General features: G+C 70.0%; 53 protein-coding genes (2 of these 53 only partly in view). 35 read left to right on the top strand and 18 right to left on the bottom strand.

Annotation, left to right across the window (positions count from 1 at the left end; translation table 11 throughout):
• On the bottom strand, positions 1 to 486 hold the 5' portion of the coding sequence (locus tag ACLQ2O_RS38755) for a MerR family transcriptional regulator (RefSeq protein WP_425842467.1). The gene continues 270 nt to the left of window position 1, outside the view; 486 of the gene's 756 nt are visible here — the first part of the coding sequence; it begins with the start codon at positions 484 to 486; its stop codon lies off the left edge, out of view.
• Positions 487 to 581: 95 nt separating this feature from the next.
• Between ACLQ2O_RS38755 and ACLQ2O_RS38750 the strand changes: the two genes are divergently transcribed.
• From ACLQ2O_RS38750 to ACLQ2O_RS38725, 6 genes are all read left to right on the top strand, one after another.
• Entirely contained in the window at positions 582 to 2,399 is a 1,818-nt protein-coding gene (locus ACLQ2O_RS38750) for a hypothetical protein (RefSeq protein ID WP_425842466.1), read from the top strand.
• Positions 2,400 to 2,401: 2 nt separating this feature from the next.
• Entirely contained in the window at positions 2,402 to 3,361 is a 960-nt protein-coding gene (locus ACLQ2O_RS38745) for an alpha/beta fold hydrolase (RefSeq protein ID WP_425842465.1), read from the top strand.
• Positions 3,362 to 3,410: 49 nt separating this feature from the next.
• Positions 3,411 to 4,559, top strand: a complete 1,149-nt coding sequence (locus ACLQ2O_RS38740; RefSeq protein WP_425842464.1) for a CaiB/BaiF CoA transferase family protein — start codon at positions 3,411 to 3,413, stop codon at positions 4,557 to 4,559.
• A gap of 276 nt (positions 4,560 to 4,835) precedes the next feature.
• A complete protein-coding gene (locus ACLQ2O_RS38735) occupies positions 4,836 to 6,383 on the top strand; it encodes a sugar ABC transporter ATP-binding protein (protein WP_425842463.1) in 1,548 nt (515 codons plus the stop codon).
• Complete coding sequence (locus tag ACLQ2O_RS38730; protein ID WP_425842462.1) at positions 6,380 to 7,405, top strand: ABC transporter permease; 1,026 nt, start codon at positions 6,380 to 6,382, stop codon at positions 7,403 to 7,405. Before ACLQ2O_RS38735 ends, ACLQ2O_RS38730 begins: the two co-directional genes overlap by 4 nt.
• Before the next feature lie 16 nt (positions 7,406 to 7,421).
• Positions 7,422 to 8,429 (top strand): substrate-binding domain-containing protein, encoded by a 1,008-nt coding sequence (locus ACLQ2O_RS38725; RefSeq protein ID WP_425842461.1) that lies wholly within the window; start codon positions 7,422 to 7,424, stop codon positions 8,427 to 8,429.
• Between the two features lie 105 nt (positions 8,430 to 8,534).
• On the opposite strand, the gene ACLQ2O_RS38720 is transcribed toward ACLQ2O_RS38725, so the two are convergent.
• The gene (locus tag ACLQ2O_RS38720; RefSeq protein ID WP_425842460.1) at positions 8,535 to 9,530 is read right to left on the bottom strand and encodes a LacI family DNA-binding transcriptional regulator; all 996 of its coding nucleotides are present in this window, start codon (positions 9,528 to 9,530) and stop codon (positions 8,535 to 8,537) included.
• Positions 9,531 to 9,648: 118 nt separating this feature from the next.
• Between ACLQ2O_RS38720 and ACLQ2O_RS38715 the strand changes: the two genes are divergently transcribed.
• From ACLQ2O_RS38715 to ACLQ2O_RS38705, 3 genes are all read left to right on the top strand, one after another.
• Positions 9,649 to 11,085 (top strand): NAD-dependent malic enzyme, encoded by a 1,437-nt coding sequence (locus tag ACLQ2O_RS38715; protein WP_425842459.1) that lies wholly within the window; start codon positions 9,649 to 9,651, stop codon positions 11,083 to 11,085.
• A gap of 67 nt (positions 11,086 to 11,152) precedes the next feature.
• Positions 11,153 to 11,512: a VanZ family protein gene (locus tag ACLQ2O_RS38710; RefSeq protein ID WP_425842458.1), complete on the top strand. Its 360-nt coding sequence runs from the start codon at positions 11,153 to 11,155 to the stop codon at positions 11,510 to 11,512.
• 7 nt (positions 11,513 to 11,519) lie between these two features.
• Entirely contained in the window at positions 11,520 to 12,077 is a 558-nt protein-coding gene (locus ACLQ2O_RS38705; protein WP_425842457.1) for a YqgE/AlgH family protein, read from the top strand.
• Between the two features lie 4 nt (positions 12,078 to 12,081).
• Here the strand turns inward: ACLQ2O_RS38705 and ACLQ2O_RS38700 are convergent, their stop codons facing one another.
• On the bottom strand, positions 12,082 to 12,348 hold the full coding sequence (locus ACLQ2O_RS38700) for a DUF3039 domain-containing protein (protein WP_425842456.1): 267 nt from the start codon (positions 12,346 to 12,348) through the stop codon (positions 12,082 to 12,084).
• 130 nt (positions 12,349 to 12,478) lie between these two features.
• Between ACLQ2O_RS38700 and ACLQ2O_RS38695 the strand changes: the two genes are divergently transcribed.
• Entirely contained in the window at positions 12,479 to 13,051 is a 573-nt protein-coding gene (locus ACLQ2O_RS38695) for a Uma2 family endonuclease (protein WP_425842455.1), read from the top strand.
• 51 nt (positions 13,052 to 13,102) lie between these two features.
• Positions 13,103 to 14,905 carry a DEAD/DEAH box helicase gene (locus ACLQ2O_RS38690; RefSeq protein WP_425842454.1) on the top strand — a complete coding sequence of 601 codons (1,803 nt, stop codon included), beginning with the start codon at positions 13,103 to 13,105 and terminating at the stop codon, positions 14,903 to 14,905.
• 19 nt (positions 14,906 to 14,924) lie between these two features.
• Here ACLQ2O_RS38690 and ACLQ2O_RS38685 read toward each other — a convergent pair whose 3' ends face one another.
• Together ACLQ2O_RS38685 and ACLQ2O_RS38680 are read right to left on the bottom strand one after the other, a co-directional pair.
• On the bottom strand, positions 14,925 to 15,701 hold the full coding sequence (locus ACLQ2O_RS38685) for a glycoside hydrolase family 16 protein (RefSeq protein WP_425842453.1): 777 nt from the start codon (positions 15,699 to 15,701) through the stop codon (positions 14,925 to 14,927).
• Between the two features lie 61 nt (positions 15,702 to 15,762).
• Entirely contained in the window at positions 15,763 to 16,605 is an 843-nt protein-coding gene (locus ACLQ2O_RS38680; protein WP_425842452.1) for a helix-turn-helix transcriptional regulator, read from the bottom strand.
• Between the two features lie 286 nt (positions 16,606 to 16,891).
• On the opposite strand from ACLQ2O_RS38680, the gene ACLQ2O_RS38675 reads away from it, so the two are divergent.
• The gene (locus tag ACLQ2O_RS38675; protein ID WP_425842451.1) at positions 16,892 to 17,620 is read left to right on the top strand and encodes an SDR family NAD(P)-dependent oxidoreductase; all 729 of its coding nucleotides are present in this window, start codon (positions 16,892 to 16,894) and stop codon (positions 17,618 to 17,620) included.
• A 1-nt stretch (position 17,621) separates the two neighbouring features.
• Here the strand turns inward: ACLQ2O_RS38675 and ACLQ2O_RS38670 are convergent, their stop codons facing one another.
• Positions 17,622 to 17,810 carry a hypothetical protein gene (locus ACLQ2O_RS38670; protein ID WP_425842450.1) on the bottom strand — a complete coding sequence of 63 codons (189 nt, stop codon included), beginning with the start codon at positions 17,808 to 17,810 and terminating at the stop codon, positions 17,622 to 17,624.
• Between the two features lie 90 nt (positions 17,811 to 17,900).
• Between ACLQ2O_RS38670 and ACLQ2O_RS38665 the strand changes: the two genes are divergently transcribed.
• Positions 17,901 to 19,136: an MFS transporter gene (locus tag ACLQ2O_RS38665; protein ID WP_425842449.1), complete on the top strand. Its 1,236-nt coding sequence runs from the start codon at positions 17,901 to 17,903 to the stop codon at positions 19,134 to 19,136.
• Positions 19,137 to 19,155: 19 nt separating this feature from the next.
• Here ACLQ2O_RS38665 and ACLQ2O_RS38660 read toward each other — a convergent pair whose 3' ends face one another.
• Positions 19,156 to 19,905, bottom strand: a complete 750-nt coding sequence (locus ACLQ2O_RS38660; protein WP_425842448.1) for a hypothetical protein — start codon at positions 19,903 to 19,905, stop codon at positions 19,156 to 19,158.
• Positions 19,906 to 19,961: 56 nt separating this feature from the next.
• Here ACLQ2O_RS38660 and ACLQ2O_RS38655 point away from each other — a divergent pair, with 56 nt between their 5' ends.
• Entirely contained in the window at positions 19,962 to 20,606 is a 645-nt protein-coding gene (locus ACLQ2O_RS38655) for an IclR family transcriptional regulator (protein WP_425842447.1), read from the top strand.
• Here the strand turns inward: ACLQ2O_RS38655 and ACLQ2O_RS38650 are convergent.
• The gene (locus tag ACLQ2O_RS38650; protein WP_425842446.1) at positions 20,603 to 21,076 is read right to left on the bottom strand and encodes an Lrp/AsnC family transcriptional regulator; all 474 of its coding nucleotides are present in this window, start codon (positions 21,074 to 21,076) and stop codon (positions 20,603 to 20,605) included. The genes ACLQ2O_RS38655 and ACLQ2O_RS38650 overlap by 4 nt on opposite strands.
• Positions 21,077 to 21,232: 156 nt before the next feature.
• Here ACLQ2O_RS38650 and hppD point away from each other — a divergent pair, with 156 nt between their 5' ends.
• From hppD to ACLQ2O_RS38615, 7 genes are all read left to right on the top strand, one after another.
• Positions 21,233 to 22,435 carry a 4-hydroxyphenylpyruvate dioxygenase gene (gene hppD, locus ACLQ2O_RS38645; protein ID WP_425842445.1) on the top strand — a complete coding sequence of 401 codons (1,203 nt, stop codon included), beginning with the start codon at positions 21,233 to 21,235 and terminating at the stop codon, positions 22,433 to 22,435.
• Positions 22,436 to 22,579: 144 nt separating this feature from the next.
• The gene (locus tag ACLQ2O_RS38640; protein WP_425842444.1) at positions 22,580 to 23,050 is read left to right on the top strand and encodes a hypothetical protein; all 471 of its coding nucleotides are present in this window, start codon (positions 22,580 to 22,582) and stop codon (positions 23,048 to 23,050) included.
• Positions 23,051 to 23,111: 61 nt separating this feature from the next.
• Entirely contained in the window at positions 23,112 to 24,488 is a 1,377-nt protein-coding gene (locus ACLQ2O_RS38635) for an FAD-binding oxidoreductase (RefSeq protein ID WP_425842443.1), read from the top strand.
• 168 nt (positions 24,489 to 24,656) lie between these two features.
• A complete protein-coding gene (locus ACLQ2O_RS38630; RefSeq protein WP_425842442.1) occupies positions 24,657 to 25,271 on the top strand; it encodes a hypothetical protein in 615 nt (204 codons plus the stop codon).
• Positions 25,272 to 25,277: 6 nt separating this feature from the next.
• Complete coding sequence (cseB, locus tag ACLQ2O_RS38625; RefSeq protein ID WP_425842441.1) at positions 25,278 to 25,976, top strand: two-component system response regulator CseB; 699 nt, start codon at positions 25,278 to 25,280, stop codon at positions 25,974 to 25,976.
• 37 nt (positions 25,977 to 26,013) lie between these two features.
• Entirely contained in the window at positions 26,014 to 27,282 is a 1,269-nt protein-coding gene (locus ACLQ2O_RS38620) for an ATP-binding protein (RefSeq protein WP_425842440.1), read from the top strand.
• An 83-nt stretch (positions 27,283 to 27,365) separates the two neighbouring features.
• The gene (locus tag ACLQ2O_RS38615) at positions 27,366 to 27,791 is read left to right on the top strand and encodes a hypothetical protein (RefSeq protein ID WP_425842439.1); all 426 of its coding nucleotides are present in this window, start codon (positions 27,366 to 27,368) and stop codon (positions 27,789 to 27,791) included.
• Positions 27,792 to 27,858: 67 nt separating this feature from the next.
• Here ACLQ2O_RS38615 and ACLQ2O_RS38610 read toward each other — a convergent pair whose 3' ends face one another.
• Positions 27,859 to 31,644, bottom strand: coding sequence for an endo-alpha-N-acetylgalactosaminidase family protein (locus tag ACLQ2O_RS38610; protein WP_425842438.1), 3,786 nt, complete (start codon positions 31,642 to 31,644; stop codon positions 27,859 to 27,861).
• Positions 31,645 to 31,863: 219 nt separating this feature from the next.
• Here ACLQ2O_RS38610 and ACLQ2O_RS38605 point away from each other — a divergent pair, with 219 nt between their 5' ends.
• From ACLQ2O_RS38605 to ACLQ2O_RS38595, 3 genes are read left to right on the top strand one after another with little or no spacing between them, the layout of a single operon-like run.
• On the top strand, positions 31,864 to 32,040 hold the full coding sequence (locus ACLQ2O_RS38605) for a hypothetical protein (RefSeq protein ID WP_425842437.1): 177 nt from the start codon (positions 31,864 to 31,866) through the stop codon (positions 32,038 to 32,040).
• Positions 32,041 to 32,050: 10 nt separating this feature from the next.
• On the top strand, positions 32,051 to 35,089 hold the full coding sequence (locus tag ACLQ2O_RS38600; protein ID WP_425842491.1) for a lantibiotic dehydratase: 3,039 nt from the start codon (positions 32,051 to 32,053) through the stop codon (positions 35,087 to 35,089).
• Complete coding sequence (locus tag ACLQ2O_RS38595) at positions 35,086 to 36,384, top strand: lanthionine synthetase C family protein (protein ID WP_425842436.1); 1,299 nt, start codon at positions 35,086 to 35,088, stop codon at positions 36,382 to 36,384. Before ACLQ2O_RS38600 ends, ACLQ2O_RS38595 begins: the two co-directional genes overlap by 4 nt.
• Here the strand turns inward: ACLQ2O_RS38595 and fahA are convergent.
• Positions 36,377 to 37,582, bottom strand: a complete 1,206-nt coding sequence (fahA, locus tag ACLQ2O_RS38590) for a fumarylacetoacetase (protein WP_425842435.1) — start codon at positions 37,580 to 37,582, stop codon at positions 36,377 to 36,379. The genes ACLQ2O_RS38595 and fahA overlap by 8 nt on opposite strands.
• Positions 37,583 to 37,596: 14 nt before the next feature.
• Positions 37,597 to 38,445, bottom strand: coding sequence for a hypothetical protein (locus ACLQ2O_RS38585; RefSeq protein WP_425842434.1), 849 nt, complete (start codon positions 38,443 to 38,445; stop codon positions 37,597 to 37,599).
• A gap of 74 nt (positions 38,446 to 38,519) precedes the next feature.
• Between ACLQ2O_RS38585 and ACLQ2O_RS38580 the strand changes: the two genes are divergently transcribed.
• Entirely contained in the window at positions 38,520 to 39,710 is a 1,191-nt protein-coding gene (locus tag ACLQ2O_RS38580) for a homogentisate 1,2-dioxygenase (RefSeq protein ID WP_425842490.1), read from the top strand.
• 53 nt (positions 39,711 to 39,763) lie between these two features.
• On the opposite strand, the gene ACLQ2O_RS38575 is transcribed toward ACLQ2O_RS38580, so the two are convergent.
• The gene (locus ACLQ2O_RS38575; protein WP_425842433.1) at positions 39,764 to 40,252 is read right to left on the bottom strand and encodes an SRPBCC family protein; all 489 of its coding nucleotides are present in this window, start codon (positions 40,250 to 40,252) and stop codon (positions 39,764 to 39,766) included.
• A gap of 152 nt (positions 40,253 to 40,404) precedes the next feature.
• Here ACLQ2O_RS38575 and ACLQ2O_RS38570 point away from each other — a divergent pair, with 152 nt between their 5' ends.
• The 3 genes from ACLQ2O_RS38570 (at position 40,405) to ACLQ2O_RS38560 (ending at position 43,562) form a co-directional block, all read left to right on the top strand.
• Positions 40,405 to 41,226 (top strand): SCO6745 family protein, encoded by an 822-nt coding sequence (locus tag ACLQ2O_RS38570; RefSeq protein ID WP_425842432.1) that lies wholly within the window; start codon positions 40,405 to 40,407, stop codon positions 41,224 to 41,226.
• 66 nt (positions 41,227 to 41,292) lie between these two features.
• Positions 41,293 to 42,750 carry an amidase gene (locus ACLQ2O_RS38565; protein ID WP_425842431.1) on the top strand — a complete coding sequence of 486 codons (1,458 nt, stop codon included), beginning with the start codon at positions 41,293 to 41,295 and terminating at the stop codon, positions 42,748 to 42,750.
• Positions 42,751 to 42,800: 50 nt separating this feature from the next.
• Positions 42,801 to 43,562, top strand: a complete 762-nt coding sequence (locus ACLQ2O_RS38560; RefSeq protein ID WP_425842430.1) for a class I SAM-dependent methyltransferase — start codon at positions 42,801 to 42,803, stop codon at positions 43,560 to 43,562.
• 6 nt (positions 43,563 to 43,568) lie between these two features.
• Here ACLQ2O_RS38560 and ACLQ2O_RS38555 read toward each other — a convergent pair whose 3' ends face one another.
• The gene (locus ACLQ2O_RS38555; RefSeq protein ID WP_425842429.1) at positions 43,569 to 44,402 is read right to left on the bottom strand and encodes a phosphotransferase family protein; all 834 of its coding nucleotides are present in this window, start codon (positions 44,400 to 44,402) and stop codon (positions 43,569 to 43,571) included.
• A complete protein-coding gene (locus ACLQ2O_RS38550) occupies positions 44,330 to 45,742 on the bottom strand; it encodes an alpha/beta hydrolase (RefSeq protein WP_425842428.1) in 1,413 nt (470 codons plus the stop codon). The genes ACLQ2O_RS38555 and ACLQ2O_RS38550 overlap by 73 nt, the downstream gene beginning before the upstream one ends.
• A gap of 114 nt (positions 45,743 to 45,856) precedes the next feature.
• Here ACLQ2O_RS38550 and ACLQ2O_RS38545 point away from each other — a divergent pair, with 114 nt between their 5' ends.
• Both ACLQ2O_RS38545 and ACLQ2O_RS38540 read left to right on the top strand, forming a co-directional pair.
• The gene (locus tag ACLQ2O_RS38545) at positions 45,857 to 47,011 is read left to right on the top strand and encodes a sensor histidine kinase (protein WP_425842427.1); all 1,155 of its coding nucleotides are present in this window, start codon (positions 45,857 to 45,859) and stop codon (positions 47,009 to 47,011) included.
• Positions 47,008 to 47,625 carry a response regulator transcription factor gene (locus ACLQ2O_RS38540; RefSeq protein ID WP_425842426.1) on the top strand — a complete coding sequence of 206 codons (618 nt, stop codon included), beginning with the start codon at positions 47,008 to 47,010 and terminating at the stop codon, positions 47,623 to 47,625. Before ACLQ2O_RS38545 ends, ACLQ2O_RS38540 begins: the two co-directional genes overlap by 4 nt.
• Positions 47,626 to 47,658: 33 nt before the next feature.
• On the opposite strand, the gene ACLQ2O_RS38535 is transcribed toward ACLQ2O_RS38540, so the two are convergent.
• Entirely contained in the window at positions 47,659 to 48,606 is a 948-nt protein-coding gene (locus tag ACLQ2O_RS38535; protein WP_425842425.1) for a phosphotransferase, read from the bottom strand.
• A 97-nt stretch (positions 48,607 to 48,703) separates the two neighbouring features.
• Between ACLQ2O_RS38535 and ACLQ2O_RS38530 the strand changes: the two genes are divergently transcribed.
• On the top strand, positions 48,704 to 49,330 hold the full coding sequence (locus tag ACLQ2O_RS38530; RefSeq protein ID WP_425842424.1) for a hypothetical protein: 627 nt from the start codon (positions 48,704 to 48,706) through the stop codon (positions 49,328 to 49,330).
• On the opposite strand, the gene ACLQ2O_RS38525 is transcribed toward ACLQ2O_RS38530, so the two are convergent.
• Complete coding sequence (locus tag ACLQ2O_RS38525) at positions 49,331 to 50,113, bottom strand: polysaccharide deacetylase family protein (protein ID WP_425842423.1); 783 nt, start codon at positions 50,111 to 50,113, stop codon at positions 49,331 to 49,333. It abuts the gene before it with no gap.
• A gap of 103 nt (positions 50,114 to 50,216) precedes the next feature.
• Between ACLQ2O_RS38525 and ACLQ2O_RS38520 the strand changes: the two genes are divergently transcribed.
• A complete protein-coding gene (locus tag ACLQ2O_RS38520; protein ID WP_425842422.1) occupies positions 50,217 to 52,079 on the top strand; it encodes a bifunctional metallophosphatase/5'-nucleotidase in 1,863 nt (620 codons plus the stop codon).
• A gap of 6 nt (positions 52,080 to 52,085) precedes the next feature.
• Here ACLQ2O_RS38520 and ACLQ2O_RS38515 read toward each other — a convergent pair whose 3' ends face one another.
• On the bottom strand, positions 52,086 to 53,030 hold the full coding sequence (locus ACLQ2O_RS38515) for a quinone oxidoreductase family protein (RefSeq protein ID WP_425842421.1): 945 nt from the start codon (positions 53,028 to 53,030) through the stop codon (positions 52,086 to 52,088).
• On the opposite strand from ACLQ2O_RS38515, the gene ACLQ2O_RS38510 reads away from it, so the two are divergent.
• Positions 52,975 to 53,517 (top strand): hypothetical protein, encoded by a 543-nt coding sequence (locus ACLQ2O_RS38510; RefSeq protein ID WP_425842420.1) that lies wholly within the window; start codon positions 52,975 to 52,977, stop codon positions 53,515 to 53,517. The genes ACLQ2O_RS38515 and ACLQ2O_RS38510 overlap by 56 nt on opposite strands.
• Here the strand turns inward: ACLQ2O_RS38510 and ACLQ2O_RS38505 are convergent.
• Positions 53,493 to 54,995: a M1 family metallopeptidase gene (locus tag ACLQ2O_RS38505; protein WP_425842419.1), complete on the bottom strand. Its 1,503-nt coding sequence runs from the start codon at positions 54,993 to 54,995 to the stop codon at positions 53,493 to 53,495. The genes ACLQ2O_RS38510 and ACLQ2O_RS38505 overlap by 25 nt on opposite strands.
• Before the next feature lie 124 nt (positions 54,996 to 55,119).
• Between ACLQ2O_RS38505 and ACLQ2O_RS38500 the strand changes: the two genes are divergently transcribed.
• On the top strand, positions 55,120 to 55,812 hold the full coding sequence (locus ACLQ2O_RS38500; RefSeq protein WP_425842418.1) for a FadR/GntR family transcriptional regulator: 693 nt from the start codon (positions 55,120 to 55,122) through the stop codon (positions 55,810 to 55,812).
• Positions 55,809 to 55,927, top strand: the 5' end (the start) of a protein-coding gene (locus ACLQ2O_RS38495; protein ID WP_425842417.1) for a creatininase family protein. Its footprint extends 631 nt past the window's final position; only the first 119 of its 750 coding nucleotides appear in the window; its start codon is at positions 55,809 to 55,811; the stop codon falls past the right edge of the window. The genes ACLQ2O_RS38500 and ACLQ2O_RS38495 overlap by 4 nt, the downstream gene beginning before the upstream one ends.

The following is a 55,927-nucleotide window of genomic DNA, read 5'->3' as shown; positions in this document are numbered from 1 at the left end:
GATCGCGTCCAGCGGGACACCGAGCTTGATCACCTCGAGGCCGGTCCGGAGCAGGTCGGGGTTCGGGATGCGGAGGCGGTCGTCCTCGACGCGCTCGGCGATGCCCAGCGCGATCAGCTTGTCGATCGTCGCGGCGTCGTGCGGGATGCCGGCCCGCTCGGCGAGCTGGTGCTCGGTGATCACCTCGGGCTCGGCGGGAGTCCACGGGCTGACGAGCGTCTCGAAGACGCCGAGCGCGAGCGCGCCGTCGGGCAGTTCGCTCATCATCCGCTCGACGGCGGCCAGCGTGTAGCCCTTGTCGAGCAGCTCGCGGACCAGGGTGAGCCGCGCCACGTGGTCGGCGTCGTAGTACCCGGTCCGGCCGACCAGCCGGGGTGGCGGAATCAGCCCGCGCCCGGCGTACGCGCGCACGTTCCGGACGGTCATGCCCACCTTCGCGGCGAGCTGGTCGACCGTGTACTCCTCGGGTGCCTGCTGTCCCTCCACCCTTGACAGTCTTCCAGACTCGACGTTACATATCTTATGTAACATTCACTGTGGCGCATGCCGAACGTCCCTTCGAGTGCCCAGGAGCGCCAACGATGACCGTCCCCCTGGCAGCGTCGACCGGAACCGCGAGCTTCGACCAGATCGCGATCGTCACCGGCCTGGTCGGCTTGATGTACGTCGCACTCGCCGTGCTGCTGTGGCGGGAACGCACCGGGCACGCCACGCTGGTAGGGCGCCTCGCGGACACCATCGGGAGACTGGACGGAGTCCCCCGATGGGCCGCGCTCACGCCGTACCTGCACGCCGTCTCGCTGCTGTCCTGCGCGTTCGGCGTCTGGTGGGACATCGCGGTGCACATCGACAAGGGCCGCGACACCGGCCCGTTCGGGACGCCGGCGCACTACCCGATCTTCTTCGGCATCCTCGGCGTGATCGTGTCCGGCGTGCTGCCGATCGCGCTCGCCCGCAAGCCGTTGCCGGCCCGGACGATCAAGCTGACCGCGGGCTGGCGGATCCCGTGCAGCGCGGCGCTGGTCACCGTGTGCGGCACCTTCGCGCTGGTCGGCTTCCCGCTCGACGACGTCTGGCACCGGCTGTTCGGTGAGGACGTCACGCTCTGGGGGCCGACGCACCTGCTGATGATCGGCGGGGTCGTGCTGTCGATCTTCGCGCGGCTGCTGGCCTCGGCCGAGGTGGAACAACTTGTCGGCGGCAACCTTCGGCGCCGGTTCCAGGACATCGTTGCCGTCGGCGCCTTGCTGATCGCGTGGGACCTGTTCAGCACCGAGTTCAACTACGGCGTCCCGCAGTTCCCGCTGGTGCTGCAGCCGATCCTGATCGTCTTCGGATCGACACTCGCGTTCACGCTGCTGCGGTCCCGGATGGGACGGTTCAGCACGTTCGGTGCGCTGGCGACGTACCTGATCCTTCGCGGCGGGATCGCCTGGGCGGTCGACCAGCCGCTCGGGGAGATCCTCGGGCACTTCCCGTTGCTGGTCGTCGAAGCGGCGCTGGTCGAGCTGACGGCGTTTGCTCTGGGCAACCAGAACCGCTTCCGGCTGGGCGCGGTCGCGGGCGCGTTGATCGGTACGGTCGGGCTGCTCGCCGAGTACGGCTGGAGCCAGGTCTGGATGCCGATCCACTGGCCCGCGTCGCTGCTCCCGTCGGCGCTCGGCTTCGGTGTCGTCGCGGGGATCGGCGCCGGGCTCGTCGGCGCGTGGCTGGCGACCCGGTACGCCGAGGTCGCGGGCGAGGTGCGTGCCGTGCCATCGGTACGGCGTACGCACCAGCTCGGCGCGGTCGGGTTGGCCGCCGTACTGGGCGTCGTGTTCTTCTGCGTGCCGCGGTCGGCCGAGTCGGGGGTGTCGGCAACGATCTCGCTGGACCGGGTCGCCGAGGGTGCGGAGCCGACGGCGTACGTGACGGTGAAGGTGAACCCGGTGGACGCGGCTGAGGACGCGCGCTGGTTCGAGGCGATGGCCTGGCAGGGCGGCGGGCTGGAACTGCACTCGTTGGAGAAGGTTGCTGACGGCACGTACCGGTCGGCGGAGCCGCTGCCGATGTACGGGAAGTGGAAGTCGATGGTCCGGCTGCACCAGGGCTCGCGGGACCTGGTCGCGGCGTGGGTCTACGCGCCGGAGGACGCCGCGATCCAGAAGCCGGCCATCCAGGTGTCGGACGGGCAGACCGTGCGGTTCATCAGCGAGCAGGAGGTGCTGCGGCGCGAGGAGCGGACCGACGTACCGCGGTGGATGTGGAACGGCGGGTACGGGCTGCTCGCGGTGGTCGGGCTCCTGGAGATCCTCGGGATCGCTTGGCTGGTCGGGCGGGGTGCGCGCGGTGGGCGGATGCGGGCGGAGCACCTGAGCGGTGCCTCCGAGCGCGCGACGGATCGACTGGGGAAGATATGACCATGCAGGCAGAACGAGCTGGAGTGATCACGCCGGACGGCGTGCGGCTGCACGTGGAGACGGCGGGGTCGCCGGACGCACCGGTGACGGTGGTGCTCGCGCACGGGTGGACGTGCTCGACGCGGAGCTGGCATCACCAGTTCGCCGGGCTGCCCGGCGTACTGGGTGCTGATGGGGTCCGGGTGGTTGCGTACGACCATCGCGGGCACGGGCGGTCGGACGCGGCACCTGCCGGTACGACGCGGATCGAGCAGCTCGCCGACGACCTGGTGACGGTGCTGGACGAGGTCGCACCGTCGGGGCCGGTGGTGTACGCCGGGCACTCGATGGGCGGGATGACGCTGATGGCGCTGGCCGACCGGCGGCCGGAGCTGTTCGGGTCGCGGATCGTGGGGGCGGCGCTGGTCAGTACGTCGTCCGGGCAGATGACGTCGCGGGCGTTCGGGCTGCCGGCGCGCCTGGACGGCGCGGCCGCGGTGGTCGCGCCGCGGGCGATGAACCTGGCGGGCGCGCGGATGGAGAAGCGCGAGCTGCGGCGCAAGCCTGCCGTCGTACAGGCTGAGGAGGAGGCGGTGAGGGCTTGGCGCCAGGTCGCCGCGACCCGGCTGCGGCGGCCGGCGTTGAAGCAGCTGGTGTTCGGCCAGAAGGTCGATCCCGCGGAGGTCGACGTCCTGCTCGCCGACCTCGAGGTGCTGCCCGGCCGGTCGTTCAGCGGGTTCTTCGAGGCGATCACGCAGCACGACCTCGGCCACGCGCTCGCCGTACTGGACGACATCCCGGTCGAGGTCATGCACGGCACCCGCGACCGCCTGCTGCCCCCGCGGCACGCGAACCGCCTGGCCCACCTGATCCCGTCGTCCCGCCTGTGGATGTACCCGGGCGCCGGGCACATGCTGATGCAGGAACGTCCCCGCGACGTCACCCACCGCCTGGCGTCCCTGGCCCGGAAGGCCGTCGCCTAGAGCGATCGGCGTCACATACGTGCTGGCCCGGCCCGCCTAGGGTGGGTGGGTGCAGAACCTTCTTTCGGACGTCGTGGTCGTGGATCTGACGCGGGCGCTGGCCGGGCCGCATGCCGCGATGATGCTGGGGGATCTCGGGGCGCGGGTGATCAAGGTCGAGACACCCGCCGGTGGCGACGACAGCCGCGGGTGGGGGCCGCCGTTCGTGGGTGGCGAGTCGACGTACTTCCTGTCCGCGAACCGGAACAAGGAGTCGGTGACGGCCGACCTGAAGTCGGCCGAGGGCAAGGAGTTCCTGACCCGCCTGGTCGGCAAGGCCGACGTCCTGATCGAGAACTTCCGGCCGGGCGTGCTCGACCGGCTCGGCTTCTCGGTCGAGCGGCTGCACGAGCTCAACCCGGGCCTGGTGATCCTGTCGATCACGGGCTTCGGGCACGACGGGCCGGAGGGCGGGCGCGCCGGGTACGACCAGATCGCGCAGGGCGAGGGCGGGCTGATGAGCATCACCGGCGCGACCGAACCGGCCAAGACCGGCATGCCGATCGCCGACCTGCTGGCCGGCATGTACGGCGCGTACGGCGCCCTCGCGGCCCTGCACGAACGCGCGATCACCGGCCGTGGTCGCGTGGTCCGGACGTCGTTGCTCGCGTCGGTCGTCGGCGTGCACGCGTTCCACGGGACGAAATGGACCGTCGCCGGGCAGCTGCCCGAGCGCGTCGGCAACCACCACGCGCAGATCGCGCCGTACGGGATGTACCGGACGCGCGACGACAGCATCCAGGTCGCGGTCGGCAGCGAGGGGCAGTGGCGCACCTTCGCGCCGATCGTCGGGCTCGACCCGGACGACGTCCGCTTCGCCGCGAACCCGGACCGCGTCGCGCACCGCGACGTGCTGACCGCGGCGATCGAGAAGGCTTTTGAGGCTGATCCCGCCGATGTGTGGCTGCAGCGGCTGGCGGATGCGGGGATCCCGGCCGGCAAGGTCCGCGACTTCCAGCAGGTCTACGAGTGGGAGCAGACGCGGTCGCAGGGGTTGCTGATCGACGTCGAGCACCCGGAGCTCGGCACGATCCAACTGCCCGGCCCGCCGCTGCGGTTCGACGACAACCCGTACGCCGGCGCGCGGGAGAGCAACCTGCCGCCGCCGCGGCTGGGGGAGCACAACGACGCCGTACGGGCCTGGCTCGACGAGGACTGAGGTCCCAGCGGACGCCCACCACTGATCAACCACCCGCCGGCCGCCGTTCGCACGGCGTGTCACGGCGTGTCGCGGTAATCTCGCGCGGTTGGTGAGTGGGGCACGTCCACCTTTCGACCTGGCTCGAAGAGGTGTCGTGCGGTAGCGCCCGCTCCTAGGGTCGGAAGACGCCGTCGGGTATCGATTCCCGTCCCGGACCGAGCCAGGGGTTGACGGGCTGGCGAGCACGGGCATAGCGTCCGGGAAATCGATTACTCACCCGATCGCGGAGGTGTCATGGCCGAGTCCGCCCTGGTCCGGATGTCGGGGATCGGCAAGCGGTACGGCGGGGTGCAGGCGTGCCACGAGGTCGAGTTCAGCCTGGGCTCCGGCGAGGTGCACGCCCTGCTCGGCGAGAACGGCGCCGGCAAGTCCACGCTGATGAAGATCCTGTCCGGCGACGTCACCGACTACGACGGGCGGATCGAGATCGCGGGCGAGACGGTGAGCTTCGGCGGGCCGACCGACGCCCAGGCCGCCGGGATCGCGATGATCCACCAGGAGCTCGACCTGGTGCCGGCGCTCTCGGTCGCCGACAACATCTTTCTCGGTCGCGAGCTGCGTACGCCGTACCGGACGGTCGACCGCCGCCGGATGGACCGCGAGGCCCGCGCCCTGCTGGAGCGCAGCGGCGTGAACCTCGATCCGCGCCGCCCGGTCGGTGAGCTGCGGGTCGGCGAGCAGCAGCTCGTCACGATCGCGAAGGCGATCTCGCTCGACGCCCGCGTGCTGATCATGGACGAGCCGACCTCGGCGCTGACGACCTCCGAGGTCGAGCGGCTGTTCGCGGTGATGCGCGAGCTGCGGCGATCGGGCGTCGGGATCGTCTACATCAGCCACCGGATGGAGGAGATCGCGCAGGTCGCCGACCGCGCGACCGTGCTGCGCAACGGGCAGATCGTCACCAGCTTCGACCCGCGCGAGCTGAGCACCGCCGAGGTGGTCGAGGCGATGGTCGGCCGTCCGGTGCAGACGATGTTCAGCACGCCGGACGTCTCGACCGGCGACGAACTGTTGCGGGTCGAGGACCTGGTGCTGAAGCCCCGACGTCCGCGTCCCGGCCGCCGTGATCCCGAGGGCATCTCGCTGACCGTCCGCTCCGGCGAGATCGTCGGCCTGTGCGGCCTGCTCGGCGCCGGCCGGACCGAACTGCTCGAGACCCTGTACGGCGTGGCGCCGGGCGGGGCGCGCACCGGCCGGATCGTCCTGCAGGGCAAGGAGATCCGCCCGCGCGGTCCGCGGCACGCGCTCGCGCAGGGGATCGGGTTCGTGCCCGAGGACCGGCGGACGTCCGGGCTGGTGCTGTTCCACTCGATCCTGGCGAACACGGTGGTGTCGAGCCTTCCGTCGTACGGGCGGCTCGGCGTGATCGCGCGCCGGATGGAACGCGCCGCGTCGGTGCAGATGGCCGACCGGCTGCGGCTGAAGTTCGGCCGGTTGCAGGACGACGTCGGGACGCTGTCCGGCGGCAACCAGCAGAAGGTGGTCTTCGGCAAGATGCTGCTGACCGAGCCGAAGCTGCTGCTGCTCGACGAGCCGACCCGCGGCGTCGACATCGGGGCCAAGGCGGAGATCTATCGTCTGCTCGGTGAACTGGCCGGCCAAGGGCTCGGCGTACTGCTCGCGTCGTCGGAGCTGCCCGAGCTGATCGGCGTCTGCGACCGCGTCGTCGTCCTGAGGGACGGACGCGACGTGGCGTCGTTCAAGACATCCGACTCCGGCGAGAGCGACCTGCTCGCCGCCGCCATGGGAGAGAGCGCTGTGTTCGAAGGAGGACTTCGGTGACCGCCCTGCAGGACAAGCCCGCCATGCCGGTGGAGAAGGCGTCCGGAAGTGTCGCCGCGACGCTGTTCCGGTTCCAGAGCGTGTTCGGGCTGCTGGCGGTGTTCGTTGCCGCGATCATCTTCTCGCCCCGGCGCGACGGGGAGATCCTGTTCCTCAGCGCGGACAACCTGGCCAACGTGGTCCGCGCGGTCTCCGAGATCGGCATCATCGCGGTCGGGATGACGTTCGTGATCCTGATCGGCGGCATCGACCTGTCCGTCGGCGCGGTGCTCGGGCTGGCCGCGGTCGGCTCGGCGGTGCTGATGGTCGAGAGCGACTGGGGGTTCCTGCCGTCGATCGTGGTGGTGCTCGCGATCGGTCTGGTCTTCGGCGCGCTGCAGGGGATGGCGACCGCGATGATCGGGATCCAGTCGTTCATCGTGACCCTGGCCGGGTTGCAGATAGCGCGCGGGCTGGCGCGGATCTGGTCCGACGGGCAGGGCGTCGCGATCGCGTACGGCGACGGGCCGAACGAGGCGCCGTCGACGTTCGCCCTGTTGGGTGAACGCACCTTCGGTGGCCTGGTGCCGATCCCGGTGCTGATCTTCGCCGTGGTCGCGATCGCGGCCGTGGTGTTCCTGCGGATCAGCGCGTTCTCCCGGCACCTGTACGCCGTCGGCGGCAACGAGAAGGCCGCGCGGCTGTCCGGCGTACCGGTGATCCGGGTGAAGATCGCGGTCTTCGCGATCTGCGGCCTGCTCGCCTCGCTGGCCGGCATCGTGCACGCGGTCCAGCTCAACCAGGGCAGCCCGAACGACGGCATCGGCTACGAGCTGGACGCGATCGCCGCGGTGGTGATCGGCGGTACCAGCCTGGCCGGCGGGCGCGGCTCGGTGGCCGGGACGGTGGCCGGCGCGCTGCTGCTCGGCGTACTGAACAACATCCTTGCCCTGAACAACATCGACTCCAACATCCAGCTGCTGATCAAGGGCCTGGTGATCGTCGCGGCGGCCGCGCTGCAACGGCTCCGGCCCGCCTCGTGAGGAAGGTCCACCCCTGATGAAGATCCACAAGTTGTCCCTGGCCGTCGCGGCCGCCACCGCCCTGGTCCTCGCGGGCTGCGGCACGACCAGCGAACGCACCTCCGACGAACCCCAGGCGCAGAGCTCCAAGGAGTGCGAGGGGGCCGACGGCAAGTACGTGATCGGGATGAGCCAGGCCAACGTCGCCGAGCCGTACCGGCAGCGGATGGACGACGACATCAAGGCGGCCGCCGCGCAGGTGCCGCAGTTCGAGGTGAAGTTCGCCGACGCGGCGCAGGACAACGCCAAGCAGGTCGCCGACGTCGAGAACTACATCACCCAGCAGATCGACCTGCTGATCATCAGCCCGAACGAGGCCAAGCCGCTGACCGCGGTGGTGAAGAAGGCCTTCGACAAGGGCATCCCGGTGCTGGTCCTGGACCGCAAGGTCGAGGGTGACGCCTACACCGGCTTCATCGGCGGCGACAACGTGCAGATCGGCACCGAGGCCGGCAAGTACGTCGCCGAGAAGGTGCTGCCGAACGGCGGCTCGGTGGTCGAGCTCAAGGGCCTGACCGGCGCGACCCCGCAGGCCGAGCGGCACGACGGCTTCGCGGCCGGGATCAAGGCCAACCCGAAGATCAAGGTGATCGGCAGCGCCTCCGGCGACTGGCTGCGGGAGAAGGGCCAGGCGCAGATGGACGCGCTGCTCAAGGCCAACCCGAAGATCGACGTGGTCTACGCGCACAACGACCCGATGGCCGAGGGCGCGTACCTGGCGGCCAAGGCGGTCGGCCGGGAGAAGGAGATGAAGTTCATCGGGATCGACGCGCTGCCGATCCCGTCCGGTGGCATCAAGGCCGTCGAGCAGGGCCGGCTGACCGCGACCTTCACCTACCCGACCAACGGCAAGGAGGCGATCGCCGCGGCGAAGAAGCTCCTGGTGGACTGCGGCACCGTCGAGAAGTCGCAGGTGCTGCCGACCCGGCTGATCGACAAGGCCAACGCCGCGCAGATCTACGCCTCGGAGAACCCGAACGGCTGACGTCCGCTCGTTGCGTCCGAAGAATCGCGATGCGTCCGAAGAACCCGAGGCTATAGCGCTCGGCTCTTCGGACGCATGCGTTTTCTTCGGACGTTCGGCGGTGCATCAGCCGCGGTGGGAGCTTCCGCGTTCGATCAGGCGGGCGCCCAGGGTCGTGGTGGTCGGCGGCCGGGTGCTGTCGGTGATCCTTGCCAGCAGCAACCGGGCGGCGACGGTGCCGATCTCGTACGCCGGCTGCGCGACCACCGAGAGCGGGGGATCGACGAGCGCGGCCCAGGGCGCGTCGTCGAAGGCGACCATGCCGACGTCTCGTCCCGGCCGAACGCCTTTTTCCTGCAAGGCCTGGAGCACACCGACCGCCATCGCGGAGTTGGCCACCAGCAACGCGTCCGGCGGCTCCTCCTGGCTGAGCACGTCCTGGGCCGCCTTGTGCGCGCCGGCGGCCTTGTACTCGGTACGCCGGACGAGCTTGGTGGAGCTGCGGCGCTTGGCCGCCTTGAGCGCGTCACGGTAGCCGGCGAGCCGGTCGTCCGCCGTACGGACTCCTGACGGGCCGGTGATGCAGCCGATGCGTTGATAGCCCTGGGCTATCAGGTGCTCGGTCGCCTGCCGGGCGGCCAGACGCGTGTCCACCAGTACGACGTCGCTGTCCTGCTGCGGCAGCGGCCGGTCGACCGCGACGAACGCCGTCCCGCGCGCGGCGAGCTTGTCGACCGAGGACGTCGTACCGGTCGGCGACAGGATGACACCGGCAACCCTTTCCTGGATCGCGATGTCGATGTAGCGGCTCTCCTTGCTCGCGTCCTCGTCGGAGTTGCACAGGACGACGGAGTAGCCGACCTCGTGCGCGACGTCCTCGACGCCGCGGGCGATCGCGGTGAAGAACGGGTTCTCCACGTCGGAGATGATCAGCGCGACCACCGCGGCCTCCTGGCGGCGCAGGTTTCGCGCCGGCCCGTTGGGCTGGTAGCCGAGCTCGCCGGCGGCCTTGCGCACCCGGGCGGCCAGGTCGGGATCGACCGTCGCCTTGCCGTTCAGGGCCCGCGACACGGTCGCCGTCGAGACGCCGGCGAGCGCGGCGACGTCGCTGATCGTGGCCATCGGTCCTCCTCCCGCTGGGCACACCCTAGCCGCCGAGTAAAGGATTACCCAGTCGTTCGTCGTGGACGCAACGTACGGAACCTCCGGCCGGTGGGGCGGCCATGAGAAGATCGCGGGCGTGACTGCCTTGCCGAGCGTTTCCTACTCCATCACCGTCCGGCTCGAGGTGCCCGCGGGCGGCTCGACGGTGAGCAAACTGACGACCGCGGTCGAGCAGGCCGGCGGCCTGGTGACCGCGCTCGACGTGACCGCCTCCGGCCACGAGCGGCTCCGGATCGATGTGACCTGCGCCGCCGCCGACACCGCGCACGCCGGCCGGCTGGTCGAGGCGATGCGCGCGGTGCCGGGCGTCGAGATCGGCCGCGTCTCCGACCGGACCTTCCTGATGCACCTCGGGGGCAAGATCTCGATGGAGGCCAAGCACCCGATCCGCAACCGCGACGACCTCTCGATGATCTACACCCCGGGCGTGGCCCGGGTCTGCCTGGCGATCGCGGAGAACCCCGAGGACGCGCGCCGGCTGACCATCAAGCGCAACAGCGTCGCCGTCGTCACCGACGGGTCCGCCGTCCTGGGCCTGGGCAACATCGGCCCGAAGGCCGCGCTGCCCGTGATGGAGGGCAAGGCCGCGCTGTTCAAGCGGTTCGCCGGGATCGACGCCTGGCCGCTGTGCCTGGACACCCAGGACCCCGACGACATCGTCAAGATCGTCAAGGCGATCGCGCCGGGCTTCGCCGGGATCAACCTGGAGGACATCTCCGCGCCGCGCTGCTTCGAGATCGAGGCCCGGCTGCGCGAGGAGCTGGACATCCCGGTCTTCCACGACGATCAGCACGGCACCGCGATCGTCGTGGTCGCCGCGCTGTACAACGCGCTGCGCGTGGTCGGCAAGGACATCAGCGAGGTCAAGATCGTGCTGTCCGGCGCCGGCGCCGCCGGAACGGCGATCCTCAAGCTGCTGATCGAGGCCGGGGTCAAGGAGACCGTCGTGGCCGACATCGCCGGCGTGATCCACCTGGACCGCGAGGGCCTGTCGCCGGAGCTGCGCTGGATCGCCGAGAACACCAACGCCGCCAAGTACAGCGGTGACCTGAAGGGCGCGCTGGCCGGGGCCGACGTGTTCATCGGGGTGTCCGCGCCGAACATCCTGAACGGCGACGACATCGCCACCATGAACGACGACTCGATCGTGTTCGCGCTGGCCAACCCCGACCCCGAGGTCGACCCGGCGGCCGCCGGCGAGCACGCCGCGGTCGTCGCCACCGGGCGCAGCGACTTCCCGAACCAGATCAACAACGTGCTGGTCTTCCCGGGCGTCTTCCGTGGTCTGCTCGACGCGCAGTCGTCGAAGGTGTCGATCGAGATGGAGCTGGCCGCCGCGAAGGCGCTGGCCGGTGTCGTCACCGACGACGAGCTGAACGCCAGCTACATCGTGCCCAGCGTCTTCCACCCGGAGGTGCACACGATGGTCGCGCACGCCGTACGGGACGCGGCCGGAGGCAAGGCGCCGGCCGCGGAGGTCTTCCCGGACGACGCGCCGTCGCTGTCGCTGTAGTGCTGGACTCGGCGCTCCGCTCCGCACCCCCGTCCCCGGTTCGCCGGCCGGCGGGGCGCGGGGCGGCGTGAGTTCCCGGACGTGGGCCTGGCGGGCCGGCTTCGTGCTGGCCTGCCTGGTCCAGCTGTACGGGCTCTACTCACCGCAGCAGGCCGGGCCGGACACCAGCAGCATCCCGTACTCCGACAAGGTCGCGCACTTCCTGATCTTCGCCGCGGTCGCCTACCTCGGGCTGCGGGTCGGCGTACCGGCACGATGGTTGCTGGGGGCGCTGGTTCTGCAGGCGATCGGCAGCGAGTTCATCCAGCACTACCTGCTGCCGGACCGCAGCGGGGATCCTTTCGACTCCGTGGCCGACCTGCTCGGCGTCGCGCTCGGCAGCCGGCTCGGGTTTCGGGCAGTACAAAGGGCCCGCGGCAGGACATGATGGGGTCATGAAGGCCTCGACCCTGACCGGATCGTTGCTCGTGGCGACCCCGTTGCTCGACGAGCCGCCCTTCCGGCGGTCGGTCATCCTGCTGCTCGACCACGACGAGGACGGTGCGCTCGGCGTGGTGGTCAACCGGGCCGCCGACCTCGAGGTCGACCAGGTGCTGCCCGACTGGTCGGAGACGGTGAACGAGCCGGGCGTGCTGTTCATGGGCGGCCCGGTCGGCACCGACAGCGCGCTCGCGGTCGCCGAGGTGATCGAGTCGGCCGACCCACCCGGCTGGCGCGAGTGCTTCGGCCGGATCGGGCTGATCGACCTCGACGTGCCGCCCGCGCTGCTCGAGGGCGCGATCCAGCGGATGCGGATCTTCGCCGGGTACGCCGGGTGGTCCGGCGGGCAGCTCGAGGGCGAGATCACCGAGGGCGCCTGGTACGTCGTACCGTCGGAGCCCGACGACGTCTTCAGCCTGCGGCCCGAGGGCCTGTGGCGGCGCGTCCTGCGTCGCCAGAAGGACCAGATGGCCTACCTGGCGACGTACCCGGACGACCCGACCCAGAACTGAGCGGCTACTCGTCGTCCTTGTCGTCGTCGCCGGGGTTCAGCGAGTCCCAGATCTCCTTGCACTCCGGGCAGACCGGAAACTTCTGCGGGTCCCGGCTGGGCACCCAGACCTTGCCGCAGAGCGCGACGACGGGCGTGCCCATCACCATCGCCTCGGTGAGCTTGTCCCTGGGCACGTAGTGGGAGAACCGCTCGTGGTCCCCGTTGTCCAGCGACGGCTGCGTGCGCTCGTCGACAACGGTCTCCGCACCCGGGCTCAACTGAGTACTCATGGCATCGAGTGTAGGCGGATCGGCCCAGCGGCCGCCGTAACTGATCCACAACGAAACCGGCCTGTGGACAACCGCCGGAGCCGGGGCAGATCGCGGCATGTTCTTGGTGTGACCACAACAAGGAGGCACGATGACAAGCGTGGAACCCATCGAGACCGACCAGTCCCTGCCCTGGGCGCCGTTCCGGGCGCTGACCAGGGCGGACCTGGATCTGATACCGAATGACGGGCATCGGTACGAGCTCGTCGACGGAGTTCTGATCATGACCCCGGCGCCGTCATGGCGGCATCAACTCGCGGTGGGCAAACTCCTCTACAGACTCATGGACGTCTGCCCACCGGAGCTGTGCGTTCTGACCGCTCCGTTCGACGTCGCGATCTCGGACGACACCGTGATGCAGCCCGACATCCTCGTCGCGCCACGGGCGGACTTCACCGAGCGCGACCTGCCCAAGGCTCCGTTGCTCGCCGTCGAGGTGTTGTCGCCGAGCACCCGCCGGATCGACACCATGCTCAAGTTCTCGCGGTACGAGGCCGCGGGCTGCCCGTCCTACTGGGTGGTCGACACCGACACGCCGAGTCTCGTCGTCTGGGAGATGCGGGACGGGGCATATGCGCAGGTCGCGAAGGTCTCTGGTGACGAGATCGCGCGGCTGACCAGCCCGTACGACGTCGAGGTGGTGCCCGCCGATCTGATTGTCTGAGTGTTCTCGGGTAACGTTCCTGCACGGCCGACAGTCGAGTATCGGGGGAGTATGCCGTCCGTGGATTCGCACGTGCCAGCACCACCAGCCGTGCTCCCTCCGGCCTACCCGGACCGGGCAGCCTGGGGCACCGCCAGCAAGCTGCGCGCCTGGCAGGCGGAGGCACTGCAGCAGTACCTGGACAAGCAGCCGCGGGACTTCCTCGCGGTCGCGACACCGGGCGCCGGTAAGACGACGTTCGCGCTGACCGTCGCCGCCGAGCTGCTGCAGCGGCGGGTGATCGACCGGATCACGGTGGTGACCCCGACCGAGCACCTGAAGATCCAGTGGGCCGAGGCGGCCGACCGGGCCGGGATCGCGATCGACCCGGCCTTCGCCGGTGGCAAGGGCCGGACCAACAAGGACTTCCAGGGCGTCGCGGTGACGTACGCCGGGGTCGCGGTGAACCCGCTGGCCTTCCGCGTCCGGACCGAGCGGTTCCGCACGCTGGTGATCCTCGACGAGGTGCACCACGGCGGTGACGCGCTCAGCTGGGGCGACGGGGTCAAGGAGGCCTTCGAGCCCGCGACCCGGCGGCTCGCGCTGACCGGAACGCCGTTCCGCAGCGACGACAACCCGATCCCGTTCGTCACCTACGAGTACGGGCACGACGGCGCGGCGCGGAGCAAGGCCGACTACACCTACGGGTACGGGCACGCCCTGCGCGACCACGTCGTCCGCCCGGTGATCTTCATGTCGTACTCCGGTGAGATGCGCTGGCGGACCAAGGCCGGCGACGAGGTCGCGGCGCGCCTGGGCGAGCCGCTGACCAAGGACCTGACCGCGCAGGCGCTGCGGACCGCGCTCGACCCGACCGGCGAGTGGATGCCCGCCGTGCTGGCCGCCGCGGACAAGCGGCTGACCGAGGTCCGGCGGCACATGCCGGACGCGGGTGGGCTGGTGATCTCCGGTGACCAGAACACGGCGCGTGCCTACGCCAAGGTGCTGCGTGAGCTGACCGGCGAGGCGCCGACCGTCGTACTGTCCGACGAGAAGGCGGCGAGCAAGAAGATCGCGAAGTTCACCGGCGACGAGTCGCGGTGGATGGTCGCGGTCCGGATGGTCAGTGAAGGCGTCGACGTGCCGCGGCTGGCGGTCGGGGTCTACGCGACGCCGACGTCGACGCCGCTGTTCTTCGCGCAGGCGGTCGGCCGGTTCGTCCGGGCCCGCAAGCGCGGCGAGACCGCGTCGGTGTTCGTCCCGTCGGTGACCCGGCTGCTCGGCTTCGCCGCCGAGATGGAGGTCGAGCGCGACCACGTCCTCGGCCGCAAGAACAGCAACGAGGACGGCGACATCTTCGCCCTCGAGGACGACCTGATCAAGCAGGCCAACCAGGCCGAAGGCGCCAGCGACGACCTCGACGCGAAGTTCGAGGCGCTCGGCTCCGACGCCAGTTTCGACCGCGTCGTCTTCGACGGCGGCGACTACGGCACCGGCGGCGAGTTCGCCTCCGACGAGGAGATGGACTTTTTGGGCCTCCCCGGCCTGCTCGAGCCCGACCAGGTCCGCGAGCTCCTCAACAAGCGCCAGGCGAAGTCGATCGCTCAGCAGAAACGCTCCCAACGCGGTACGTCGGGCGCGTCCGCCGGCCCGGCCCCCACCGAGCTGGCCACCCACGAACAGGTCGCCCTCCTGCGCCGAGAGCTCAACGGCCTGGTCGCCGCCTGGCACCACCGCACCGGCCAGCCGCACGGCGTCATCCACAACGATCTCCGCCGCAAACTGGGCGGCCCCGCCGCGGCCCACGCCTCGTCGACCGAGCTCAAAGAACGCATTGAACTGATCAGAGACTGGGCCACCCAACGCCGAGCGTGACCTCGGCTGGGGTGGGGGGTCAGGGGCGGTAGACGCGGACGTGGTCGATCTGCATCGACTCCTCGTCGACCTTGGGTGGGATGGCGGCGTAGACGAACATGTCGAGGATCAGGGCGTCGCCTTGGCCGTCGTACGGGCCTTGGGTGCAGATCTTTTGGCCGTCGAGGTACCAGGTGGTCTCGTCCGGGCCCAGTTGCTGGGCGATGGTGTGCCAGGTGGTGGTGAGGTCGGTGGGTGACTCGTAGGTGCAGCTGCCGCCGCCGGACTGGTGGTTGGTGAGGTACAGGTTGCGGTGGTTGTCGCTGTAGAACTCGTAGGTGTCCTGCTCGTTCGAGCCGTTGCCGTTCCAGGTCCAGGTGGAGGGCCAGAAGCCTTGGGCGGCGGGGAGCTTGAGGCGGGTCTCGATGTAGTCACCGGGGTGGACGGTGAAGGAGTCGGCGGGTTCGTGGCCGCAGGCCTGGGCGGTGGTGATGAGGCCGCTGGACCACTCGTAGCCGGGCTCGGGGTTGTTGCGGCGGGCGGTGATCGTGAGCACGCCGTTGGCGACCGAGAGCGCGTCCCAGGTGTGCCACTCGAGTTGCTGGTTGTTCTTGTTGCCGAGGCAGCGGTCGGCCTCGGCGTTGGAGTGGATGGACCAGCGGGAGCGGTCGATCGCGGTGCCGTCGAAGTCGTCGGAGAAGACCAGCTTGCCAGGAGGCGCGGCGGTCGGCTGGTCGGCGGAGGCGCTGGGGCCGAGAGCGGTGGCGGCGCCGGCTGCCAGGGTGAGGGCGACCGCGGCCGTTAGTAATTTACGCATCAAGCAACACCTTCCGTCAGTTATTGACGGATCAAACGGTCGCTTGAGGGGAGGTGGGTTGTCAACCCGGTAGGAGGGACTGGGTGCCGACGACCTCCAGCAGGCGGAGGGACTGGTCGGAGGGGGAGCCGGGGTCTGCTGTGTAGAGGACGACGCGCTGGTCGCGTTCCGGGATGACGAGGACCTCGCAGATGACGTCGATGCGGCCGACGACGGGGTGGTGGAGGGTTTGGCACATCGTCTGCTGGGTGCCGACCTCGTGCAGGGCCCAGATGCGGGCGAACTCCTCGCTGCCGGTGCGCAGGTCGTCGACGAGCGTGCTGATCGACTTGTCGTCGGGGTACTTACCGGTCGCGGCGCGGAGGTCGGCGGCGGCCTCGCGGGCGAACTCGGCGGTCTGTTCGTCGCCGAACAGGTCGCTCTGGGTGGTGCCGTCGAGGAACCGCAGGCGGAGCAGGTTGCGGTCGCGGGTGGGGATCGCGGAGAAGTCGGTGATGAGCGCGGCGGCGAGCGGGTTCCACGCCAGTACGTCGTACTTGGCGTCGAGGATCAGGCCCGGGACGTCCAGGCGGGCGAGCATCCGGAGTACGCCGGTGCGGACGTCCGTCGGTGGTCCCGTCGGTGGGCCGGGCTGCTCGCCGGCGAGGCGGAAGAGGTGGTCACGCTCGGCGGTGGAGAGCTGGAGCGCGCGGGCCAGGCCGGTGAGGACCGGTCGGGACGGGCGTGGGCCTCGGGCCTGTTCGAGGCGGGTGTAGTAGTCGGTCGACATGGTCGCGAGCGAGGCGACCTCCTCGCGGCGCAGTCCCGGCGTACGGCGGCGCAGACCGGCGGGCAGGCTGGCGTCCTCCGGGCGGAGTCGTTCGCGCCGGATCCGGAGGAAGTCTGCGAGCTGGGCTCTGTCCACCACTCCAGAATCCCAGGTCGCCGAAGAACCAGCCAGGGACGCCGGATCCCTGGGTAGGCCCGTACAACGGAGGGCCGCGCGGCGAGGGCCGGGAGGTCCGCGCGGGGAGGGCGGTCCGCGCGGGGAGGGCGGCGCGGCGAGGGCCGGGGGAGGGCCGTCTGGGGAGGGCGGCGCAGGGACGGCCGCGCGGGGACGGTCGCGCGGGGAGGGCCGCGCGGGGAGGAGCGAGGGTCCCTGGACTCACCGACTCTGCCGCGGGGCGAACTTGCGCCTGAGGGTTGGGGACATGACTCAGCAGAAGATCGTGTTGGTGACCGGGGCGACGAAGGGGATCGGGCGGGAGATCGCTCGGCAGTCCGGGGCGCTGGGGTGGACCGTGGTGGTAGGCGGGCGTGACCTCGGTCGGGCCGAGGCGGTGGTGAAGGAGCTTGCGGCGGACGGTGTCGAGGCGGCGGCGGTGCGGGTGGAGGCGACCGACGAGCGCTCGGCGCAGGAGGCCGCGGGGTGGATCGAGCGGACGTACGGGCGGCTCGACGTACTGGTGAACAACGCGGCGATCATCGCGGACGGGGACGCGGCGGTGAGTGCGGTGCCGGTCGAGACGTTGCGGGCGAGCTTCGAGACGAACGTGCTCGGGCTGGTGGCGACGACGCAGGCGATGCTGCCGCTGCTGCGGAAGGCCGGGGCGGCGCGGATCGTGAACCTGTCGACCGAGCTGTCGTCCCTCGAGCGCGTCGGCGACCCCGGGTCGCCGATGTCGACGGTGCTCACCACCGGCTACAACGCGTCGAAGGCGGCGGTCAACATGGTGACCGTCATGCTCGCCAACGAGCTGCGGGCGACCGGCATCCTGGTCAACGCCGCCGACCCCGGCAACTGCGCCACGGACATGGGCGGCTGGGACGCCCCGAGGACGCCCGCCGAGGGCGCGGCGGTCGCCGTACGGCTGGCAACGCTTCCCGCCGACGCCCACACCGGCGAGCTGCACGCCGAGGAGGGCCGCCTGCCCTGGTGACTCAGTCGAAGTCGAAGATCGAGTTCTTGTCGTAGAAGTGCAGCACGTACCGGCAGTTCTGGCAGACCAGCAGCGTCATCCGGTGGGACGTGAAGCCCCACCGGGAGTCGCTGCGCGCCTCCTCCTGCTGGAACTGCGGGCAGCTGCACAACGGGCAGGTCAGGGTCGGCGCTTGCGGCTGGTTCGTCATACGGGAGTAGACGCAGCCACTCGGCGTTCGGTGCCCACGACGGACGGAGTCTGTCGTAAGGGACGTCATCGGGTGACATAGGTTACCTCTGTGCCTCGTCTGCTGACCGATGTCCGACCGCTCAAGGAGTCGCCGGAGTTCCGGCGGTTGTGGATCGGGTCGACGGTCTCGCAGCTCGGGCAGCAGATGACCGCGGTGACGGTCTCGATCCAGGTCTACGCGCTGACCGGGTCGACGTTCGCGGTCGGCCTGGTGGGGTTGTCCGCGCTGGTGCCACTGATCGTCTTCGGCCTGTACGGCGGCGCGATGGCGGACGCGATCGACCGGCGCACGCTGGCCCTGGTGAGCTCGGCCGGGTTGTGGCTGCTCTCGATGGTGCTCGTCCTGCAGTCGGTGCTGGAGTGGGAGCAGGTCGGGGTCCTGTACGCCGTGGTCGCGGTGCAGTCGGCCTGTTTCGCGGTGAACAATCCGGCGCGGTCGGCGATCATTCCGCGGCTGATCCGCCCCGAGCTGCTGCCGGCGGCCAACACGCTGAGCCAGGCGGCGTTCAACCTCGGCTTCACGGCGGGCCCGTTGCTCGGGGCGACGGTGATCGCCTGGCACGGCTTCGGTGCGGCGTACCTGGTCGACGTGATCACGTTCACGGCCGCGCTCTACGCGCTGTTCCGGCTGCCGCCGGTGCCGCCGACCGGCGAGGTCCGCCGGGCCGGGATCCGCTCGGTGCTCGAAGGGTTCACCTTCCTCCGGGCGGCGCCCGCGCTGCTGGCGACGTTCCTGGCCGACATCCTCGCGATGGTGTTCGCGCAGCCGCGGGCGCTGTTCCCGGCGGTCGCGGGCTCGTTCTTCGCCGGCGGGGTGAAGACGGTCGGCCTGCTCCAGGCGGCCCCGGCGATCGGGGCGTTGCTGGGCGTGCTGTTCTCCGGCTGGGTCAGCCGGGTGCGGCGGCAGGGGATCGCGATCGTGGTCGCGATCACGGCGTACGCGGCGGCGGTCGGGCTGTTCGGGTTCGCCCGCACGATCTGGCTCGGGGTCGCGTTGCTGGCGATGTCGGGGATGGCCGACATGGTCAGCTCGGCGTACCGGAACACGGTCCTGCAGTCGGCGGCCCCGGACGCGATGCGCGGGCGCCTGCAAGGAGTGTTCATCGTGGTCGTCGCCGGCGGGCCCCGGCTCGGCGACTTCGTGGCCGGTACGACGGCCGACCTGACCACCCCGACGATCGCGCTCGCCGGCGGCGCCTGCGTGTGCATCGTCGGGCTGCTGATCCTGCTCGCCCGCAACCGCCCGTTCCGCGAGTACGACGCCGAGGTCCGCGCGCTGCGCTGAGCCTCAGCCGCGAAGCCGGTCAGCCCCCGGTGACGAGCTCCTTCAGCACCGTCGGCCAGGAGTCCATCTCCGGGTTGATCTGTTGCAGCTCCTTGCCGCCGACGGTGACCAGCTTGCGGTCGCCGAGCGGTTCCTTCAGCTTGATCGGGGTCAGCGAGATCTCGTCGTCGGGCGGGCACGGCTGGGCCCGGTCGATCACGGCGGTGACCTTGTCCTTGCCCTGGTCGACCTTCAGGTCCAGCGCGCAGTCGGCCGCGATCCCGATCAGCAGGTCGCCCTCGTCGTACTTCGGAGCGTTCTGGACCCACTTCAGGTACTTCGGCTTCTTGTCACCCATCAGCTGGTACGCCGCGACCGGCTGCTGCTTGTCCTCGAGGACCTCGCCGGAGCCGTCGCCGATGAACGTGCCGTAGATCATGGTGATGCACGGGTCGTCGCTGGTCCGCTTCTGGTTGCCGGCCTGCGCGGCGTCGGTCGCGCCCCAGACGACGGCCGCCTGGTAGCAGCCGTTCGCCTCGCGGTTGAGCGAGATGTTGAACCCGACCAGCGCGAGCGCGACCACGACGAGCAGCCCGGCCAGCATCCGGCGCGACTGGATCCGCTTCGGCGTCATCCGGCGGCCGGCCGGGTCGGCGTCCTCGGGGTGCTGCTTGAACAACCCGAGCACGGTCGTCGTCCACTGCGGGTTGATCAGCGTCGGTACGGCGTACAGCAGGACCAGGACGACCGCGATGGCGATGGCCGGGAGGAGTGACCAGTAATTTCGCACGGCAGCAAGATACGGCGCCATCGGTTCGCGCCCGAAAAGCGGGATACGCTTCGGCTGTGCCGGCAGAGACGTCCCAGACGCTCGATCGGGGGCTGACGGTCCTCGAGTTGCTGGCGGACGCCCCGGACGGGTTGTCGATCACCGAGCTGGCCGGGTCGCTGGGGGTCAGCCGGACGGTCGTCTACCGACTGGTCAACACGCTCGAGCTGCACCGGCTGGTACGGCGTGACAGCGAGGGCCGGGCCCGGCTCGGTCTCGCGGTGCTGCACTACAGCCGGCGGGTCCAGCCGACGCTGCGGGACGCGGCGCTGCCCGTCCTGCGGTCGCTCGCCGAGGACACCGGCGCGACGGCGCACCTGACCGTCGCCGACGGTGAGGAGGCGCTCGCGATCGCGGTGATCGAGCCGAGCTGGACCGACTTCCACGTGTCGTACCGGATGGGCTCGCGGCACGCGCTCGACCAGGGCGCGGCGGGCAAGGCGATCCTGGCGGGGCGGCGTAAGCCGGATCCTGCCGGACGGCCGTTCGTGATCACCGCGGGTGAGCTGCAGGCGGGCGCGCAGGGGGTGTCGAGCCCGGTGCTCGGTGTGCCGGGGGTCGAGGCGAGCATCGGTGTGGTGGTGCTCGGGAAGCTCGACCGGGACTTCGTCGGGCCGCGGGTGGCTCGGGCCGCGGTCGAGGTCGCCAAGCGCCTCGCTTAACCTTTCGAGGTCGCCGCGCGGAGAAGTGGCAGCACCCGATGGGGAATCTGCTCGGCCAAAGCGATCACCGTCGACGCGCGCTGGATGCCGTGCACGATGACGACCTGGTCGATCACCCGCTGCAGGTCCGCGTTCGACCGGGCGACGATGCGGCACCACAGGTCCTCGGCGCCGGTGATCGTGTGGACCTCCAGAACCTCCGGGATGGCGGCCAGCGCTGCGGCGACCGTCGTGTGCCCCGAGCCCTGCTCGATCTGGAGCGTGGCGAAGGCGGTGACGGGGTAGCCGATCGCGGCCGTGTCGACGTCCGGCCCCCAGCCGCGGACGACCCCGTCGCGCTGCAGCCGGTCGAGCCGGGCCTGGATCGTGCCGCGCGCGACCCCGAGCCGGCGCGACGCCTCCAGCACGCCGACGCGCGGCTCCGCGGCGAACAGGTCGAGGATCCGGGCGTCCAGCGCGTCGACCGACATGCCAAGCCTCCAAGCAGTGGTCAGGGTGACCGAATAGTCCAATAACGACCTGAGAATACTGCACAGACTGTCCAGCAAAAAGAAGAACTGTTGCGCAACCTGTCTGCCACCAGCGAGGCTCGCGGTCAAGCTAGCCACCGACCGGGAGGACCCGCGATGACCAGCACCGACCTCACCCCCGCCGAGCTCGACGCCGACCTGGACCTGGACCAGCTCAAGCAGCTCGTCGGCCTCGTCCCGTACGACGAGAGCAGCGACCCGTTCCCGGTGACCGCGATGGACGCCGTCGTCTTCGTGGTCGGCAACGCCACCCAGACCGCGAAGTACTACCAGCTCGCCTTCGGGATGGACCTGGTCGCGTACTCCGGCCCCGAGCACGGCACCAAGGACCACAAGGCCTTCGTGCTGAAGGCCGGGTCGGGCCGCTTCGTGATCACCGGCGGCGTCACGCCGGACAGCCCGCTCAACGACCACCACCGCAAGCACGGCGACGGCGTCTCCGACATCGCGCTCGAGGTGCCGGACGTGGACAAGTGCGTCAAGCACGCGCGCGAGCAGGGTGCGACCGTGCTCGAGGAGCCGCACGACGTCTCCGACGAGCACGGCACGGTCCGCCGCGCGGCGATCGCGGCGTACGGCGACACGCGGCACACGCTGATCGACCGCAGCCGGTACGACGGCCCGTACCTGCCCGGCTTCGTCGCGGCCGAGACCCAGGTGCGGCGGCCGGAGGGACACCCGAAGCGGCTGTTCCAGGCCATCGACCACGTGGTCGGCAACGTCGAGCTCGGCCGGATGGACGAGTGGGTGACGTTCTACAACAAGGTGATGGGCTTCGTGAACATGGCGGAGTTCGTCGGCGACGACATCGCCACCGACTACTCCGCGCTGATGTCCAAGGTGGTGGCCAACGGCAACCACCGGGTCAAGTTCCCGCTGAACGAGCCGGCGATCGCGAAGAAGAAGTCGCAGATCGACGAGTTCCTGGAGTTCTACGACGGCGCCGGCGCGCAGCACATCGCCCTGGCCACCAACGACATCCTGCGCACGGTCGACATCATGCGGGCGAACGGTGTCGAGTTCCTGGCCACGCCGGACTCGTACTACGAGGACCCGGAGCTGCGGGAGCGGATCGGGCACGTGCGGGTCCCGATCGACGAGCTGCAGTCGCGCAAGATCCTGGTCGACCGCGACGAGGACGGCTACCTGCTGCAGATCTTCATGAAGCCGCTCGGCGACCGGCCGACGGTGTTCTACGAGCTGATCGAGCGGCACGGCTCGCTCGGTTTCGGCAAGGGCAACTTCAAGGCGCTGTTCGAGGCGATCGAGCGCGAGCAGGAGCGCCGCGGCAACCTGTAAGGCAGCCGTCACCGACACGCTGGGTACCGCCCCTGACACCGGCAGTGAAATGTCCGATTACCGGATTGACTGTCAGGTCAGGGGCGGTTCGCGTACGCTGCCCAGTGGACGGGCGTCGGGGCGCACGTCCAGGAAGGGTTTCCGATGAAGACACTGGGCATTCTGCTCAGCACCGCGGGCCTGGCCGGAGCGGGCGCAATCGCTCTGGCCTCACCAGCTCAGGCCGTCGAAGAGGCCAACTGCCCGGGTGCCAGACCGATCTCGTCAGCGCAGATCTTTCGCGACAACAAACCGCCCGGCTGGGGCGACATCAAGCTGATGCGGGACAACTGCTCGCAGTACTGGGCCGAGGTCGTGATGGACGCGAAGCTGCCGCAGTACGCGATGACCAGCGCGTACCTGGTGCAGACCGGCGGGTCCAACAACGGCCGGACGCTGTCGTGCGACAGCGGCGGCGGTACCGGCGCGGTGGTCGCCGGGCAGCGCACCTGCCGGACTCCGAAGGTGAAGTCGCGGGACACCAGCACGACGTTCACGGCGATCGCCCGCGAGTTCCACAACTTCGGCGGCGGCTGGAGCCGGATCTCGGAGAACCGGACCGCGCGCACGCGCTGACACGACACAACCGCCCGGCGACAAGCTGCCCTGGTACCGAGTGCCTATTAGGCTCGAAGCCATGAGTGAGGTCGTCGAGCGGTTGCGTCAGGTCCTGCCTGCAGAGGCGTTGGTCGTCGATCCGGACCGGATGGAGAGTTACCGGTACGACCGGGCGATGTTCTGCCCGGCCGGGATACCGGCGGCTGTCGTCCTGGCCCGGGAGACCGCGCACGTCCAGGCCGCGGTGCGCGCCGCGGCCGAGTTCGGCGTGCCCGTGGTTCCGCAGGGCGCGCGGTCCGGGCTGTCCGGCGCGGCGAACGCGCTGGACGGCTGCATCGTCGTCTCGCTGGAGAAGATGGACCAGATCCTCCGGATCGAGCCCGTCGACCGGTACGTCGTGACGCAGCCCGGTGTGTTCAACGCCGTGCTGTCGCGGGCGGTCGCCGAGCAGGGGCTGTTCTACCCGCCGGACCCGTCCAGCTGGGAGTTCTGCTCGATCGGCGGCAACCTGTCGACCAACTCCGGCGGCCTGTGCTGCGTGAAGTACGGCGTGACCACGGACTACGTGCTCGCGCTCGAGGTCGTGCTCGCGAACGGCGAGATCCTGCGGACCGGCCGCCAGACGGTCAAGGGCGTGGCCGGGTACGACCTGACCAAGCTGATCGTGGGCAGCGAGGGAACGCTCGGCATCATCACCGAGGCGACCCTGTCGCTGCGGCCGCAGGCGGCCAAGCCGCGGACGATGGCGGCGCTGTTCGGCACCGGCGTCGCGGCCGGGGAGGCGATCGTCGAGATCATCCGGTCCGGCGTCTCGCTGAGCCTGCTGGAGATCATGGACCGCACGACGATCCGGGCGGTCAACGCCTACAAGCGGATGGACCTGCCGGAGGACGCCGCCGCGATGCTGATCGCGCAGTCCGACGCGGGCGGCGCCGCGGGCGCGGCCGACATCGCGACGGTGGCCAAGCTCTGCCGCGAGTACGGCGCGATCGAGTGCATCGAGGCCGACGACGAGGCCGAGGGCGAGCTGCTGCTGGAGGCCCGCCGGGCCGCGCTGCTCGCGCTCGACGAGCTCGGGACGACGATGATCGACGACGTCTGCGTGCCGCGGTCCCGGCTGGCCGACTTCATCGGTGCGACCGAGAAGGTCGCCGCCGACCTGGGCATCACTGTCGGCGTCCTGGGCCATGCCGGCGACGGCAACATGCACCCGACCGTGGTGTTCGACGCGACCGACCCCGAGCAGGCCCGGCGGGCCCAGGTCGCCTTCGACAAGATCATGGAGATCGGTCTGGAGCTCGGCGGAACGATCACCGGGGAGCACGGCGTCGGAGTGCTGAAGCGTGACTGGCTGGCGCAGGAGATCGGTCCGGTGGCGCTCTCGGTGCACCGCGCGATCAAGTCCGCGCTCGACCCGGAGAACTTGCTGAATCCGGGCAAGGTGGTCATGAGCTGAGAGTTGTTCCACCTTTTGTGATTCAACCGCAACGGAACTGCCGAGGCCACTGGACGATTGTGGCCACCGGTTGTGACGTCGGGGCCGCACTATGGAAGTTAGTTGTCCGAATCACCGGGACACGGGGGCAAGAGACTGTTCGTGAGGCACATCAGGAGGCGACGACCCATGCGAGCTAGGCAGATGCTGCCGGCAGCGCTGGCTGTGGTCGCCCTGACGCTCGCCGCGGGCTGTGCGAACGGCAGCGGCCTGCGGGTCGAGGGCGCTGAGCCCGCCCCCAGCACCCCGACCGCGCCGTCGGTCAAGGAGACCAAGGGGTTCGGCCCGCAGGAGACGCCGGACCCGCGCAAGACGCCGGCCGTCACGGTCAGCCTCGCCCAGGTCCGGCTGAAGCTGCTGGCGGACAAGAAGCTCGAGGTCTTCTTCCGCGACATCCTGAAGACCTGCGTCGTGGTCGAGCGGTGCATGACCCGCGGCAAGACACTGAACGTCACCGGCTCGAAGTACCCGCAGCTCGTGGTCTACATCCACGTCGGCGAGCCGAGCTTCAACTACGGCGCCGTGCTGATGGCCGCCGAGCCGACCGGCCCGCGCCGGATTTGGGGTTTGCAGGCCACCCAGACGAAGATCAGTGCCAGCCGTGGCGGCGACCTGGTCGTGGAGTCGGGAGTCTTCGACGCGGCCGACAAAGTTTGCTGCCCATCGGTAACCCGGATCCAGGTCTACCGTTGGAGAGGTCAGCAGATGATCTTGGTGAGCTCGCAGGACCAAAAGGGAGACTGAACTTCAGTGGTACCGGAAGAACCGGCAGCGCGCATCCTGATGGTCGAGGACGACGCGGTGATCCGTGAGGCGACCCAGTTGACCCTCGAGCGGCACGGCTACGACGTCACCACGGCCGAGGACGGCCTGGAGGCGATCGAGAGCTTCGAGAAGATCCACCCCGACGCCGTGATGCTGGACATCATGCTGCCCGGTCTGGACGGCATCTCCGTGTGCCGCCGGATCCGGGAGACCAGCCTGGTCCCGATCGTGATGGTGTCGGCCCGCGGGGACGCGCTGGACGTCGTACTGGGCCTGGAGGCCGGGGCCGACGACTACGTGACCAAGCCGTTCGACACGCAGGTCCTGGTGGCCCGGCTGCGCGCGGTGATGCGGCGCGCGGTGTCGGACCCGGAGCGGCCGAGCCCGGCGAGCGGCGCCGGCATCGAGTCGTTCGGTGACCTGGAGCTGGACCGCGAGGCTCTGGAGGTACGCCGGGGCGGCAGCACCGTCCAGCTGACGCCGACCGAGCTCAAGCTGCTGATCGAGTTCGCTAACAACCCGGGCGTGGTGCTCAGCCGCAGCACGCTGCTGCAGCGGGTCTGGGACTACGAGTGGGGCGGCGACGGCCGGCTGGTCGACGTCCACCTGCAGCGGCTGCGCACCAAGATCGGCGCCGACCGCATCGAGACCGTCCGCGGGTTCGGGTACAAGCTTCGCGCGTAACATCCTCCGCACCTGACCTGAAGGACGGAGGACACCCGTGGGGCTGCGGAGCAAGCTCGGCCTGATCTTCCTGCTGGTCTCCTCGCTGGCGATCCTCGTGCTCTGCGTCGCGGTCTACACGCAGGCCGAGTCGTCGCGGCTGGACCGGACCCGGGGGCTGGCCGACGAGCGGATCAAGGCGGCCGCGGACACCTACAACCTCAACGAGGTCGAGGTGCTCGGCTCCCAGCTGGACGATCCCGCCGTCCCCGACCAGCTGCTCGAAGCGGTGCGTCAGGGCAAGCGGGCGACGTTCAAGACCGGTTCGCCGAACCCGAAGATGTGGGCCGCGGTCAACGTCAAGGGCGGCAAGGTCCTGTCGATCGAGCAGGACTACGACAACGAGGACGCCTCGATGCGCGCGCTCCGGCGCGCGCTGATCATCGGCGGCATCGGCACGGTCGCGATGGTCGCGCTGGTCAGCGTCGTCGCGGCCGGTAGCCTGTCGCGACGGATCGTCGCCGTGGCCGGTACGGCGCGCAGGATCGCCGGCGGTGAGCTGGACGCCTCGGCGGTCGAGACGATCAGCAAACGCGACGGCAAGGTCACCAGCCGGAACAAGGACGAGGTGCACGCGCTCGCCACGGCGATCGACTCGATGGCCAGCTCCCTGCGCGGACAGCTGGAGGCGGAGCGGCGGTTCACCGCGGACGTCGCGCACGACCTTCGGACGCCGGTCACCGGCCTGCTCACGGCGGCCGAGCTGCTGCCGCCGAGCCGACCGAGCGAACTGGTCCGCGACCGGGCCAAGGTGCTGCGCGGCCTGGTCGAGGACCTACTGGAGATCGCGCGGTTCGACTCCGGGGTCGAGCAGGCCGACCTGGAGCACATCGGCCTCGGCGCGTTCGTCGCGTCGGCGGTCGGCCGGTTGCGGATGCAGCAGGCGATCGCGCCGGACAGCGTCGTCGTACGGCAGACCGGGCCGGACGCGACGGTGTCGACCGACTCGCGCCGGGTCGAGCGGATCCTGGCCAACCTGATCGTCAACGGCCTGCGGCACGGCCGGCCGCCGATCGAGGTGACCGTGCAGGGCCGGACCGTCGAGGTCGTCGACCACGGCACCGGGTACCCGGAGGAACTGATTGCCGAGGGCCCCCGACGCTTCCGGTCCGGGATGGCCGAGCGCGGCGCCGGGCACGGACTGGGCCTGACGATCGCGGCCGGGCACGCCAAGGTGCTCGGGGCCGAGCTGACCTTCGGGGCCGCTCCGACCGGTGGCGCGTTGGCGCGGCTGGTGCTGCCGCCGACACCTGAGACGGATTCTTAACACAACTTCTGGTCGCGGGGCAGCGTCTCCTCTCACGTCGGGTTCACCAGAATCCGTTCATTACGAGGGGAAATCAGAACATCATGCGCGTTCGTTCACAGCTCGTCCGTCGTTCCGTCGCCGTGATCGCGGGCCTCACCGTCGCCGGTGGAGCCGTTGCCCTCGGCACCGTTCAGGCCAACGCCGCCACGACCGCCGGCCACAGCGCCCAGGTCTCGTCCAGCGTCGCCGCCGCGCCGACGATCAGCATCAAGTCCGACAAGACCACCGCGAAGGCCTGGGCGAAGGTCGCCTTCACCGGCAAGACCACCGGCATCGCGGCGAACACGGCGGTCCAGGTGCAGCGGCTGGAGAACGGCAAGTGGGTCAACTTCCCGGCCACCACCAAGGTGACCTCGAAGGCCACCTACTCGGTCTGGGTACAGAGCGGCCGCGTCGGCGTGAACAAGTTCCGCGTCGTCACCGCCAAGGCCGCCAGCGCCGCGGTGAGCGTCAACGTCACCAAGTGAGCCGTAGCTGAGTCATGCACAGCGGCGCCACTCCCCGGGGGACGGGAGTGGCGCCGCTGTGGTCGTGCTAGCGGGTGCCGTACACGTTCAGCTCGGCGGCCGAGCCGAACACCGCGCCGTTCAGCGAGCTGGTGCCGACGAACTTCACGTAGCGGCCGGTCACCGCGGGGAACTCGAGCCGCTGGACCGCCGTCGAGTTGGGGAACTCACCGGTCTTCACCGGTGAGCCCCAGTTCTGCCCGTCGGTGCTGACGTACAGCTCGTAGCCCTTGAACATCCCGTTGGTACCGGTCTGCCGGGGCAGGTAGCCGAACCCGTTCACCGCGTACGACGACCCGAGGTCGAGCGTGAGGTGGTGCGGGTACGTCGCCGGGGTCGGGACCTCCGACCACGCGGTGTGCCACAGCGTGCTCGGGTTGCCGTCGAGCGCGGCGCTCGCCGGGCCGTCGGTCCCGGGGTCCTCGCTGGAGACCTCGGTGATCTTGATCCGGGACTGCGGGACGACGCCCGGCGGCAGCAGGGTCGCTTCCGCCGCGGTGGTCGCGCGGCCGCCGGTCGCGGTCAGCGGGTACTTGCCTTCCGGCGTACCGGCGGGTGGGGTGACCGCGAAGACCGTGGTGACACTGGTGCCTGCGGCAACCGATGCGTGGGTCGCCGGGGTCGTTGCCTCGACTGTCCACCCTGCCGGGGCCGTGACGCCCAGGGTGATGTTCGACGCCGCGACCGTGTCGTTGTTGGTGAAGGTCGCGGTGACGTTGTTGGCTTCGCCGGAGACGAGGCCGTTGACGCCGGTCAGCGCCAGCGAGGTGCAATCGGCGGCTTCGGACGACTTGCCGAGATCGGTGACGGCGAAGTTGTCCATCACGAAGTCCGCCTGGTCGCCGCCGGCCGACAGCTTGCGCAGACCGACCCAGTAGTCGCCGCCACAGCCGGCCACGAACTCCTGGTCGAACGTCGCCTTGGTCCGCTGTGCGCCGATCGGAGTGGCCTTCACCTCAATCGAAACTGGTACCTCGACGGTGGCCGGCCGGTCGACGCCCTGCACCCAGGCGTAGTGCCCGGCCTGGCCGTTCTCGTAGTCGAAGCTCACCTTGTACTTGTGGCCCGGCGTGAACGGCACCGTCGCCGGCGTCGTCCGGTAGACCACGCCCTCGTTCTCCTCGTGCGACTTGAGCGACCAGTCACCGTCCAGCACGTCGTCGACGAGCTTGCCGTTCCAGCCGGCCTGCGTGTACGGCGCGTGCTTGCGGGCCAGGCTTGTGCGCGGGTCCGTCGTACCGCCGGAGTCGCCCTTCACGAACGGGCCCCAGCCCTGGTCGACGTTCTCGAAGTCGTCCACCAGCCCGGCCGCCGGCCGTTGGGTCTCCACGACCCGGACGTCGTCGAGCCGGACGCGTGCCGATCCGGCCGCCGCGGCGACGGTCAGGTCGGTGCTGTTGCCCTTGGCATCGAAGACGACGCGGGCCCGCTGGTAGTAGGCGCCGCTCTTGTCGTCCGAAGCGACCTGGTTCTTCGCGGTCGAACGGGTGATGGTGTTGCTGACCCCGCCCGCGCTGATCGTCGTACGACGTGACTTGCCGGGTTCGACCTCGATCCAGGCCGAGGCGCTGTAGGTCTTGCCGCGGGTCAGGCCGGTGATGCGCTGCTTGACCGCGGTCGGCTCCGGGCCGAGGACGGCGACGTGCTGGCCGTTGCTGAGCGCATCGATCTTGGCGTAGCCGGTCGGGCTCCACGCCTTCAGGTCGCCGGCGTTGAAGCCGGGGTCCTTGAGGTGGGTGCCTTCACCCCAGTTGGCTGCCGCCTGCGACGGCGCCTTGTCGGGGTACAGGACGTACGGCTGGCCGGCGACGGCATCGAGGGTCACGACGCCCTTGCGGACCGGGGCCGTGGTGACCTTCACGCGACCGGTGTCGGTCAGCTTGTAAACGGTGAACTTGGTCGCCTTGGCCAGCTGGGCCGGGACGCGCCAGGCGGTCAGACCGCCCTCGGGATTGTAGTGGTAGAGCTTTTTGCTGCCGTCCCAGGGGAGCAGGTACTTGTCGCCGTCGAGGACCTTGGCGTCACCGGCGTACACGGTCCGCTTGCCGTTCTCGACCGCGCCGCGGACACCACCGGTGAACCGGATGTCACCAGCGTTCCAGTCGGTGATCTTCTGCTGCTGCAGGAACTTGGCCGGCAGGTTCTTCTGCCAGACGTTGGCGTAGAACTTGTTCCAGTCGGTCTCACCGGTCCAGCCCTCGAACTCGACCAGCGAGCTCTGGCCCAGGATCGGGTCGGCGTTCCAGACGTCCTTTTCGTGGTTGCGGACGAACCGGATGATCTGGCTGTTCAGGCCCTTGTTGGTGGCATCGCCGTAGTCCAGGTCGTTGGCCCAGTGCGACCACAGCGAGGTGCGCTCGTGCCGGTCGGCCCACTCGGTCGCGATCTGCCAGCCCTGGTCGGCGAGCTGCCGGGTCAGGCCGTCGGCCAGCCAGCCGGACTGGTAGTAGACGTCGATGTAGAGCTGCTGCAAATTCTGGTCGGTCTCGTCGCGGAGCTGCTGGAACCGCTTCACGATGTCGCCGGTGGCCAGGTCCGGCCGCTGCTTGATGTAGTAGCTCTGGTTGAGCCAGTTCCAGCCCTTGCTCGACTTGTCGACCAGGTCCTCGCTGAACGCGTTGGCCTCCGGGTAGGACTCGGTCGCGTTGACGTGGACGCCGAACGCGGCGTTCCAGCCCTTGCCCTTCTTGAGCAGCGTGTTGAGGTCGGTCAGACCGCCGGCGCGGAGGTTGTAGTTGCCGCCGTAGTCCGGGTGCGCCGAGTCGTGGCCCTCCGAGCCGTAGCCCTTGAGCAGCGCGAGCTGCCCGAGGCCGTCGGTGGCCAGCGAGATCCGCTTCACGTCGTCGAGCGTGCGCAGGAACGGGTGCGTGGCCTGGCTGGCGAAGTTGAACGGGATGTGCGTGATCACCCGGTCCTTGACCTGCTCGCCGCCCTTCGGCTCGGTCATGATCGCGCGGAACGCGAGCGCGCCGTCCTGCCAGTCGACGGTCTTGTCCTTGTTGGCGTCCGGGGTGACGACGATCTTTGCCCAGGGCAAGGGCTCCGTGTACGGCGAGGTGTCGGCGCGGTAGGTCCACTGCCCGCTCCACACGCCGACGCGCGTGCTGCCGTCGGCGGCCTTGCGGGCGCGGTGCCAGAACCGGGCGCCGTCGTCGACGGACTGACCGGCCGGCTTGTCGTACGTCGAGTTGGACTCGATCCCGGCGGCCAGCCCGCTGGTGCTGACGAACGCGTACGCCGCGCCGGTCGGCGCGGCCTCCGCCGGGGTGGTGGCGGTGACCGGCGTGATCTTGTCGGCGGTGCGGGTGGAGTCGGGGTCGAGCGTGGTGAACGCGGTGGTCGCTTTCGCTTCGGTGCTCGAGACCGAGACGAGGTCGTGGTCGGGGATGTCGATCGTGCCGACGCGACTGGCCTCGGTGTCGCGGACGGCGTCGATCGCGAACGTGGTGACGCGGCCGGTGAGCGCGAGGCTCGCGTCCAGCTCGACGCCTGGGAGGGCGTCGAAGGCGAGGTGGTAGACGGCCTTGGTGCCCTCGACGGTGGGCGCGCTCTCGAGGTGCGCGGTCCGGGCGGTGCCGTTGATCGTGACGGTCGAGATCGCGTCCGGCTGACCGCCGAGGATCCGGCCGGAGGCGTTGTCGGCGTACTGGACGACGCGGGGGAAGTCGGCGGCGACGGTGACGGTCAGCTCGGGGGAGCTCAGCGTCAGGAGGCCGGGCGGGGTGGGGGCCGCGGCTCCGGTCGACGGCGCCGCGAGCAGGGCGGCGGTCAGCGCGAGAGCGGCGGTGGCGGCCGCTGGGCGGATGGGAATCACGAGAGCACTCCTCGGACGACGGGCGGGTCGTCTCGGATTCTCTGCGCAAGACCGAGCAAGAGTCAATAGAAACGAACAGCTATGAACAAACTGGTCGCACAACCCAACCAGTGAAAAAGCGCCTTTCGGTGGTGGTGAGGTGTTGAAATCTGGCGACAGGCGGTGTTTGACTGGCGACCCGCCGTAGCAGAGGCGGTTCCCGAGCGAGAGGCAGAAGCTATGACCCCGACCGCGTTCGATCTCGATCTCGACGTCATCCCCGTGTCCGACCCGACCCGTGACAAGGAGCTGGTCGGTCCCGGTGATGCCAAGCAGGTTGACGAGAAGTGCAGCCTGACTCCGGGCACGGTGAACACTTACCCGGTGGGCATCGCCGCCTGTCTGACCTGCTGCTGACGGCGGGGTCCTGACCGAGAACACGTCCGGCCCGGCCCTGTTCCGGGCCGGACACTTCGCCGTCCTCCGCCTCTCGGAGGCCACCCCGGCGCGGACGGCCTCCGCACCGGACGCTTCGCCCGCCTGGTCCGCCGAGCCGGCGATCGATCCCGCGAACGCCACCGTCGAGCAACTTCGAGCACACCTCCACGAGCTGATCGCCGATCCCGTCCTCCGGGAAGCGATCGAAGTGTCGAGCGGATCGCTCGGGCAGGGGCTCGACCGGATCGACCAGCTCGACCGGGTCAAGCTGGAGCGGACCCTCCTCGCCACCGCGCGCTACCGGCTGCGGATGGGGGGACGCCCGACGCCGTTCGGACTTCTGGCCGGCGTGAGCGTGGCCGAGGTCGGCGAGGTGGCAAAAGTGGTCGTCGGCGACCGGCCGGTGAAGGCCGTCCGCCCGGACGCGGGCTGGATGCACGCACTGGTCCGCGAGCTCCTCCGCGACCCGCTCGTCCGCGCCCGGTCCGAGGTCGTCGTCAACAATCTGTGCGAAGTCCGCGGCGACCGTCTGGTCCTCCCGTACCTCCGTCGCCTGGCCGGCGTCGAGTCGGGCCGCTCGCTGTCGATCGCCCACGGACCGGCGGTGCAGTCCGCCCTGGTCGCCGCGCGCCGTCCGATCGCCTACTCCGAGCTGCACGCGCTTGTCCTGAACGAATTCCCCGAGGGAACCGCCGAGCACGTGCACACCCTGCTCGGGCAGCTCCTCGAGCGCGAGATCCTGCTGACCGACGTCAGCACTTTCGACGACCTCGACGAGCTGGCGAACCGCCTCGAGGGGCTTGACGTCGCAACGCCGGTACGCCGGGTCGCCTCCCTCCTCACCCAGTACGCCGAAGCGCTGCCCGGCGAGGGGATCGCGATCTGGCGCGATCTGACGGCCGCGATGGCAGACCTCGCGACAGCGGACGCCGCGACCAACGGACGGCCACCCGTGCAGGTCGACCTCCGCGCCGACGCCGAGACGGTCCTGCCGCGGGCGGTGCTCGACGAGGCCGCGAGCGCGGGGGATGTGCTGTGGCGCCTCGCCCCGCAGGGTGAAGCCTTCACCAATCTGAAGGCGTTCCACCAGGAGTTCCTCGAGCGGTACGGCGTCGACCAGCTGGTCGGGGTCCGTGAGCTGCTCGATCCCCATCTCGGGCTCGGCGCCCCTTCGGAGTACCAGCAGCCCCCGACCGAGCGGAACACGATTCCGGCTCCCGGCAATCCGTACCCGGCCGCACGCGACGAGCTGCTCGGGGATCTCCTCGGCACCGGCGACGAGCTGGTCCTGGATGCCGATCTGGTCCAGCAGCTGGCCGGAGAGGCCAACGACGACGTACCGCCGGACTCGCTCGATCTGTGCCTGCAACTGCTCGCGGAGTCCGCGGACGCGGTCAGCCGTGGCGAGTTCACCCTGCTCGCCGGGGCCGGAGCCGGAGCTGTCAGCGCGGGAGCGATGCTGGGACGCTTCGCGGGACTTCTCAACGCCGAGGAGCGTCTGGCCGGGCTCCAGCAGACCGGTGCCGACGGCCCGTTCCCGGTTCAGCTGGAGTTCCTCCCGGCCGACCCCCGTTTCGGCAACGTCCTCCGGGTGCCGCGGCTGCTGCCCGATGTCCTTGCTGTCGGCACCTTCGCCGGCGAGGACGCCCTCGGCATCGACGACGTCGTGGTCGGCAGCAGCGGCGAGCGACTGTTCCTCCTTGCCCCCGGCCTCGATCGCGAGCTGCAGGTGGTCCGCCCGCACATGATCAACATGGCCACCGCGGCCCCGAACGCGGCGCGCTTCGTGGCCGCCCTTTCCCTGGCCGGCCGCCGGATGTGGACGCCCTGGCGATGGGGCCGCCTCGACGCCCTGGCCCGGCTGCCCCGCGTCCGCTCCGGCCACACGATCCTCGCCCCGGCCCGATGGAGGGCCCCGAGCGCCCTGGCGGATGTCACCCTCACGGCCGACGCGTGGGCCGGTGAACTGGCCCGCTGGCGCGACCGTCACGACGTACCGGACCTGGTCCGGATCAGTCTGGCCGATCATCATCTCGATCTCGACCTGCGCGAGCCGCTGCATCGGCGCCTGCTCCGCGACCAGTTCAAGCGCTCACGGGTCGTCACCGAGACACCCGCGATCCACGGCAGCTTCGGTGTCACCGCCGACCGCGCCAACGAGCTCGTCGTCCCGCTGCTGAGCAACCGTCCGCGCCCCGCGATCCGTTCCAGCCGTTCCTGGTCGCGGCCGCCGCGTCGGCACCACCCGGGCGGCGAGTGGGTCTTCGCGAAGGTCTACGCCCTGCCCGACACCCACGACTCGCTGCTGGTCCGCCACGTGAGCAGGTTGACCCAGGAGCTCTCCGGGCGCGTCGACCGCTGGTTCTTCCTTCGCTACAAGGATCCTGAGGCGCATCTGCGGCTCCGCTTCCACGGCCCGGCCGCCGAGATTCTGCCGGTCCTGCACGACTGGACGACGGCCGCGGTCGAGGCCGGCGCGATCCGGTCCATCGTACTGGACGGCTACGATCCCGAGGTCGCCCGGTACGGCGGTGAACAGGCGATGCCGGTGGCCGAGCGGCTGTTCCAGGCCGACAGCGCCTCGGTGATCGGCCAGCTCGGACTCCGCGCGACGCGCAAGCTCGACCTGCCGATCGAGACGCTGGTCGCGGCCAACTGTGCCGATCTGCTCGCGTCGCTGGGCGAGTGGGACTGGCGGCGGTGGGTGCTGAACGCGTTCCCGATCGAGGTCTCCAACGACGTTCCCGCTGCCGTTCGCACGGCGGCGATGCCGCTTCTCGACCTGGACGGCGATGCTCTGCCCGACGACCTCCGGGCGCTGTGGACCGAACGGCGTGCCGTCGGCCGCGAGTACGGCGACCTGATCGGCATCGGGACGGACGACCAGCAGCATCAGGCGATCGGCGCCGTCCTGCACCTGCAGGCGAACCGGCTGCTCGGCACGGACCGGACCGCCGAGCAACGGGCGTACGGACTGCTTCGAGCGGCCGTACGACGGCAGGTCGGCGCGCAGGAGCATCGTCGATGAGGGCCCGCGCCGCGGAGATCGTCGCCGAGCTGGCCGACCGGCTGAAGGATCCCGAGCGGGTGCTTGAGGCAACGACCGCGAACGGCACCCGGATCGACATCGGCAACGTGCCGTGCCCGCCCTGGGACCCGTCGACGCTGTCGCGGGGGCCGGGTGCGCTCGCGATGCTCTTCGCCGAGCTGGGGCAGACCGACGAGCAGCACCGAGCGCACGCTCATCGCTATCTCCAGCTCACCATGGCGTCGACCGCGAGCCTGCCACTGGACGGTCCGTTCGAGGGTCTCGGAGCGCTCGTGTCCGCGACCCGGATTGCCGCTGTTCGAGGGGACTACGGCGGCATCCTCGAACGGCTTGATCTGCGGGTCGCAGAGCAGGCCCGGTACCTGATCGCCGTACAGGAGGCCGCGCAGCGCGACGGCCGGCCGACGACGGCCGCGGTGATCGACGTGATCGGCGGGTTGAGCGGCATCGGGAGGTACCTGCTGCACCGGCGTTCCGACGTACTGCCGGAAGTGTTGAGCAGCCTGGTCACAGTGCTGGAGCCGGTCGAGGTGGACGGGGTGAAAGTCCCGGGGTGGTGGTACGACGGGACGACGAAGACCACTGTGGGTCCGGGGTTCGAGCAGGGGCAGCTGAACTTCGGGCTGGCACACGGTATTCCCGGGCCGCTCGGGTTGTTGTCGCTGGCCCGTTCGCAGGGCGTCGAGGTGCCCGGTCAGGCCGAGGCGATCACCACGATGGCCGACTGGCTGGTCGAGTGGCGCGAGGTCGATGCCTACGGCCCCTACTGGACCGGCTACATCGACCTGGAGTACTACGCGGGGCGCGGTGCCACTGCTGAGAAACCGAAGCCGGCCAGGGCATCGTGGTGCTACGGCGCGCCCGGTGTCGCCCGCTCGCTGGAGATGGCCGCGGCGGCGCTGGACCGGCCGGACTGGAACGATGCGGGCCTGGCCGCGGTCAAGTCGCTCGCGGCGAGACCGTTCGAGGACTGGGCGGTTTCCGACGACGCGTTGTGTCACGGGTGGGCCGGACTGCTGCACATGTTCGCCGGGCTCGATCGACGGCAGCCGGGAGTTGTGGGACCGGTCGTCGAGAAGCTGGCCGGGCGGCTGGTTGAATCGTTCGACCCCGGTACGCCGTTCGGGTACCGGTACTACCAGCCGATGGCCGATCTCTGGCTCGACCTGCCGGGGCTGATGGAGGGCGCGGCCGGGGTCGCGCTCGCCCTCGACTCCTACGCGCGCGACGCCGACCCCGTCACCGGCTGGGACTCCCTGCTGCTGCTCAGCTGATGGCTGGTGCGATCCGGCCGGTGACCTCGCCGAGCCCGATCTTCTGACCGCTGGAGGTGGTCGCCCAGCCGGTGATCGTGACCTCGTCGCCGTCCTGCAGGAAGGTGCGTTCCTCGCCGTTCACGGTGACCGGATCGCGGCCGCCCCAGCTCAGCTCGATGAAGGAGCCGCGCTGGTCTTTGTTGTTGCCGCTGACGGTGCCGGAGGCGTAGAGGTCGCCGGTGCGGACCGAGGCGCCGTTGACCGACAGGTGCGCGAGCATCTGTGCGGGAGACCAGTACATCTCCCGGTACGGCGGGGTGCTCACGAGTTGGCCGTTCCAGCGGACCTCGAAGGTGATGTCGGGGTTCTTGAGCTCGGCGCCTTGGAGGTAGGGGAGGACCGGCGGGTCCTGCTGCGGGAGCGGGACGGTCGCGTCCTTCAGTGCCTCCAGCGACACCACCCACGGCGAGATCGAGGTCGCGAACGACTTGCCCAGGAACGGCCCGAGCGGCACGTACTCCCACGCCTGCAGGTCGCGCGCCGACCAGTCGTTCACCAGCACCACGCCGTACACGTGCTCCTCGAACGCGTCGACTCCGACCGGGGTACCGAGTGCTGACGGCGTACCGACGACGAAGCCCAGCTCGACCTCGATGTCGAGGCGCTGCGACGGGCCGTACGTCGGGGTGTCGGCCGTCGGGGGTTTGCGCTGGCCCGACGGGCGCACGATGTCGGTGCCGCTGGCAACGACCGTGCCGGCCCGGCCGTGGTAGCCGACCGGAAGGTGCTTCCAGTTCGGCAGCAGCGGCTCGGAGCCGGGGCGGAACAGGCGGCCGAGGTTGGTGGCGTGCACCTCGGAGGCGTAGAAGTCGACGTAGTCGGCGACCTCGAACGGCAGCAGCATCGTGACGGTGGATCGTGGGACGAGGTGGGGCTCGACGGCGTCGCGGTTGTTCTCGTTGCGGACCAGGTCGATCAGCCACTCCCGCGTCGCCTTCCAGGCCGGGCGGCCGAGCGCGAGGAACGCGTTCAGCGTCGGCTGGTTGAACAGCTGCGACCCGTCCAGCATCTGCGCCGACGCGACCGGCGCCAGATCGATCAGGTGGTCGCCGATCGCGGCGCCGATCCGCGGCTCCTCGTCACCGAGCCGGAACACGCCGAGCGGCAGGTTGTCCGGGCCGAACGGCGTGGCTTCGGGCAGGTCGATCCAGGTCACAGGGCGCTCCGGTTTCAGCTGAGGAGGTCGAGTGTTTGCAGGTCGTCGTACGGCTCGGTGATGCTGCAGGAGCCGTACGACGTGAACCAGCGGCGGGTGCTCTCGGCCTGCTGGTCTTCGATGTCTTTGGCCTTGGCGGCCAGGACTTTGCCGTCGCGCTCGTCGAGTAGCGCTCGGAGGTCGTCCAGGCCGGCGCCGTCGAGGGACGCGCGGGTGGCGAGCAGGACGTTGAGGAAGCCGTGGTGCTCGAAGCCGGTGTCGGCCGCGCTGTGCCGTACGGCGTTGTGCAGACCGGCCGTGCACTTGAACGCGACCTCGCGGTCGAGGCAGGCGGTGATGAACGCGGCGACCTGGTCGGCGTTCGGGAAGAGCGACGCGTCGAGGCCGCCGGTGCGGAGCTTGGCGTTGTAGCCGGCGTCGGCGACCACGTCGAGCGCCCGTTCCCAGGCGCCGTCGAGGCCGATCTCGACGAACGCGTTCTCCTCGTCGAGGCAGTCGTCGCAGGCGCGGACGACGCGCAGGGCGTTGCGGGACAGGTCGTCCTCGTCGCGCAGGCGGACCTCGATCGCGGTGACGGTGACGTCGGGGGAGCGGTCGCCGTACCGGACGGCGGGCTCGATCCCGCCGGCGCCGCCGGTGATCACCACGGAGACGTTCAGGGGGCCCTCGCTCGTCTTCGCGACCTCGGCGGCGACCTTCATCAGGTCCTCGTCGGAGGTGACGAAGGAGCCGACCAGGTCGGCGTACGGCGTACTGGTGTAGGCGCGGTGAGCGGGCACGGCCTCGGGCAGGGGGAGGTCCCCCGGCGGGAACATCGAGGCGTCGTCGACCAGGTGCCGGAACAGCGGTGGGACGGTTGACATGGGTCCGAGCCTAACGGATGCTTTCGGTAAGCGGACAGTCGCGTCCGATAAACGGATTGGTGGAAACGGGAGTCATGGCGTACTACCGGCAGGTCGGGCAGGTCCCGCCGAAGCGGCACACCCAGTTCCGGAACCCGGACGGCGCGCTGTACTACGAGGAGCTGATGGGCGAGGAGGGGTTCTCGTCGGACTCGTCACTGCTGTACCACGCCGGCGTACCGTCGGCGATCGTCGACAGCCAGGTGTGGTCGCTGCCGGACCTGTCGACCGTCGCCAACCACCCGCTGACACCTCGGCACCTGAAGCTGCACGACCTCTTCGACGGGCCCGCCGGGCTGAACGTCGTCGAGCACCGGCGGCTCGTGCTCGGGAACGGGGACGTCCGGATCTCGTACGTCGTCGCCGGCGAGGCGTCGCCGTACTACCGGAACGCGATCGGCGACGAGTGCGTGTACGTCGAGAAGGGGTCGGCGACGGTCGAAACGGTCTTCGGGGTGCTGGAGGCGCGCGAGGGCGACTACGTGCTGATCCCGCGGGCGACGACGCACCGGTGGGTTCCGGGCGCTGACGGGGTGCACGCGTACTGCATCGAGGCGAACAGCCACATCGCGGCGCCGAAGCGCTACCTGTCGCGCTACGGGCAATTTCTGGAGCACGCGCCGTACTGCGAGCGGGACCTGGTGACGCCTGCGACGCCGTACGTGGTGGACGGTGTGGACGTCGAGGTCCTGGTCAAGCACCGCGGCAACGGCCCGAGCGGCATCGTCGGCTCGCGGATGACCTACGCCACCCACCCCTTCGACGTGGTCGGCTGGGACGGCTGTCTGTACCCCTACACGTTCAACGTCAGCGACTTCGAACCCATCACCGGCCGCATCCACCAGCCGCCACCGGTCCACCAGGTCTTCGAAGGCCACAACTTCGTCATCTGCAACTTCGTCCCCCGCAAGGTCGACTACCACCCGCTGTCCGTCCCCGTCCCGTACTACCACTCCAACGTCGACTCCGACGAGGTCATGTTCTACTGCGGCGGCGACTACGAAGCCCGCAAGGGGTCAGGGATCGGCCTGGGCTCGATCTCCCTACACCCCGGCGGCTACGCCCACGGCCCCCAGCCCTCCGCCATCGAGGCCTCCCTCGGCGCCGAACGCTTCGAGGAACTGGCAGTGATGGTCGACACCTTCCGCCCCTTGGAGCTGGGCGAGGCCGGTACGGCGGTCGACGACGGCGCCTACGCCTGGACCTGGTCCGGCCGCCGCCTCTAAAAGCCCCCACGCGGGCTCCTGTCATCGGTGGGTTCGTTGCTGACTGCGGCTGGTCAGGTCTTCTCTTCGCGGACGTCCTTGCCCTGTTCGGCGAAGGCCTTGAAGTCCTGCAGGTGTTGGGACTGCTTGTGGAAGGTGCCGGGCATCAGGAGCGCTACCAGTCGCATCGTCAGGCTGCTGAAGCGGTATTCGCTTTCGCTCTCCCAGAGGGTCGTGTCCGGGGTGGCTTCGGTGAGTCGGTCGCGGGTGAGGCTCCACATGCCTGCGCCGTCGATCTCGCGGTCGAAGTGGACGACGGTCTCGTAGGGAATCTCGCGCAGGTCCGCCGGCTCGCGGCGGGTGATTGTTTCGGTGAGCTCCATCGTCCGCTTCCCCGACTGCATCACGACTCGGGATTTCGTGCCCAGCTCTCCGTGGATCCCGCTCAGGGGCTCGTGCAGGACCACGCCGCGTAGCCACTTCATCAGGTGGGCCGGGTCGGCGAGCAGTTGGGCCACCTGTTCCCGCGGCAGCGCGATCTCGATCGAGTTGGTGTACTTCATGGACGCAGATAGTACGCGGCTCCACTTATATAAGTCTATCCTGATGAAATGCTCGGCCAGAAAGTTCCGGGCAGGTTGTCGGATCGTCGGAGGGTGGTTCGTGGACAGTGTGAGAGGCCGGTGACGGGCCGGTTCTACCCGAGGAGAACCTGATGGACAGCGTGGCGCGGCGGCTCAACGAACTGTTCGTACCGATTCACGAGGTCGCCTACATGGCCGATGAGCCGAACGAGGAGCTGCAGGCGCTCGGGTACGAGGGGTACTGGCCGTTGTACTTCGCCTCGCGGTCGGCGCCGTTGGGGCGGGTGCCGGCGGAGGTGGTCGATGCGTTGTTCTACAACTTCGCACCGGGGGAGGTCGCGGCTTGTGTGCCGAGTTGCTGGGAGGTGGCTACGCCGGAGGCCGTGCTCGCCGCTCGGGAGCGCGGGTGCGTCAAGGCGTTGCGCGGGATCCTGGCTGAGCTGGCGGACAGCCCGGTGGTCGCGCGGGCCGCGGAGCTCTTCTTGAAGGCCGCGTTCAGCGTGCCGGTGGAGGGGCGGATCTTGTTCGCCGGACTTCGGTCGCTTCCGGTGCCCGAGGAGCCGGTTGCCCGGTTGTGGCACGCGGCGACGCTGTTGCGTGAGCACCGTGGCGACGGGCATCTGACCGCGCTGGTTGCCGCAGGCATCAACGGGCAGGAGTCGCACGTGCTGCAGGCGCTCATGTGGGACATGAAGGCGCGGGACTTCGGCCGGCTCGACCCGCTCGGTGACGAGCAGTTGGACGCCGTACTCGACGGTCTCCGGCAGCGCGGGCTGGTGGACGACGACGGCTGGTTCACGCCGGCCGGGCGGAAACTCCGGAACGAGATCGAGGAGCTGACCGACGAGCTGGCGGCCCCGGCGTACGCCTGCCTCGCGCCGGACGAGGTCGACGAGCTCGTCACCGGCCTCGTCCCGATCGTCGAGAAGGTCAACGCCGCCCGGCCGTTCTGACCTCCCGCCCCTGTTGTGCGAAAAGGGGTTTTATGGCTTCTGAGGTGAGCGGTTAGCGTCGATTTCATGTTCACGGAGAGAGAGTTTTCGACGGCTGAAGAGCTTCTGGTGGCGTTGCGTGCGGGAGAGGTGACCTCGGCGGAGCTGACCGACGAGGCGATCGCCCGGATCGAGCGGGACGATCAGGGGATCAACGCGATGTGTGTGCCGGACTTCGAGCGTGCGCGGGGCGCCGCGGAGCGGGCCGATCAGGCGCGGGCTCGGGGTGAGGACCGGCCTTTGCTCGGGGTTCCGGTGACGGTCAAGGAGTCCTACAACGTCAGCGGGCTGCCCACGACCTGGGGGATGCCGCAGCACCGGGACTTCATGCCGGCTGAGGACGCCGTACAGGTGTCGCGGCTCAAGGCCGCCGGTGCGGTCGTGCTCGGCAAGACCAACATTCCGCTGGGGCTGCAGGACATCCAGAGCTTCAACGACATCTACGGCACCACCAACAACCCGTGGGACCACGCGCGTACGTCGGGTGGGTCATCCGGCGGATCGGCGGCGGCGCTGGCGTCCGGGTTCGGGGCGCTGTCGATCGGGTCCGACCTCGCCGGTTCGCTGCGCACGCCCGCGCACTTCTGCGGCATCTACTCGCACAAGCCGACGCTCGGACTGGCGGCGACCCGCGGCATGGTCGCGCCGTCCGAGCCTGCCTGGCCGGTCGAGCTCGACCTCGCCGTTGTCGGTCCGATGGCACGTAGCGCCCGCGATCTCACGCTCCTGCTCGACGTCATGGCCGGGCCGGACCCACTGACGCACGGCATCGCGTACGACGTGACACTGCCGCCCGCGCGCCACGAGCAGCTGTCCGACTTCCGGGTGCTGGTCCTCGAGGACCATCCGCTCATTCCGACCGGGGCCGCTGTGCGGGCGGGCGTGAACCGGGTGGCCGACGCGCTCGTCGACGGCGGCGCGCGCGTCGTACGGCACAGTCCGCTGCTGCCCGACCTGACCGAAGCCGGCACGGTCTACATGCAGCTCTTGTTCTCGGGCTCCGTGGCCCGTTTTCCCGTCGAAGCGCTCGGACAGCTGCGGATCCGCGCGGCCGGACTGAGCGCGGACGACCAGAGCCTGGACGCCGCGCGGCTGCGCGCGATGGTGTTCAGTCACGGTGACTGGATGATGGTGAACAACCGTCGCGAGCTTCACCGGCACGGCTGGCGGCAGCTGTTCGCGGAGTTCGATGCCGTGGTGTGCCCGATCACGCCCACTCCCGCGTTCCCCCACGACCACAACCCGGATCTGCTGGAACGCCGGATCGACGTCGACGGCGCCGGCTACCCGTACTTCGACCAGCTCGTCTGGGCCGGCCTGGCGACCATGCCCGGCCTGCCCGCCACCGCCGTACCCACGGGTCGGTCGCCCGAAGGGTTGCCGGTGGGGGTGCAGCTCATCGGTCCGATGTTCGAGGATCGCACCCCGCTGCGACTGGCCGAACTGCTCGAGGAGCGGCTCGGCGGATTCCAGGCCCCGAAGTAGCCGGGAAAATGGCAGGCGCGGCAGGCCTCGGAGGTGCCAGGATGCCGGGCATGGTGACGCGTGCGTTGAGCTTCGGGACGGTGGCGGAGGCCTACGAGCGGTACCGGCCGGGGTATCCCGTGGAGCTCCTCGAACTGGTCACGGCGTACGCCGGTGAGCCGATCCGCACGGCCCTCGAGTTCGGGGCCGGGACGGGCAAGGCGACGCGTCTGTTCGCGCAGGCAGGGATCGCGGTCACGGCGACCGAGCCTGACGCGGCCATGCTCGCGGAGCTGCGCAAGCACCTGCCGGCGAACGTCACCAGCGTGCAAGCGGCCTTCGAGGACCTGCCGCCGGGTTCGTCGTACGACCTGGTGTACTCGGCGGCCGCGCTGCATTGGACCAACCCTGAAGGCCGGTGGGACCGGATGGCCGCGCTCGTCCGGCCGGGTGGTGTGTTCGCCTCGTTCGCTGTGCCGATCCAGCTGGCCGACCCGGAGCTCGAGGCGGCCGTGCGCGCGGCGCGTTCGCCGTACCTGGTGGACGACGGCGTCCCGTCGCCGGACAGCACACCTCCCGCGGACCGCCCGATGGAATGGCCCGGCACGGAGCTTCAACAGGCCGAGTGGTTCACGGATGTACGGCAAGCGGTGGTCGAACGGCGGCTGACGATGAGCGCTCACGAATACGTCGGACAGCTCTCGACGGTCTCGGCGTACGTGATGCTGCGGCCCGCCGACCGGGACGAGGTCTTCCGCCGCATCCTCGAGGTCCTCCCGGACACCGTGGACCTCGACGCCGAGATCACCACCCACCTCGCCCGCCGCCAGTAGCACCGCCTACTCGACGAGCTGCGCCCGCAAGGAGTCTCGCGCCGCGGCTCGTCGAGCGGCCTGCCACTCGGGGCTCTTCTGCCAGTAGTAGTGGGTCCGCGACTCGGGGCCCAGCGCAACGATGTCGAACGCGGTCAGCGCGAGGTGGACCTGCTCCCAGGTCGGCAGCGGCACCGACCGATGGTCGGCGTACGCCGTCCAGAGGTGCCGGCGGAGTTCACCGTAGGAGCCTTCGGCGGCCCAACTCGCGCTGTCCCACTGGCTGCACGTGAAGTCGACCAGCGGAGACAGCACGCCGCCGAACCCCCAGTCGAGAATGCCGGTCAACGTCCCGGACCCGTCGAGCCGCAGGTGGTTCTCGTACAGGTCGCCGTGGGCAAGGACCGGGTCCATCGCATCGACAGCTTCGAGGGCCTCGAGCAACGTTCTTCGGGCTGCCGGGCCGACGGAGGCCGCTTCGGCCAGGTGCTCCACGCCGCCCAGTTCGCGGAGAGGCGTGTAGCAGTCGGCCGCCGTCGGTGGCGTCGGCGGCGGTTCCGACCAGGCGTTGGCCCAGAGCCGCTGCGGGACGCGCTCGAGACTGATGTCGTGGCACGCCGCAAGCGCCGTACCGAGCTGTTTCGCCAGCAGATGTAGGTGTTCGGGCGACGTGTCGCCGGGCGCGGAGCCCCGGATTCGCGTCCCTGAACCGCGCGAGCTGCGTCGTGACGAGCACAGCGGCGACGGCTGCTTCGTCGTCCATGGCGGGCCACCTCCACCGGCGAACTCTACTGACAGAAGGTGTCGCGTTGCGGGCGTTTGCCGGTGGTGAGGAAGGTGTCGACGGCCGCTTTTCCGCACAGGTTCGCGGCGGTGTAGACGCCGTGGCCGCCTTGGTCGACGGTGACCATGCGGGCGCGGTGGCCGAGGGCGGCGCGCATCTGGCGGGCGCCGGCGAGCGGGGTGGCCGGGTCGCGGAGGTTCTGCACGATCAGGACGTTCGAGGGGCCGGCACCGGTGATCCGCACCTTCGAGGCGGTCGGCGACGGCCAGTAGGCGCAGGCGCGGATGTTGGCGGCGAGCGGGCCGTACATCGGGGACCGGACCCGATCGATCGCGACGTTGGCCTGGTACGTCGCGACGGAGCGCGGCCACCGGGAGTCGCCGCAGACCACGCCGAGGTAGGAGGCCTGGAGGTTGTCGCCGCGGTCGACGACGGGCTCCTGCGGATAGGTGTTCGTGTCGAGCTTCTGCCAGATGTCCGCAAGGAACGGGAAGACGCTGTTGTCGCGGATCAGGCCGCTGGTGGTGGCGCGGAACGCCGTCCCGTCCATACCGTTCTGCGGCGACTTGTCGAGGCGGGCAGCGAGTTCGAAGTACTTCGCCCGGACGGCGGCCGGCGTCGTACCGAGTGATTTCGCGTGCACGGTCACCCAGTCGGCGAAGTCCGGGAACCGGGTCTCGAAGCCTGAGCCCTGTGCGCGCAGGGCGCTGACGGTGTACCCGTCCGGCGGCAGGCTGCTGTCGAGGACGATGCGGTCGCTGCGGCCCGGGAAGAGCGTGGTGTAGACGGCGCCGAGGTAGGTGCCGTACGACGCGCCGTAGTACGAGAGCTTCGGCGCGCCGAGGGCTTCGCGGATCCGGTCCAGGTCGCGGGCGGTGTTCGCCGTACTGATGTACGGCAGCAGGTCGGACGTCTTCGAGGTCGTGCACTGGTGGGCGACCTGCTGGGCGAACGCTGCCGCGGCGGTGACGTCCCGCGCGTTGTGCGGGAACGGCGGGTTGGAGGCGTCGGCCTGCTGCTCCAGGTCCAGGTCGCAGGTCAGCGGGGTGCTGCGGCCGACACCGCGGGGATCGAACCCGATCACGTCGTACGAGTCCTGGATCTGCTGGGAGAGCCCGAGCAGGTTCGGGGCGGTCAGGCCGACCAGACCCGGGCCGCCGGGGTTGAGCAGCAGGACGCCGCGCCGCTTCTCCGGGTGCCGGCTGGCCTTGCGGGAGATCGCGAGCTCGATCGTGCGGCCGTCGGGGCGGCTGTAGTCGAGCGGCACGCGCACGGTGGAGCACTCCAGCCCGTCCAGGTTCTTCCCGACGCACGTGCTCCACCGAGGTACGGGTTTCGGCGTCTCGGCGACCGCGGCGCCCGCGCCCACCAGGGTGATCGCGGTCGCCATGATTGCTGCTGGCAACATCGTGCGCATGGTCCGTCCTTTCGTCGATCTCCGAACGGAAACCACGCAATCACGGCCGGATCGCGGTGACCCGTGCCATTTGGTACGGGTCGTCGTCCGGTCGGCCGACGTACGATGACGAACGTGACCGACCGCGCCGCTGACGAGTTCTCGGTCCGGCGCTGGCCGGACTGGAGCTTCCTCGGCGAAGCCGGATCGATCCGGCGGACCCGTGTGATCGCGTCGCTCGCCGTCGGCATTCCGCTCGTCGCTGTCAGCCTGCGGACCGCGGAGCTCGTCACCGACCGGTACGACGGTGCGCGCGTCGTACTCGCCGTCGGTCTGATCGGCTGCTACGCCGTCGCCTGTCTGTCGGCGCTCTGGTTCGGGCCCATGGCGCCGCGCCGGACACGGGTCGGGCTGGTCGCGCTGATGTTCGGGTTCGGCGCGGCCTCGGCGGCGCTGCTGAACGCGCCGGTGCTGCTGACGGACCTGACGTTCGCGATCGCGCTCACGTTGATGTTGCTGCCGCTGCGGGTAGCGCTGCCGCTCGGACTCGCGACCGCCGCAGGACAGGTCGGCTGGATGTGGGCCGGCCCGGGCCATGTCGACTGGCGGGCGGTGGTCATGCTCGTCGGGGTGACCGTCGCGCTGAGCTTCGTGCTCGCACTGGCCTTCACGATCGGGCAGCTCCGCGCGGCGCGTGCCCAGGTCCGGCAGCTGGCGGTCGCCGCCGAACGGGAGCGGCTGTCGCGCGATCTGCACGACATCCTCGGGCACAGCCTGTCGACCATCACCGTCAAGCTCGGTCTCGCCCGGCGGCAGCTCGAGGTTGCCGCCGACGTCGACTCCGCACTGCACGAGCTCCGGGAGCTCGAATCGCTGTCCCGGCAGGCGCTGTCCGACGTACGGGCGACCGTGTCCGGCTACCGCGCCGTCTCCTTGACCGCCGAGCTGTCCGCGGCCCGGCTGGCCTTGCGCGCTGCCGGCGTACGGGCTGATCTTCCGGCCGCGGCCGACAACGTCCGCCCCGACCTGCAAGCTGTCTTCGCCTACGTCCTGCGCGAAGGAGCGACCAACATCCTCCGGCACTCCAACGCCACCCGCTGCACGCTCCGCCTCGGGCCGCACTACCTCGAACTGAGCAACGACGGGGACGCTGCCTCCTCAGGCTCACGGCCCGGCAACGGGCTGACCGGCCTGGCGGAACGGCTGGCCGCTGTCTCCGGCACCCTCGAGCACGGTCCGACCTCCGACGGTGGGTTCTGCCTTCGCGCCGAAGCACCGAGCAGCTCATGAGCGCTGGATCGATTCGCGTGCTGATGGCGGACGACCAGGCCTTGGTACGAGGTGCGCTGGCCTCGATGCTGCGGCTCGAACCCGATCTGGTCGTCGTCGCCGAGCTCGGCGACGGAACCGAGGTCGTCGAGGCGGCTCGGCGTACGGATCCCGACATCGCTCTGCTCGACGTCCAGATGCCCGGCCGGGACGGCCTCTCCGTCGCGGCGGAGCTCCGGCACGCCGTACCGGGTTGTCGTGTGATCATCTGTACGACGTTCAGCCGCCCCGGGTACCTGACCCGCGCGCTGGACGTGGGCGCGGCCGGCTTCGTCGTGAAGGACTCACCGCCCGAACAGCTCGTCGACGCGATCCGCCGCGTGCACAACGGCCTGCGCTTCATCGACCCGGCCCTAGCGGCCCAGGCGCGCGGCCTGGCGGTCAACCCCCTCACCGACCGTGAGGCCGACGTCCTCCGCGCGACCGCCGAAGGCGGCTCGGTCGCCGACATCGCCCGAACCGTCGGCCTGTCGCCCGGCACGGTCCGCAACCACCTGGTGTCGTCCATCGCCAAGACCCAGGCCCGCACCCGCGCCGAAGCCGCCAGACTGGCCGAACTCAACGGCTGGCTCTGACCGAGGGGGAACAAGCCCGTCAGCAAAGCTGGTCTAGTGCGTCCGGTCGTCGGGACGTGTCCAGCCGGGACGTTCCAGCTCCATGACGAGGTTGTCGAAGGCGGCTCGGTCGCTGGCTGTCCCGGTGTGCGGACGGCCGAACCAGTCCGCGTACTCCGCGACCTCGCTCAGCCGCCACTCCAGGTCGAACAGCTCGATCATCTCCCAGTCCGGCGCGGCCAGGTCGACGTAGCCGGAGTTGACCAGCGTGACGAGGTCACGCTCCCGCGGTGCCACGGCCAGCGACTCCCAGTCGACGAAGACGAGTCCCCGATCGGTCAGGAGCTGGTTGGCGGTGTGCGACTCACCGTGCGTCGGCACCCACGGGCGGTCGGCCGCACGACGGCCCAGCTCGTGGTAGGCCTCCGTCCAGCCCCGGATCGCCTCGATCCGTTGGGCCAGACTGGTCCGGGCACGTTCGCCGTACGGACCGGTCTCCCACGGATCCTGCAACTGTTCGGCCAAGGAGCTCCCGAAATCGCTTCCGACCCGGGGCCGCCAGTTCGGGATGCCCACGGGAGGGGCTGTGGCGTGCAGCCGAGCGAGTGCCTCGGCGTTCTGCCGGGCCAAGTCGTCACTGCCGATGGGGCCTGAGCCGGCTGGGCTCCCCTCCGTCCACGGCACGCAGCTCACGCTGCCGCCCGCCAGTGGAACCGTGCAGCGGCCCTGGCGGTCAGGCACAGATGCCGCAACGAACTCGAGCCCTGCCGCGGCCAGCTCGTTCGCCGCGGTGTAGGCAGCCTCCAGCGACTCCGCCGTACGGCGGAGTCCGAGGCGATCGAGCGTGACGAAGAGTCGTGGTGACCCGGCCGACGAGACGCGCCAGTGATGCGCTCCGAAACCGACCGGCAGGTGCTCGATCGTGTCGACGGCGATCGGCCAGTGCGTTCGGACGGCGTCGAGGACAGCCTCGGCCGAGAGGAAGTCCGGCGGCTCACGCATGCGTCCAGCCAAGCACATCCCACGGGCCACCTCGGCACAGTTCGGTGGTGGGAGGTGTCGAGAGGCGAGTGGGCCGTCTGGCTGGGAGGCTAGGGGGATGAGCGAGCAGGTTCCGGTGCAGACGTTTGTGGTCGGCATCGATCGGGGTGCGGTGGAGCGGCGGCGAGGGTTGGTGCGGGCCGGGTTGCGGCGGGGGGCCTGGGTGACGGGCGGGATCGGGGCCTTGGGCATCGGGGTGGCGGTGTACGCGCTGGTGATGTTCCAGGGGTCGGGGATGTGGCCGTTCATGGTGCTGCTGATCGCGAGCATGGGGCCGCTGGTGGCCAGTGCGGTGCTGGCGTTGCGGCTGGTGAAGGAGCGCGAGAGGTGGTTCGCGGCCAACGAGCTGCAGCTGGTGGCGATGCGGATGTCGCCGAAGGCGCTGGAGCTGGCGTGCGAAGGGGCGTCGTACGCGGTGATGCTGCCGTGGGAGGCGGTGCGGGGGTTCCAGCAGGTGAAGATCTTCGGGCAGTACGTGCTGGAGCTGCGGCTACAGCGTGGCGTGGGGGCCACGACGGGGGGAGTGCGCGGGTTGGATCAGCCGGCGGTGCGGGCTGTGGTGAAGCCGCATCCGTTGCTCAAGCCGACCGGGATGTTTCCGGTGAACGCGCTCGACCAGCCGGTGCACCTGATCGACCAGGCGCTCCAGCACTACTCGGGCGGGAAGACCGCCGTCCTCAAGTGATCAGCAGGGCAGCGAGCGGAAGGCGTAGCCCTGCGCCGACAGCTTGGTGAGGGCCTGGTCGAGCGCCGCGACGGTCTGCGCGCGGTTGCCGCCGCCGTCGTGCATGAGGAAGATCGCGCCGGGACGGGCGCCGCGGATCAGGGCGCGCTCGATGCGGGACACGCCGGGCTTCTCCCAGTCCCTGGTGTCGACGTCCCACAGCACCTGGTGCTGGTGGTACTCGCCGGCGACCGCCGCGACGTGGGCGTTCGTGTCGCGGAACGGCGGGCGGAAGCACTTCGACTTCACGCCGGTGGAGATCTCCTGGCGCAGCCGCACCGGGGACAGCTTGGTGAGCATCGGGTGGTCCCACGTGTGGTTGCCGATCCGGTGGCCGGCCCGCCGGGTGGTCTCGACCAGCGCGGGGTGGGCCGCGGCCTCACGACCCAGGACGAAGAACGTCGCTCGCGCGTGGTGCTTCGCCAGTACGGCGAGAACTTTCGGCGTGTAGACAGGCTGCGGCCCGTCGTCGAAGGTCAGGTACAGCACCTTGCCGCCGGCCTGCAGGTTCCAGTTCGCCGACGGGGCGGCGGTGCGCTGGTTCTTCCGCGTCACCTGCGGTTTCTTCGCGCCAGGCTTCGCCGCCGGCAGGTGGACGGCGAGCGGACCGTGGGCCGCGACCGTCCGCAGCGGCGGGCTGGTGACGGCGGACGGGTGGTCGGCGGGCTGGGCGGCCTGGGCGAGGGCGGCCCCGAGGAGAACAGCGGCAGCGAGCAGAAGCTTGCCGGGCGGCGACACGGGCATGAGCGGCATCCTCTCGCAGGCCCCGGGCCATCCCGGCGACATCACGGCGCGTGTCGCCCGTATCGTGGCGCGGGGTGTGACCAACGACGCGTGAGGCGGAGAGATGACGGACAACGGTGACCGGACGATGGGCAGGCGCACGATGATCTCGGGCGCGGCGGCGACCGCACTGGTGGCTGCGGGGTACCAGGCGGCCCCGGCGTACGCCGGGCAGCCCCACGGCGGCGGGCACGGCCAGAAGACCGTGCGCCTCAGCGTGCTCGGGACCACGGACCTGCACGGCAACGTCTTCAACTGGGACTACTTCAAGAACGCCGAGTACGACGACACGGCGCACAACGACATCGGTCTCGCGAAGGTCTCCACGCTGGTCAAGGCGGCCCGCGCCGAGATCGCCAAGGACCGGCGCCGCCCGGCCCCGCTGCTGCTGGACGCCGGCGACACCATCCAGGGCACGCCGCTGGCGTACTACTACGCGAAGATCGAGCCCATCACGGGGGGTCACGTCCACCCGATGGCCGCCGCGATGAACGCGATCGGGTACGACGCCGCGGCGCTCGGCAACCACGAGTTCAACTACGGCCTCGACATCCTGCGCAAGTTCCAGCGGCAGCTGAAGTTCCCGCTGCTCGGCGCGAACGCGCAGGACTGGACGACCGGGCTGCCCGTCTTCCCGCCGTACGTGCTGAAGCGGGTGCACGTCCCGGGCGCCGGCCGGCCGATCACCGTCGGCATCCTCGGCCTGACCAACCCGGGCATCGCGATCTGGGACAAGGCGACGGTCGAGAACAAGATCAAGTTCGGCGGCATCGTCGAGCTGGCCAAGTACTGGGTGCCGCGGGTCCGCCGTGCGGGCGCCGACCTCGTGATCGTGTCCGCGCACAGCGGGATCGACCTCAGTTCGTCGTACGGCGACGCGCTGCCGGTGCCGGAGAACGCGGCCGGCCCGATGGCCGAGCAGGTCCCGGGCATCGACGCCGTACTGGTCGGGCACGCGCACCAGGAGATCCCCGAGCGTTTCGTCACGAACCAGCAGACCGGCGAGCAGGTCGTGCTGGTCGAGCCGCTCAAGTGGGGTATGCGGCTGGCGCAGATCGACCTCGACCTGCAGCAGCAGCGCGGCCGGTGGAAGGTCGTCGCGCGGCACAGCCAGGTGCTCAACGCGAACACGGTCGAGGCCGACCCGAAGGTGGTCCGGCTGCTGCAGAAGGACCACGACCAGGTGGTCGAGTACGTCAACTCCAAGATCGGCACCTGTACGACGGCGATGTCGGCCGCGACGGCGCCCTGGGAGGACACCGCCGCGCTCGACTTCGTGAACTTCGTCCAGGCCGACGCGGTGAGCAAGGCGATCGCCGGTACGCCGGAGGCGACGCTGCCGGTGCTCGCGATCGCGGCGCCGTTCAACCGGGCTGCCGCGATCCCGGCCGGGGACGTGTCGGTGCGGGATGTCGCCGGGCTGTACATCTTCGACAACACGCTGCTGGCGGTGAAGATGACGGGCGTGCAGGTTCAGGAGTACCTGGAGTTCAGCGCGCAGTACTTCAAGCAGGTCAGCGGGACCGGACCGTTCACGCCCGACCAGGTGACGAACGCGCCGACCCCGACCGCGCCGACCGGGACGCCGGACTACAACTACGACATCCTCGGCGGGCTCACCAAGCCGCTGGTCTACAAGATCGACCTCGCCAAGCCGGTCGGCTCGCGGATCACCGGACTCTCGTACGACGGCGCGCCGGTGGCCGCGGACCAGGAGTTCGTCGTTGCCGTCAACAACTACCGGCAGTCGGGCGGCGGCAACTTCCCGCACGTGTCGAAGGCTCCGGTGCTGTACAACCAGCAGGTCGAGATCCGGCAGCTGATGATCGACTACGTCACCGCGACCGGCTCGGTCGACCCGGCGGCGTTCGCGACGACGGACTGGTCGCTGGTCTCGAACGGCGCCCCGATCGTCGTCACCGCCTGAGCCCGCTCACGGCGTCAGCAGGATGCGGCCGCCCACGCCGCCCTTCTCCAGGCGGCGGTGGGCCTCGGCCGCCTCGCTGAGCGGGAGCGTCTGCGTCTTCAGCGGGAGCAGGCCCTCCCGCGCTGCGCGGAGGGCGAACTCGGCGGCGGGAGCGATCGCTTCGGGATGACCCGGGAGGTAGGCGCCGACGTTGAAGCCGAGCAGGGCGAGGTTGCCGATCCACAGGTCGTTGGTGGACACGGTGTGGCTCCAGTCGTCGCTGCCGTTGCCGACCAGCAGCATGCGGCCCATCGGCGCCATCACCTGCAGGCTGTCGCTCCGGAGCCGACCGCCGACCGGATCGACGACCACGTCGAACCGCTGGTCGCCGAGGGCGGCGATGTCACCGACCACCTGGTCGTACGGGAGGTCGCTGTCGGTGGTCCCCGTGCGGGAGGTGCCGACCACGGCCTCGGCACCGAGCAGGCGAGCGATGCCGGGGAAGACCGAGGCCAGGCCCCCGTTCGCACCGAGGACCAGCAGGCGTTCGCCGGGCTGGAAGTGGGCGACGCGGGTCAGGGCGAGCTGAGCGGTGACGGCGTTCGGGATGGCGGCGACCGCCAGGGCGGGGTCGACGTCGGTGCCTTCGAGACTGACGGTAGTGGCCGCGGGGACGACGTCGACCGACGCGTAGCCTCCGGCCGGGCCGCTGCCGGAGACGCTGAAGACCGGCTCGCCGACCCGGAAGCCGGTGACGCCGTCGCCGAGCGCGCGCACGGCGCCGGCGACCTCCAGACCCGGGACGTACGGCGGCTGCGGCAGGCCCGGCCGGTCCTTCAGGCGGCCCTGCCGCAGGTAGACGTCGATCAGCCCGACGGCCGCGTGGGTGACGTCGATCGCCGCCCGGCTCGCCGCGGTGACCGAGGCGGCCGGCCTGCATCCGTCCGCCGTACGCCGGTACTTCGCGAGCAAGGAGGAGCTCCTGCTCGAGCTCGCCGAGCGTGGCTGGGGTCGGTGGCGTGAGCTCCTGGCGATCCGCGTCGCCGGTGTCCGTGAGCTTCCGCCGCGCGAACTGGCCGCACTGCTCGCTACGACCCTTGCCGCCCAACCACTGTTCTGCGACCTGCTGACCCACGTGCCGCTCGGTCTGGAGGGCGAGGTCGACCTCGAGCGGGCCCGGCGCTACAAGACCAACTCCTTCGCGGCGTACGACGAGATCGTGGACCTGCTCGTGGCCTGCGGCACCTTGACCGCCGAGCAACTCCACGACCTGATCGCCGCCGCGCTCGGGATGACCGCCAACTTCTGGCAGCTCGCCCACCCGACCGAGACCCTCGCCGAGCTCTACCGGCAGGAACCGCGCTGGGCCCATGTCGCCCTCGACTTCGAGCCCCGCCTCACAAGGTTGCTGCAGGCAACAGCGACAGGCCTGACTCAGGAGCTGCGCCAGTCGGGGTGACCGGGCATCGGCGGTGTGGTCGGGGAGTACAGCCAGCTGTCGAAGTACGCCGTGAGGTCGCGCCCGGAGACCTGGTTGGCAACGGCAACGTAGTCGGCCGTGGAGGCGACCCCGTCGCGGTACCGGTCGTAGAAGGTCTGCTCGATCCGGCGGAAGGTGCTCTCACCGACAAGAGTGTTCAGGCCGGTGAGCAGGAGCTGACCGGGGACGTCGGTGTCGAACACGACCGACCCGGCGTTCTTCAGCCGGCCGGCGGGGCCGAGCTCGTCGCGCTGGGTCTGGTCGGTCGCGTAGGTCTTCTTCAGTTCGCTGGTGAGGTCGATGAAGCCGCGCTCGTCGGCGTACTTGCGCTCGTAGTACCGCGCGTGGCCTTCGCTGATCCACATGTCGTCCCAGCTCCGGACGGCGACCGCGTCACCGAAGTACTGGTGCGCCATCTCGTGCAGGAGCGTCGGTGCCTCGTTCTTCGGCGGCAGGGCGAGCGCGCCGCCGAAGGTCGACAGGGTGGCGGTCTCCAGGGCGACGCCGTTGTAGCCGCTCGGTACGCCGACCACGCCGTACCGCTCGAACGGGAAGCGGCGGCCGAGCTTCTGCTCCAGCCAGGCGAGCTGGGCGGGCGTCTCGCGGGCGGTCAGCTCCATCGCGTCGGTGACGCTCTGCCCGTCGGGGGCCTTCTGCAGCGTGACGTAGCTGCGGATCGGCAGACCGTGCGGCCCGGTCTGCTTGATCTCCCGGAACCGCCCGACCGCGAGCGGCAGGATGTCGGGCTTGATCGGGTGCGCCGTCCGGTAGACCCAGGTGGTCTCATCGTTGTGCGTGTACTTCGCCAGCAGGCGGCCGGCCGACAAGGCTGTGCGGTCGTCCGGGGCGGTCAGCCGGACGGTGTAGCGGGCCTTGTCGCTGGGGTGGTCGTTGCCCGGGAAGAACAGATGCGAACGGTCCGGCTGGCCCATCACCGCGAAGCCGTCGGGGGTGTCTCCCCAGTACTTGATCGGCCAGTCGACGCCCGGCGGCAGGGTGGTTCCGGGAGGTGCCGGGTTCTTGGAACGGTCGGTGACGTACTCGACGTCGACCGTGAAGAGGTGCCGGTCGCGGACGGTCGCGGTGACGATCAGCTTCTCGGCCTTGGCGTCCAGCCGGAACGGAACGCTCCGGCCGTCGACGCGGACCGCGGTGACCTGCTGGCCGACCGAGTCCAGGCTGAACTCCGACAGCGCCTGGGTGGCGAGTGCACGCACGGTGACCGATGCCGCCATCGTCGGACGGTCGGGCTGGTAGCGCAGGCTGAGGTCGTAGTCCTGGACGTCGTAACCACCGTTGCCGAGCGTCGGGAAGAGCCGGTCGCCGGCACTGCGTGCGCCGGGGGTGAAGTGCTCGGAGGAGGTGGCGGCCGGCGCGGTGGTGGCGGTCAGGGTGAGGCTCAGACCGAGGCCAATCGTTGCTGCCAGCAACTTGGTGGTGCGGTACGGGGTGGGCATGTCCCCACCCTGCCGGACCCGGACCCGGCTCCACATCATCCGGTGGGCGACACCCCGGCCCCTACGGAAGTCGTAGGCCGCCGAGGTCTTGACGGGCCGAAAGGCTAAGTGATTTAGTCACTTTGTGACTTACTCAGCCGCGGAGACTCCGAGCCTGTCCGATCGCCTGACCGAGGCGATCCTGGGCATCATCCGGGACCAGGACCTCGGTCCCGGGGACGCGATCCCGTCCGCCCGGGAGCTGGCGAAGCGGTTCGAGCTGACCACGCCGACCATCCGCGAGGCGCTGCGCAAGCTGGAGGCGACCGGCGCGGTCGAGTTCCGGCACGGTTCCGGCACGTACGTCGGACCGACCATCAACAACGTCGTCCTGGCCAACCCGCACCGCCCGCCGATCACCAAGGAGTCGGTGCTGCAGCTGATCGGCGCCCGTCTGGTGATCGAGCCGGCGGTCGCCCACCAGTCGGCGCTGGCGCGCGGCGCGGAAAACCTGGAACGACTCGAAGCCGCCGTGACGAACGCTCTCGTGCCGCCCGGCGGACCGGCGTTCGCGCTGAACTTCCACGTCGAACTGGCCGCCGCCTCGGGCAACCCGCTGCTGGAGGAGGTGCTGACGTCGCTGCTGAAGGTCCGCGTGCGCGAGCAGCAGCAGATCCGGCAGCTGTACGACAACCGCAAACGTGACCACGAGGAGCACCGCGCGATCCTGGACGCCGTCCGGGCGCAGGACGCCGCCGAGGCCGAGCGCCTCACCCGCGAACACCTCGACAACATCCGCGCCGCCGTCAAGGCGTCAAGCTTCCCGGAGCAGTCATGATCAACCGCCTTGCTGAAATGACCACCGACCAGGCCAAGGACGCCGTCCGTACGGCGCCGCTGGTGATCATCCCGGTCGGCGCCCAGGAGCAGCACGGCGGCGGCATGGCGATGGC

It is taken from the genome of Kribbella sp. DT2, from assembly GCF_049844575.1.
In the GTDB taxonomy this organism is placed as follows: Bacteria; Actinomycetota; Actinomycetes; order Propionibacteriales; family Kribbellaceae; genus Kribbella.
Note: the sequence above shows the minus strand (reverse complement) of the source record. Positions and strands in the feature narration are given on the sequence as shown.

Bases quoted from the DNA above. Each gene is read 5' to 3' on its own strand.
- ACLQ2O_RS38750 (WP_425842466.1), top strand. From the start codon at position 582: ATGACCGTCCCCCTGGCAGCGTCGACCGGAACCGCGAGCTTCGACCAG.
- ACLQ2O_RS38745 (WP_425842465.1), top strand. From the start codon at position 2,402: ATGCAGGCAGAACGAGCTGGAGTGATCACGCCGGACGGCGTGCGGCTG.
- ACLQ2O_RS38735 (WP_425842463.1), top strand. From the start codon at position 4,836: ATGGCCGAGTCCGCCCTGGTCCGGATGTCGGGGATCGGCAAGCGGTAC.
- ACLQ2O_RS38725 (WP_425842461.1), top strand. From the start codon at position 7,422: ATGAAGATCCACAAGTTGTCCCTGGCCGTCGCGGCCGCCACCGCCCTG.
- ACLQ2O_RS38720 (WP_425842460.1), bottom strand. From the start codon at position 9,530: ATGGCCACGATCAGCGACGTCGCCGCGCTCGCCGGCGTCTCGACGGCG.
- ACLQ2O_RS38705 (WP_425842457.1), top strand. From the start codon at position 11,520: ATGAAGGCCTCGACCCTGACCGGATCGTTGCTCGTGGCGACCCCGTTG.
- ACLQ2O_RS38700 (WP_425842456.1), bottom strand. From the start codon at position 12,348: ATGAGTACTCAGTTGAGCCCGGGTGCGGAGACCGTTGTCGACGAGCGC.
- ACLQ2O_RS38695 (WP_425842455.1), top strand. From the start codon at position 12,479: ATGACAAGCGTGGAACCCATCGAGACCGACCAGTCCCTGCCCTGGGCG.
- ACLQ2O_RS38690 (WP_425842454.1), top strand. From the start codon at position 13,103: ATGCCGTCCGTGGATTCGCACGTGCCAGCACCACCAGCCGTGCTCCCT.
- ACLQ2O_RS38685 (WP_425842453.1), bottom strand. From the start codon at position 15,701: ATGCGTAAATTACTAACGGCCGCGGTCGCCCTCACCCTGGCAGCCGGC.
- ACLQ2O_RS38675 (WP_425842451.1), top strand. From the start codon at position 16,892: ATGACTCAGCAGAAGATCGTGTTGGTGACCGGGGCGACGAAGGGGATC.
- ACLQ2O_RS38670 (WP_425842450.1), bottom strand. From the start codon at position 17,810: ATGACGAACCAGCCGCAAGCGCCGACCCTGACCTGCCCGTTGTGCAGC.
- ACLQ2O_RS38650 (WP_425842446.1), bottom strand. From the start codon at position 21,076: ATGTCGGTCGACGCGCTGGACGCCCGGATCCTCGACCTGTTCGCCGCG.
- hppD (WP_425842445.1), top strand. From the start codon at position 21,233: ATGACCAGCACCGACCTCACCCCCGCCGAGCTCGACGCCGACCTGGAC.
- ACLQ2O_RS38640 (WP_425842444.1), top strand. From the start codon at position 22,580: ATGAAGACACTGGGCATTCTGCTCAGCACCGCGGGCCTGGCCGGAGCG.
- ACLQ2O_RS38635 (WP_425842443.1), top strand. From the start codon at position 23,112: ATGAGTGAGGTCGTCGAGCGGTTGCGTCAGGTCCTGCCTGCAGAGGCG.
- ACLQ2O_RS38630 (WP_425842442.1), top strand. From the start codon at position 24,657: ATGCGAGCTAGGCAGATGCTGCCGGCAGCGCTGGCTGTGGTCGCCCTG.
- ACLQ2O_RS38615 (WP_425842439.1), top strand. From the start codon at position 27,366: ATGCGCGTTCGTTCACAGCTCGTCCGTCGTTCCGTCGCCGTGATCGCG.
- ACLQ2O_RS38605 (WP_425842437.1), top strand. From the start codon at position 31,864: ATGACCCCGACCGCGTTCGATCTCGATCTCGACGTCATCCCCGTGTCC.
- ACLQ2O_RS38595 (WP_425842436.1), top strand. From the start codon at position 35,086: ATGAGGGCCCGCGCCGCGGAGATCGTCGCCGAGCTGGCCGACCGGCTG.
- ACLQ2O_RS38585 (WP_425842434.1), bottom strand. From the start codon at position 38,445: ATGTCAACCGTCCCACCGCTGTTCCGGCACCTGGTCGACGACGCCTCG.
- ACLQ2O_RS38580 (WP_425842490.1), top strand. From the start codon at position 38,520: ATGGCGTACTACCGGCAGGTCGGGCAGGTCCCGCCGAAGCGGCACACC.
- ACLQ2O_RS38575 (WP_425842433.1), bottom strand. From the start codon at position 40,252: ATGAAGTACACCAACTCGATCGAGATCGCGCTGCCGCGGGAACAGGTG.
- ACLQ2O_RS38570 (WP_425842432.1), top strand. From the start codon at position 40,405: ATGGACAGCGTGGCGCGGCGGCTCAACGAACTGTTCGTACCGATTCAC.
- ACLQ2O_RS38565 (WP_425842431.1), top strand. From the start codon at position 41,293: ATGTTCACGGAGAGAGAGTTTTCGACGGCTGAAGAGCTTCTGGTGGCG.
- ACLQ2O_RS38560 (WP_425842430.1), top strand. From the start codon at position 42,801: ATGGTGACGCGTGCGTTGAGCTTCGGGACGGTGGCGGAGGCCTACGAG.
- ACLQ2O_RS38550 (WP_425842428.1), bottom strand. From the start codon at position 45,742: ATGCGCACGATGTTGCCAGCAGCAATCATGGCGACCGCGATCACCCTG.
- ACLQ2O_RS38540 (WP_425842426.1), top strand. From the start codon at position 47,008: ATGAGCGCTGGATCGATTCGCGTGCTGATGGCGGACGACCAGGCCTTG.
- ACLQ2O_RS38535 (WP_425842425.1), bottom strand. From the start codon at position 48,606: ATGCGTGAGCCGCCGGACTTCCTCTCGGCCGAGGCTGTCCTCGACGCC.
- ACLQ2O_RS38530 (WP_425842424.1), top strand. From the start codon at position 48,704: ATGAGCGAGCAGGTTCCGGTGCAGACGTTTGTGGTCGGCATCGATCGG.
- ACLQ2O_RS38525 (WP_425842423.1), bottom strand. From the start codon at position 50,113: ATGCCCGTGTCGCCGCCCGGCAAGCTTCTGCTCGCTGCCGCTGTTCTC.
- ACLQ2O_RS38520 (WP_425842422.1), top strand. From the start codon at position 50,217: ATGACGGACAACGGTGACCGGACGATGGGCAGGCGCACGATGATCTCG.
- ACLQ2O_RS38505 (WP_425842419.1), bottom strand. From the start codon at position 54,995: ATGCCCACCCCGTACCGCACCACCAAGTTGCTGGCAGCAACGATTGGC.